Source organism: Chitinophaga sp. NPDC101104, from assembly GCF_050277495.1.
In the GTDB taxonomy this organism is placed as follows: domain Bacteria; phylum Bacteroidota; class Bacteroidia; order Chitinophagales; family Chitinophagaceae; genus Chitinophaga.
Genome location: NZ_JBNNSF010000001.1, coordinates 3775818 through 3833488, shown reverse-complemented (window position 1 = coordinate 3833488; position 57671 = coordinate 3775818). Strand labels below are relative to the sequence as shown.

The 57671-nt window shown below is 56.1% G+C and carries 43 protein-coding genes (2 of these 43 cut by a window edge); 18 read left to right on the top strand and 25 right to left on the bottom strand.

The annotated features are described in order from the left end of the window. The 10 genes from ACQKLP_RS15480 to ACQKLP_RS15435 all read right to left on the bottom strand — a co-directional run. Positions 1-796, bottom strand: the beginning of a protein-coding gene (locus ACQKLP_RS15480; protein WP_427323660.1) for a DUF7379 domain-containing protein. It extends 4496 nt beyond the left edge of the window; 796 of the gene's 5292 nt are visible here — the first part of the coding sequence; it begins with the start codon at positions 794-796; its stop codon lies off the left edge, out of view. A gap of 317 nt (positions 797-1113) precedes the next feature. Then, positions 1114-2742, bottom strand: coding sequence for an arylsulfatase (locus ACQKLP_RS15475; protein ID WP_427323659.1), 1629 nt, complete (start codon positions 2740-2742; stop codon positions 1114-1116). Between the two features lie 20 nt (positions 2743-2762). Continuing rightward, positions 2763-4397 (bottom strand): arylsulfatase, encoded by a 1635-nt coding sequence (locus tag ACQKLP_RS15470; RefSeq protein ID WP_427323658.1) that lies wholly within the window; start codon positions 4395-4397, stop codon positions 2763-2765. An 8-nt stretch (positions 4398-4405) separates the two neighbouring features. Next, positions 4406-5878 (bottom strand): RagB/SusD family nutrient uptake outer membrane protein, encoded by a 1473-nt coding sequence (locus ACQKLP_RS15465; protein WP_427323657.1) that lies wholly within the window; start codon positions 5876-5878, stop codon positions 4406-4408. 17 nt (positions 5879-5895) lie between these two features. Then, positions 5896-8964, bottom strand: coding sequence for a SusC/RagA family TonB-linked outer membrane protein (locus ACQKLP_RS15460; protein ID WP_427323656.1), 3069 nt, complete (start codon positions 8962-8964; stop codon positions 5896-5898). A gap of 446 nt (positions 8965-9410) precedes the next feature. Then, positions 9411-9809 carry a VOC family protein gene (locus tag ACQKLP_RS15455; protein ID WP_427323655.1) on the bottom strand — a complete coding sequence of 133 codons (399 nt, stop codon included), beginning with the start codon at positions 9807-9809 and terminating at the stop codon, positions 9411-9413. 14 nt (positions 9810-9823) lie between these two features. After that, positions 9824-10240, bottom strand: coding sequence for a hypothetical protein (locus ACQKLP_RS15450; RefSeq protein WP_427323654.1), 417 nt, complete (start codon positions 10238-10240; stop codon positions 9824-9826). Between the two features lie 59 nt (positions 10241-10299). Further along, positions 10300-11199 (bottom strand): DUF6929 family protein, encoded by a 900-nt coding sequence (locus ACQKLP_RS15445; protein WP_427323653.1) that lies wholly within the window; start codon positions 11197-11199, stop codon positions 10300-10302. Positions 11200-11214: 15 nt separating this feature from the next. After that, a complete protein-coding gene (locus ACQKLP_RS15440) occupies positions 11215-11637 on the bottom strand; it encodes a secondary thiamine-phosphate synthase enzyme YjbQ (protein WP_427323652.1) in 423 nt (140 codons plus the stop codon). 88 nt (positions 11638-11725) lie between these two features. Next, complete coding sequence (locus ACQKLP_RS15435) at positions 11726-12661, bottom strand: NAD-dependent epimerase/dehydratase family protein (protein WP_427323651.1); 936 nt, start codon at positions 12659-12661, stop codon at positions 11726-11728. Positions 12662-12746: 85 nt separating this feature from the next. Between ACQKLP_RS15435 and ACQKLP_RS15430 the strand changes: the two genes are divergently transcribed. Next, positions 12747-13589 carry a helix-turn-helix domain-containing protein gene (locus ACQKLP_RS15430; RefSeq protein WP_427323649.1) on the top strand — a complete coding sequence of 281 codons (843 nt, stop codon included), beginning with the start codon at positions 12747-12749 and terminating at the stop codon, positions 13587-13589. 172 nt (positions 13590-13761) lie between these two features. Here the strand turns inward: ACQKLP_RS15430 and ACQKLP_RS15425 are convergent, their stop codons facing one another. The 4 genes from ACQKLP_RS15425 to ACQKLP_RS15410 all read right to left on the bottom strand — a co-directional run bounded on the left by ACQKLP_RS15425 (position 13762) and on the right by ACQKLP_RS15410 (position 16214). Next, positions 13762-14298, bottom strand: coding sequence for a hypothetical protein (locus tag ACQKLP_RS15425; RefSeq protein ID WP_427323648.1), 537 nt, complete (start codon positions 14296-14298; stop codon positions 13762-13764). An 87-nt stretch (positions 14299-14385) separates the two neighbouring features. Continuing rightward, positions 14386-15198: a hypothetical protein gene (locus ACQKLP_RS15420; protein ID WP_427323647.1), complete on the bottom strand. Its 813-nt coding sequence runs from the start codon at positions 15196-15198 to the stop codon at positions 14386-14388. Between the two features lie 60 nt (positions 15199-15258). After that, the gene (locus ACQKLP_RS15415) at positions 15259-15840 is read right to left on the bottom strand and encodes a GrpB family protein (protein WP_427323646.1); all 582 of its coding nucleotides are present in this window, start codon (positions 15838-15840) and stop codon (positions 15259-15261) included. After that, the gene (locus tag ACQKLP_RS15410) at positions 15837-16214 is read right to left on the bottom strand and encodes a winged helix-turn-helix transcriptional regulator (RefSeq protein WP_427323644.1); all 378 of its coding nucleotides are present in this window, start codon (positions 16212-16214) and stop codon (positions 15837-15839) included. The genes ACQKLP_RS15415 and ACQKLP_RS15410 overlap by 4 nt, the downstream gene beginning before the upstream one ends. A gap of 38 nt (positions 16215-16252) precedes the next feature. Here ACQKLP_RS15410 and ACQKLP_RS15405 point away from each other — a divergent pair, with 38 nt between their 5' ends. The 3 genes from ACQKLP_RS15405 to ACQKLP_RS15395 all read left to right on the top strand — a co-directional run bounded on the left by ACQKLP_RS15405 (position 16253) and on the right by ACQKLP_RS15395 (position 21070). Next, entirely contained in the window at positions 16253-17239 is a 987-nt protein-coding gene (locus tag ACQKLP_RS15405) for an NAD(P)-dependent oxidoreductase (RefSeq protein ID WP_427323643.1), read from the top strand. A 506-nt stretch (positions 17240-17745) separates the two neighbouring features. Next, the gene (locus ACQKLP_RS15400; RefSeq protein ID WP_427323642.1) at positions 17746-20142 is read left to right on the top strand and encodes an outer membrane beta-barrel protein; all 2397 of its coding nucleotides are present in this window, start codon (positions 17746-17748) and stop codon (positions 20140-20142) included. Between the two features lie 442 nt (positions 20143-20584). Continuing rightward, positions 20585-21070, top strand: a complete 486-nt coding sequence (locus ACQKLP_RS15395; RefSeq protein ID WP_427323641.1) for a MarR family winged helix-turn-helix transcriptional regulator — start codon at positions 20585-20587, stop codon at positions 21068-21070. A gap of 682 nt (positions 21071-21752) precedes the next feature. On the opposite strand, the gene ACQKLP_RS15390 is transcribed toward ACQKLP_RS15395, so the two are convergent. The 3 genes from ACQKLP_RS15390 to ACQKLP_RS15380 form a co-directional block, all read right to left on the bottom strand. Continuing rightward, positions 21753-22235 (bottom strand): VOC family protein, encoded by a 483-nt coding sequence (locus ACQKLP_RS15390; RefSeq protein WP_427323640.1) that lies wholly within the window; start codon positions 22233-22235, stop codon positions 21753-21755. A 180-nt stretch (positions 22236-22415) separates the two neighbouring features. Beyond that, positions 22416-22790, bottom strand: a complete 375-nt coding sequence (locus ACQKLP_RS15385; protein WP_427323638.1) for a hypothetical protein — start codon at positions 22788-22790, stop codon at positions 22416-22418. A gap of 9 nt (positions 22791-22799) precedes the next feature. Next, on the bottom strand, positions 22800-23048 hold the full coding sequence (locus tag ACQKLP_RS15380; protein ID WP_427323637.1) for a hypothetical protein: 249 nt from the start codon (positions 23046-23048) through the stop codon (positions 22800-22802). A 506-nt stretch (positions 23049-23554) separates the two neighbouring features. On the opposite strand from ACQKLP_RS15380, the gene ACQKLP_RS15375 reads away from it, so the two are divergent. After that, on the top strand, positions 23555-24277 hold the full coding sequence (locus ACQKLP_RS15375) for a hypothetical protein (protein ID WP_427323635.1): 723 nt from the start codon (positions 23555-23557) through the stop codon (positions 24275-24277). 162 nt (positions 24278-24439) lie between these two features. On the opposite strand, the gene ACQKLP_RS15370 is transcribed toward ACQKLP_RS15375, so the two are convergent. After that, positions 24440-25030 carry a sigma-70 family RNA polymerase sigma factor gene (locus ACQKLP_RS15370; protein WP_427323634.1) on the bottom strand — a complete coding sequence of 197 codons (591 nt, stop codon included), beginning with the start codon at positions 25028-25030 and terminating at the stop codon, positions 24440-24442. Positions 25031-25202: 172 nt separating this feature from the next. On the opposite strand from ACQKLP_RS15370, the gene ACQKLP_RS15365 reads away from it, so the two are divergent. The 5 genes from ACQKLP_RS15365 to ACQKLP_RS15345 all read left to right on the top strand — a co-directional run bounded on the left by ACQKLP_RS15365 (position 25203) and on the right by ACQKLP_RS15345 (position 34458). After that, entirely contained in the window at positions 25203-26339 is a 1137-nt protein-coding gene (locus ACQKLP_RS15365; protein ID WP_427323633.1) for a FecR family protein, read from the top strand. A 57-nt stretch (positions 26340-26396) separates the two neighbouring features. Continuing rightward, a complete protein-coding gene (locus ACQKLP_RS15360; protein WP_427323631.1) occupies positions 26397-29756 on the top strand; it encodes a TonB-dependent receptor in 3360 nt (1119 codons plus the stop codon). 2 nt (positions 29757-29758) lie between these two features. Continuing rightward, positions 29759-31417 (top strand): RagB/SusD family nutrient uptake outer membrane protein, encoded by a 1659-nt coding sequence (locus ACQKLP_RS15355; protein WP_427323630.1) that lies wholly within the window; start codon positions 29759-29761, stop codon positions 31415-31417. A 27-nt stretch (positions 31418-31444) separates the two neighbouring features. Continuing rightward, entirely contained in the window at positions 31445-32248 is an 804-nt protein-coding gene (locus ACQKLP_RS15350) for an endonuclease/exonuclease/phosphatase family protein (protein ID WP_427323629.1), read from the top strand. A gap of 347 nt (positions 32249-32595) precedes the next feature. After that, the gene (locus ACQKLP_RS15345) at positions 32596-34458 is read left to right on the top strand and encodes a sensor histidine kinase (protein WP_427324365.1); all 1863 of its coding nucleotides are present in this window, start codon (positions 32596-32598) and stop codon (positions 34456-34458) included. A gap of 70 nt (positions 34459-34528) precedes the next feature. Here ACQKLP_RS15345 and leuB read toward each other — a convergent pair whose 3' ends face one another. The 4 genes from leuB to leuC are packed head-to-tail and all read right to left on the bottom strand — an operon-like array spanning position 34529 to position 39177. Beyond that, positions 34529-35602 (bottom strand): 3-isopropylmalate dehydrogenase, encoded by a 1074-nt coding sequence (gene leuB, locus ACQKLP_RS15340; RefSeq protein ID WP_427323628.1) that lies wholly within the window; start codon positions 35600-35602, stop codon positions 34529-34531. A 15-nt stretch (positions 35603-35617) separates the two neighbouring features. Then, positions 35618-37114, bottom strand: coding sequence for an alpha-isopropylmalate synthase regulatory domain-containing protein (locus ACQKLP_RS15335; protein WP_427323627.1), 1497 nt, complete (start codon positions 37112-37114; stop codon positions 35618-35620). 29 nt (positions 37115-37143) lie between these two features. Beyond that, positions 37144-37740 (bottom strand): 3-isopropylmalate dehydratase small subunit, encoded by a 597-nt coding sequence (gene leuD / locus ACQKLP_RS15330; protein ID WP_427323626.1) that lies wholly within the window; start codon positions 37738-37740, stop codon positions 37144-37146. Between the two features lie 30 nt (positions 37741-37770). Beyond that, positions 37771-39177 carry a 3-isopropylmalate dehydratase large subunit gene (leuC, locus tag ACQKLP_RS15325; protein WP_427323624.1) on the bottom strand — a complete coding sequence of 469 codons (1407 nt, stop codon included), beginning with the start codon at positions 39175-39177 and terminating at the stop codon, positions 37771-37773. A gap of 452 nt (positions 39178-39629) precedes the next feature. On the opposite strand from leuC, the gene ACQKLP_RS15320 reads away from it, so the two are divergent. Further along, a complete protein-coding gene (locus ACQKLP_RS15320) occupies positions 39630-40370 on the top strand; it encodes a hypothetical protein (RefSeq protein ID WP_427323623.1) in 741 nt (246 codons plus the stop codon). A gap of 130 nt (positions 40371-40500) precedes the next feature. On the opposite strand, the gene ACQKLP_RS15315 is transcribed toward ACQKLP_RS15320, so the two are convergent. Both ACQKLP_RS15315 and ACQKLP_RS15310 read right to left on the bottom strand, forming a co-directional pair. Next, on the bottom strand, positions 40501-43668 hold the full coding sequence (locus ACQKLP_RS15315; RefSeq protein WP_427323622.1) for a M1 family aminopeptidase: 3168 nt from the start codon (positions 43666-43668) through the stop codon (positions 40501-40503). After that, positions 43662-44561: an ABC transporter ATP-binding protein gene (locus tag ACQKLP_RS15310; protein ID WP_427323621.1), complete on the bottom strand. Its 900-nt coding sequence runs from the start codon at positions 44559-44561 to the stop codon at positions 43662-43664. Before ACQKLP_RS15310 ends, ACQKLP_RS15315 begins: the two co-directional genes overlap by 7 nt. A 199-nt stretch (positions 44562-44760) precedes the next feature. Between ACQKLP_RS15310 and ACQKLP_RS15305 the strand changes: the two genes are divergently transcribed. The 4 genes from ACQKLP_RS15305 (at position 44761) to ACQKLP_RS15290 (ending at position 48889) form a co-directional block, all read left to right on the top strand. Beyond that, complete coding sequence (locus ACQKLP_RS15305; RefSeq protein ID WP_427323620.1) at positions 44761-46260, top strand: sensor histidine kinase; 1500 nt, start codon at positions 44761-44763, stop codon at positions 46258-46260. Continuing rightward, positions 46257-47084, top strand: coding sequence for a LytR/AlgR family response regulator transcription factor (locus ACQKLP_RS15300; RefSeq protein ID WP_427323618.1), 828 nt, complete (start codon positions 46257-46259; stop codon positions 47082-47084). The genes ACQKLP_RS15305 and ACQKLP_RS15300 overlap by 4 nt, the downstream gene beginning before the upstream one ends. A gap of 487 nt (positions 47085-47571) precedes the next feature. Then, a complete protein-coding gene (locus ACQKLP_RS15295; protein ID WP_427323617.1) occupies positions 47572-48183 on the top strand; it encodes a hypothetical protein in 612 nt (203 codons plus the stop codon). A gap of 271 nt (positions 48184-48454) precedes the next feature. Continuing rightward, a complete protein-coding gene (locus ACQKLP_RS15290) occupies positions 48455-48889 on the top strand; it encodes a hypothetical protein (RefSeq protein ID WP_427323615.1) in 435 nt (144 codons plus the stop codon). 35 nt (positions 48890-48924) lie between these two features. On the opposite strand, the gene ACQKLP_RS15285 is transcribed toward ACQKLP_RS15290, so the two are convergent. After that, on the bottom strand, positions 48925-51432 hold the full coding sequence (locus ACQKLP_RS15285) for a hypothetical protein (RefSeq protein WP_427323614.1): 2508 nt from the start codon (positions 51430-51432) through the stop codon (positions 48925-48927). 335 nt (positions 51433-51767) lie between these two features. Between ACQKLP_RS15285 and ACQKLP_RS15280 the strand changes: the two genes are divergently transcribed. From ACQKLP_RS15280 to ACQKLP_RS15270, 3 genes are all read left to right on the top strand, one after another. Continuing rightward, on the top strand, positions 51768-53945 hold the full coding sequence (locus ACQKLP_RS15280; protein WP_427323612.1) for a GH92 family glycosyl hydrolase: 2178 nt from the start codon (positions 51768-51770) through the stop codon (positions 53943-53945). A gap of 151 nt (positions 53946-54096) precedes the next feature. Next, positions 54097-57237, top strand: coding sequence for a SusC/RagA family TonB-linked outer membrane protein (locus ACQKLP_RS15275; protein ID WP_427323611.1), 3141 nt, complete (start codon positions 54097-54099; stop codon positions 57235-57237). Between the two features lie 11 nt (positions 57238-57248). Beyond that, positions 57249-57671, top strand: the 5' portion of a protein-coding gene (locus ACQKLP_RS15270; RefSeq protein ID WP_427323609.1) for a RagB/SusD family nutrient uptake outer membrane protein. The gene runs 1470 nt beyond the window's last position; only the first 423 of its 1893 coding nucleotides appear in the window; it begins with the start codon at positions 57249-57251; its stop codon lies off the right edge, out of view.

The following is a 57671-nucleotide window of genomic DNA, read 5'->3' as shown; positions in this document are numbered from 1 at the left end:
GGTCGTGTTTGCGGAGGTATTCCTTTTCTACGGTATGAAAACCAGCTTTTTTACCTTCTGCGGAATAGCGGGCGAGGATATCGCCCAGGAGCCCGCCGCGCGAATGCGTTACGATATGCAGTTCTGCGCCATCGGGCAATTGTTGGGCCAGCTCCGTCACATTCTGCAGGGGCGACAGCGTGAGCGTCCTATGCTGAAAAGCCAGTATCCGCGGGCCATACATCTTGCGGAGGCTCTTCCAGGTGTCGGTGTCCCGGAGATCGCCGAACGCACCGGCGAAACTGGAGGCCGTGCCATGGATGAAAAGCAGGTAGGGCGCGGTTGCTCCTTCCGGCAACGATGCGGCTGTCAACAGCAGATCGTCGCCGGCCGACAGCAATCCATATTGGCTATTGGTCTGCCGGTCTTCCAGTTCGGCGGCGAGGTCGCGGATGACGGGCGCAGCGGCTTTTTTGACGAAAACCTCCAGCAATTTGACCGCCAGCACGGGCATGGCGCCGCGTTCGGGAAGATCGGTGGTCAGGGTGCCGGGGAAGCGGTACACGGCGGTGCCGCCGCGCTGCTGGACGGCCGTTCCGGGAAAGAGCGACTCCAGTTGCGCGGGGTCGCAATACCAGATGGTGTCGTCGTCGAGCGTAATGGCGAGGATGTGCTCCTCCGAAACGGGGACCGTGTGTTCTTCCTGCGTGCCGCGCTCGGCGCCACTGAGCTGGAAACTGGCCAGATGGGAAAGCCCCGGCACATCGGCGGATGCGGGGCGGCGGGTGCCGTATAGATGCAATTCGTTGATAGACATGTTCGTACGTTTCCGGTAAACGGGATCTTTTTGGGGTAGACTTATCGGTTATAACTGTTTATCTCTTTCCGGCGATGCCGGGATGGCCGCCGTGGGGTTGAATCGTGCTGTGAAATTGTTTGCGCTTTCATAAGGTATGCACTGCGTGGAAAAATGCAGGCGCCAGGGATATAGGACATGGTATCGGGCGTATTAACTGTTCTTAGTAACTCCCGTAAAAATAGGCATTTCTTTTCATTGGGAGATGGGCATAAAAACGGCCTGCGTCCGCCCGTTACCGGTGGAAGCAGGCCGCAGGAAGCGCCCGGATGCAATCGTTACCTGCTTTGCCGGGCGGGCTTGTCCCCGAAAACGGAAGCCGGTTTTATCTGGTCGTAAGGCACCACGCCTGTCTGCTCCGCCCATTGGAAATAGGCGGCAGACAGTTCGTTGACCACCTGGCGGTTTTGCTGTGCCACGTCGATGGTTTCCCCACGGTCTTTTTCAAGGTCGTACAGCTCCCAGCGGTATTGCGGATAGCCGGATACGAGTTTCCATTTCCCTTTGCGGACGGCCCTGTTGCCCGCGCGTTCCCAGAAGATGGGCCGCTCCGGGTCGATCTCGCGGTTGTTGAACAGCAAACCCGCCAGGCTCACGCCCGCCAGCTTATTGGGGGTAGTGCCGTTGAAGGTGGACGGGTACTTTGCCCCGGCGATCTCGTAAAACGTAGGCGCAAGGTCGATCAGGTGGCCCGTCCCCTTTGCAATGGCGCCCTGCGGCACCTTGCCGGGGAACCAGGCGATGAAAGGACTGCTGATGCCGCCTTCGTACATATTGTTCTTGAACGCCCGGAACGGTGAGTTCGACGCGAACGACCAGTTCTTCCCCTGCGATTCGAAAGATCCCGCGGTACCTACCGGCCCGGAATTCCGGCCGGCTCTTTGCCCGAAATGGGCCACGTCTTCCGCAGGCGCGCCGTTGTCGGAGATGAACACGATCAGGGTGTTGTCGTCTGCGCCGAGGGCTTTCAGTTTGGCGAGGACCTGGCCCACGCCCTGGTCCATCCGGTCAACCATCGCGGCGAAAACTTCCATCTTCGCTTTCCATAGTTGTTGCTGGTCGAAGGTCAGGTTGTCCCAATCGGGAACGGAGGAATCACGCGGAGCGATGGTTTGGCCGGCCGGCAAGAGCCCCAGCTGGCGCTGGCGGGCGAGGCGCTCGTTGCGGAGGGAGTCCCAGCCGATGTCGTACCGGCCTTTGTATTTAGCGATATCTTCCGGAAGCGCCTGTAGCGGCCAGTGTGGCGCGGTGTAGGCAAGATAGAGGAAGAACGGTTTGCCGGATTTGTGTTGTTCATCGAGGAAATCCACGGCGTAGCGGGTGATCTCATCCGTAAAATAATAACTGCCGGCGGCGGGTTTGATGCGCCGGTTATTTTCCAGCAGCACTACCGGGTAGGCGCGGCCGCCCAGCGGCATCGGTTCGGGATCGAAATAGTTGGCGCCGCCGCCGATCACGCCGAAGAACCGGTCGAAGCCGCGCTGCAGGGGCCAGGAAGTACTGTCGTTCCCCACATGCCATTTCCCGGAAAGCAACGTGCTGTACCCGTTTTGACGCAGCACTTCGCCGATGGTGAGGCTTTGGCGGTTCAGGAAACCCTGGTACGCCGGCAGGCCGAGGTTGACGTCGAAATACCCGACGCCGGCCTTGTGTTGGTATTGCCCCGTGAGTAGCGAAGCGCGGGTAGGCGCGCAGATGGAATTGTTGTAGAATTCCCGCAGCCGCAGCCCTTCTTTGGCCAGGCGGTCGAGGTTGGGCGTGCGGATCTCGGAACCATAACTGCCCAGGTCGGAATAGCCCATGTCATCGACCATGATGAGGATGATGTTCGGTTTTTTAGGCTGACTTTGGGCGAAGAGCGGCGCCGCTTGCAAGACTACCGCCAGAGAAATCAGATATTTTTTCATGTTGGATGTTTAAGGGAAGGTTAGCGCCTGCCGCCGGTTGCGGGCGGGTTCTGGAATGGGCCGGCGAACCCGGCATTACCGCTTGGCCGGATCTTGTCGTATTCCACTACGTCGTTGGCTTTGGCCCATTTGTCGTATGCGGCGGAAAGCTCGGCAACCAATTGCGGGTTTTGTGCGGCGAGGTCCCGCGTTTCGGCACGGTCCGTCTCGATGTCGTACAACTCCCAAACGTTGGCGGGATACGCGGATACGAGTTTCCATCTGCCGCTGCGGACGGCGCGGTTACCGGCGCGTTCCCAGAACAGGGGCGCCTTCCGGTCGATTTCCTGCCGGGCGAAGAAGAGATGTGCCAGGCTGGTGCCTGCCAAAGGATACGACGGCGTCTGCTTGTACACGGAGGGGTATTTCGCTCCGGCGATCTCGTAAAAGGTAGGCGCCAGGTCGATCAGGTGGGCCGTCCCCCGCGCCGTAGAGCCCGCCGCGATCTTCCCGGGAAACCAGGCGATGAGGGGCGAACTGATACCGCCTTCATATGCCGTGGCCTTGTATGCGCGGAAAGGCGTGTTCGAAACGTGCGCCCAGCTTTGTTCCTGGTAATCGTAAGAGCCGGCCGTGCCGATGGGCCCGCTGCTCCGCTGGCGCTTCCTTCCAAACGGAATGAACCCGCCCTGCGCGCCGTTGTCGGAAATGAAAACCACGAGCGTATTTTCGTCCTGCTTCAGTTCTTTCAGCTTGTTCAGGATTTTTCCGATGCCCTGGTCCAGCCGGTCGATCATCGCGGCATAGACTTCCATCTTCTTTTCCCATAATTTCTTTTCGTCGAACGTCAGGCTTTCCCAACGCGGCACTTCCGGATCGGAGGAAATCGTGGCGCCGGGCGCAATGATGCCCAGCTCCTTCATCCGCGCGATGCGCTGCGTGCGCAGGGAATCCCATCCAATGGAATACCTTCCCTTATACTTTTCAATATCTTCCGGCTGCGCCTGCAAGGGCCAGTGCGGCGCGTTGTAGGCCACATAGAGGAAGAAGGGCTTTTTCGAACCGCGGGTTTCGTCGAGGTACTGCACCGCATGCCCGGCGATCTCGTCCGTTAAATATTGCCCGGGTTGCAGGCGGATGGTTTTGTTGTTCTCGACCAGCGTAACGGGCGGCACTTTATCGGTGTAGTTGCCGATGTCGTAATAATTGCTGGCGCCGCCGATGAACCCGAAGAAGCGGTCGAACCCGCGCTGGTTGGGCCAGGAAAGACTATCGTTCCCCACGTGCCACTTACCGGCCATGAGCGTCGTGTAGCCGGATTGTTGCAGCACTTCGGCCACGGTGAGCGAGGAGCGGTTTAAATACCCCTGGTACGCCGGCAATCCCAGGTTCACGTCAAAATAGCCGATCCCGGCGCGGTGGTTGTATTGCCCGGTCATGAGCGAAGCGCGGGTAGGGGCGCAGATGGAATTGTTGTAGAACTCCCGCAGTTTCAATCCCTCCCTTGCCAGGCGGTCGAGGTTGGGCGTGTGGATCTCGGAGCCGTAGGGGCCGATGTCGGAATATCCCATGTCATCCACCATAATGAGGATGATGTTGGGCCGCCGGGGGCTTTGCGGGTGCGCCGCGGGCAGGAGCGCCAGCCAAGCGCATGCGAACAGGAAAATCGTCTTCATTGTTTTCGTCAGTTATTAATCCATAATGGGTCTTGTCGCAGTTTCGGATTGAGGCTCAGCTCCCGTTGCGGCGTCGGGAAGCGGATGTGCCGGGGCGCGGCGAGCGTTTTGCCGGCGTCGCGCAGGGTTTTGACGTAATAGTCGGGCCCGCGCCGCACCAGGTCGAACCATCGCTGGTATTCATACACCAGTTCTTTGCGCCGCTCCTGGAACACGCTGTCGCGGAAATCCGCGGCGCTGAGCGAAGGCGCCACATCGGCGAGCTTCGGTACATGGGCGCGCGAGCGCACTTTGTCGATGGCTTCGTAAGCCGCCGCAGTAGGGCCGTTCAGTTCGTTCACCGCTTCCGCGTATATCAGCAGCACTTCCGCGTACCGGATAATGGGCAGGTTCTTCGAAGATTGGCCCTGGTTGCCGATCACCGCCGGATCGTAGTATTTATGGAAGTGCGGGTCGAAGGTGTAGGTTTTCCCGTCGGTGGGGCTCACCATCGTCGTGACGAACGTCACGGCTTTGCGGGTATCGCCATCGCTGTAGCTTTCGTATAATTTGCCCTGTTTGTGCAGCGCGTCGGCATAATCGCCGTTGATGCCGGGCACCTCGTTGGGCGCGCTTCTGCTGGCAAGGCTGTTTCCCTGGTACCCTGCATTGCCGAGGAATTGCGCGGAGAAAATATGTTCCTTCCCGTTTTTGGACGGCGTATTGAACACATCCGCGAAATCGTCGAACAGTCCATACCAATTGGCATCGATCACTTCCTTGCTTTTGGCCGCGGCTTTGGCCCAGTCCTGCTGCGTGAGGTATACTTTCGACAACAGGGATTTGGCCGCGCCCGAGGTGGCCCGGCCAACATCGTTTTTACCGTACTGGCCGGGCGCGGGCAGGTTTTCTGCGGATGAAAGGTCGGCGATGATCTGGTTGTAAACTTCGGCCTGCGGGCTTTTGGCCACATATAACGCTTCGGGCGAAAGGTCTTTCGGTTCATGCAGCACGATCGGCACATCGCCGAACCAGCGCACGAGATTGAAGTAATGCAGCGCCCGGAGGAACTTCGCCTCGTTGATCAGTCTTTCCCGGAAAACCGCCGTGATCTTGCCTTCCGGTATGAGGGCGATGCGGTCGATGGCGATGTTGGCGGCGTTGATGGCGTCGTAACTCTGGCGCCAGAGCTGCTCCATACGGTCGTTGGAAGCGTCGTGCGTGAGACCGGAAATCGCGCGGACATGGGCGTTCCTCGCCCGAGGCCCTGCTTCGTAATCGTCCGTCGCCATTTCGACGCCGATCTGGAAAAGACTGTTGTACAGCGATTGCCCCGTTTCATACAGCTTGCGGTAAGTGGCCACCACGGCGGCATCTGCCTGCGCGCCGTCGGTATAGAATTCCTGCGTCACCAGCTGCGACTGCGGCCGTTCGTCGAGGCTGCTGCAGGCGGAAAGGCCGATCAGCAGCGCAGGAAGGATATATTTTTTGTTGAATTGCATAAGGAAAGATTGATGGTTTACAGTGATACTTTCAGGCCGCCCAGGATCGTGCGCGACAGCGGATAAATGCCCTGGTCCGTTCCGGGAGAAACGTTACTGCCGGATGTAACTTCCGGGTCGAAGCCGGTGTATCTGGTCCAGGTGGCGAGGTTCTGCGCGGACACGTAGACCTGCACGGTGGATATTTTTCCGGTGAATTGTTTCGGCAACGTATAGGAAAGGGAAACGTTTTTCAGGCGGAGGAACGAGCCGTCTTCGATGAACCGGTCGCTGAAAACGGGTGCGGGATCGAGTTTGGCGCGGGGGATGGTTTGACTGGGGTTCTCCGGCGTCCAGCGGTCGCGGGCGGAACCGGCTGCGTTTTGCTGGCCGGTAAACAGTTCTAGAGCCTGCCGGTTGGCGTTGAGGACCTGGTTGCCGAAGGTGCCCTGGAGGAATACGCTCAGTGCGAAACCCTTCCAGCTGAAATTATTGTTCAGCCCCAGGATCACGTCGGGCTGGGCGTTACCGATGATGGCACGGTCGGCCGCAGTGGTGAAAGTGCCGTCGCCATTGATGTCTTTATACAGCCGGTCACCGGGTTTCGGCACGGCGTTGCCGGTAAATTTCCCTTTGGTATGTTCTTCACCGGTTTGCAGAATGCCATCGGTAACCGTTCCGTAAAAGCTCCCCAGCGGTTGACCCACCTGGATGATGTAGTTCCCGCTGATGTAAGACCTGGCACCGTTCCCCAGCGACAATACTTCGTTTCTGTTGATCGACGCGTTGGCGTCGGTGGTCCAGGTGAATTCACCTAAGAGATTCTTGCTGCTGGCAGTCAGCTCCAGGCCTTTGTTGGATACGGAGCCGAAGTTCTGCAGCGAACTGGTTTGCCCGCTCGTCCAGGGGATTTCAACGTTCAGCAGCAGGTTGCGCGTTTTTTTCCGGTAAGCGTCGAGGGAAAGCGTCAGCCGGTTGTCGAAAAAGCCGATGTCGATACCGGCGTTATACTGGACGGTGGTTTCCCATCCCAGCTTGTCGTTGGGCAGCCGGTTGGGCGCAAACCCCGTAGCCACGGTGTTCCCGAACAAATACGTCAAACTGTACAACGTTGCGAGCGACTGGTACTCGCCGATTTCCAGGTTGCCGGTGGTGCCGAAGCTGGCACGCAATTTCAGGTCGCTGATGGCGCGGCTGAAATCCTTGAAAAACGGTTCGTTGCTCACCCGCCACGATGCCGCGGCGGAAGGGAAACGTCCCCATTTATTGCCTTTCCCGAACCTCGACGAGCCGTCCGCCCGGATGCTGGCAGTAAAATAATACCGGCTCGCGTAGTTGTAGTTCACGCGGCCCAGCCAGGAATGGAGCACCCATTGGGTGGCTTCCGACCAGGGGCGCACCAGCACGGCGCCGCTCTGGAGGTTGTTGTAGGTAAGATCGTCGGACACGAACTGCTGCGCGCCGCTGCGCACCACGTCGCTGCTGAATTCCTGCTGCGTGAACCCGGCCAGTACGTCGAAACTGTGACGGCCGGCCTGGCGGGCGTAGGAAAGGGTGTTTTCGTTAAGCCACGAATAGCTCGTGTATTCGCCGCGGCCTGCAGCGCCTTTCGTTTGCTGGCCTTCGTAAATGGTGGACGGGATATAGCTTTTTTCATGCGTGTTGTTCACGTCTGCACCAAACAGCACTTTCGCCTGCAGGCCTTCCAGGATCTTGTATTCCGCGAAAGCCGTCCCGAAGAAACGGTTGGTGGTGGCCTTGTTCAGCGTTTCTACGATAGTGGCGTAGGGGTTGGCGAAGATGTTCTCGAAGGGATTTCGCAGGGTATATCCGCCGTTGGGTTCATAAATAGTCGCTGTGGGCGGCATGATGAGCAGGGAATTGATGATACCCGAGGGCGCCACGTTACCGTCTGAGCGCGAAGCCGTAATGCTGGCGCCGGTTTTCAGCCTGTCGTACGGCTGCGCGTCGATGTTGGCGCGGATGCCGAGGCGGGTGAAATCGGTATGACGGATGATGCCGTCTTGTTGGAAGTAGTTGCCGGACAAGTAATACCGCGTCTTCGCACTGCCACCGCTGAGCGTCAGTTGGTGGTTTTGCTGCGGGGCGGAGCGGAAAGCGGCGTCCTGCCAGTCGGTCCCCTTGCCGACGCTGTCGATCTGGGCCTGGCTGAGATATTGGAATTTCCCTTTGGACGGGTTTACATCATATAAAACGTCGTTGCGCAGCGCGGCGAACTCCCGTCCGTTGAGGACATCCACTTTTTTACGGAGCGACTGCACGCCGTACGATCCTTCGTAAGACAATATGCTTCTGTCTGCCTTGCCTTTTTTGGTGGTGATGATCACTACGCCGTTAGCGCCGCGCGATCCGTAAATCGCCGTGGCGGAGGCGTCTTTGAGAATGTCGATGGTTTCGATGTCGGAGGGGTTGATGCCGTTTAAGGGATTGACGGGCGTGCCGGTGATGGTGCCTGCCGTTACGGCGTTGTTGTACACGGGAAATCCGTCGATCACGTACAACGGTTCGTTGCCACCCTGTATGGAAGCGCCCCCGCGGATGCGGATACTCACGCCGCCGCCGGGCTGCCCCGATGTCTGCGTTACCTGCACACCCGGCGCCGCGCCTTTCAGCGCCTGGTCGAACGAGCTGACGGGTTGCCGCAGCAGCGGGCCAGATACGGATGCGATGGCGCCCGTCAAATCGCTTTTCTTCTGCGTGCCATACCCGATCACGACTACGTCGCTCAACTGGCTTTGCGAAGGCTCCAGCGGAATTTCGATCTGCGTATGCTCGACGATCACTTCCACCCGTTTATACCCAACGGACGTAATAATTAAGGTGTAGGGGAATGGCTGCCCCGTCACGAAAGCGAACCTGCCTTCGCCGTCTGTGGCCACGCCGTGCGTGGTACCCTTGATCTGAACGGTGGCGCCGGGAATGGGCTCGCGCGACTTTCCGTCCACGATGCGGCCCGAAAGCCTGGAATTGATGAGAGGCTGCGTTTGTGCGTAACCGTGAATGACGGTCAGGAGCAGCAATGCCGCGAAAATGAGCGCCGGCCAGGCATGGCGGTGCCGCGGCATGGTCGGTAGAAAATGGAACATGCTATGGTTGATTTGAGATACGACAATAAACAGCCGGCCCGCAACAGCAGGAATACGGCGGAAATGGATACGCGCGTGCTTCCGGAGCCCCGCCTGCGGCGGGGCTTCAGTACAGCAAACGGTCAAACGGCAAGCAGCGGAATGCTGCTACCGCATACAGGGCAGCATGGCCCGACATCGCGGAGGAATGATAAGGAAGGATGACATGCGTGTTGGTTTTTAGAAAAGATCAGGCCCGGTGATCGCCTCATGCCACTGATAGTCTGGTTGGTCTCTCTGGTCTAACTATCCCTCGGATCTGATTATGGCTTACCGGTAATTCGCATCAAAGATAATACTCTTTTTTAAATAACCTACAAAATTAGTAGACTAATAGAAAAATTCAGGAAATGCCAGGTAGATATGCTTTTGGGCGTGGGTTTTCAATGGATAGGAAATAAAAAGCCTTACAATGCAGTCGCATATTTCAGATAATTGCTCACTTCGATCAGGTTCCCGTCAGGGTCGCGGAAGTAAACGGAACGGATGGGGCCGGTAGCGCCGGTGCGGATCACGCCCTTTTCGATGATGGGAACGTTGTGATGTTCCAGCGTGCGCACCACGGCTTCCAGCGGCGTGTCGGTGATGAAGCAGAGGTCGGCGGAGCCGGGGAGGGGATGCATGGCTTTGGGCTCAAATTCCTGCCCGCGCTGGTGCAGGTTGATTTTCTGGTCCCCGAAACGAAGCGCCTTCCGGCCCTCGCCGAAAGTCGTCGTTTCCATGCCCAGTACCACCGTATAAAACGCGCAGGTGGCGTCTATGTCCGCCACGGTTAACACCAAATGATCGAGCCGGAGAATGTTCATGGTTGCATGTTTTATTAAAACTGATCGCCCCATTCATGGTCGAAGAGCTTGCAGAGCGTGGCTTCGCGGCGGCCGTACGTTTTCCGGCTTTCCTCGGCGATGCCTTCCTGGTCCATCTCTTCTTCACTCACCTGGTATACGGCCTCTTCCGGCGGTACTTCGTCGGTAGACAGGATCGCGTACCAGTTTTCTTCCTGCAGCGAATCGATCTTGTATAACGCGTATCCATACACGCTAAGCGCCTGTCCCAGGTAATCCATGGCGTCTTCCTGGTCGTCGTCGTCGCGCATCTCGGCCAGCTGTTCCAGTTCGGCAGACAGGAGGATGTCCATGTCCGGATATGCCTGTTGCAAAAGGTACAGCACCTCGGAAGCGTTTTCTTTCCAGGGAGCAGCGGCGATGGGAAGGTTCGACAGATTGACGTCGCGCATAAGAAACCGTGTTTGAGACTATAAAGGTAAGTTGCCGCGATGTATCCGCCAAGCGTGTTTTACAGCACGGCATTGATGGCGAAAAGCCGGCTCTCGCCCGCGTCGTTATCGGCCACCAGGTGGAGCAGCAGGCCTTCCGCACGGCTTTTTTCCAGGCAGATGCCCTCGATCTTTTGTCCGGCGAATACGGCCGATACGCTCGACAGGTTCACCATCTCGTCGGGCATCACCGTTGCGTTCCGCATTTTCTTGCTGTAGTCGCGGATCACGGCCAGGTAGCTGTCGCCGATGATGCCGTCGTCGTACGTGCTGGCCGTGGCTTCGGTGGTCAGGGTGAGGAGCAGCAGGTCGCGGCCGGGAATGTAGCACAGGTCCGACACGCCGCGGAATCCCTGGCTGGATTCCGGCAGTTTGATCTGCTGCAGGAAGGGACGGTCGTTGTGCATGGGGTTCCAGCAATCCGGCCGGGCAATGATGAGGGTATTATGGGGATTGTCTTCATGTCCCCGGTTCGCCAGTACCAGTTTGTTGGCGGCGATGGTAGCGCCTTCGATATTGACGTCGTGCAATTGGCCGCCGATTGCGTCGAGGAAATCGGCGGCGTAATGGGTGTAGATGACGGGATGGTCGCTGGTGCGGAAGGGCAGGGGCAGTAGCAATATCTGCCGGCGGGTTTCCAGGCTGGCGGAGCCAAAGGCCGCCAGGTATTGCGCCTGCTTGTGTTTCAGTACCACGGCCGATTCCAGGTCGGCCTTTTCCGGTTTTGGAATGCGGTACTGCGGATGGGAGAACAGCGTCACGGAACCCGTGGTCTTGTATTGCGTATCGAGGATGCGGAGCTCGCGGGCATCGTCACCCACGAGGTACAGCCGTCCGTCTTTAAAAGCGAGTGCGGAGCCGGACGGGAAATCGGGCAGCGTCTGTTCGCGGAGGAGGCTAATGACGGGTTGAAGGAGCATATCATCAAATATAAGTTATTCGCCCCAGAGGGTAATGACCAGGTTGCGGGGGCCGCCTTCGTTGCGGTGCTCGCAGAGGTAAATGCCCTGCCAGGTGCCGAGGGCGGGCTGGCCGTTGCGCACGGGCAGCAGCACGGAGCAGCCGAGCAGTGAGGATTTGAGGTGCGCCGGCATATCGTCGGCACCTTCGTAGTCGTGCTCGTAATCCGGATCGTTTTCCGGAACGGCTTTGTTGAAGAACGTCTCGAAATCGCGGCGCACCGTGGGGTCGGCGTTCTCGTTCACCGTCAGCGAGGCAGACGTATGCTGGATGAATACTTGCAGCATGCCCATCTTTATCCCCCGGATGGCCGGGATCGCGCGGAGCACTTCCTCCGTGACAAGGTGAAATCCCCTGCGTTTTCCCGGCAACCGCAGCATTTCCTGGTACATTCTCATGATCTGGTGTTTTAATTCGCTTTCCCGTTTTTACAGGTTGTTCGAGTGTCCAAGATAGGCATTGCCGCCGGATTTTCATGCCGTTGGGTCAGGGTTGCGCGAGGTACCATTGGGCGGTGGCTTTCACGCCCGCTTCGTAAGAAGTGGGTGTGAAATGGAAATGCTTTTCGAATTTGGCGGAGCTGAAGCGGAACGGGAACGCGTCCTGGTAATGCATTTCCTGCATTTCGCGCATGAAAGGGTTGAACCAGCCGATGACTTTGAGGAGCCATTTCGGCAAAACGGTCACGCTGTTTTTTGCGCCCATTTCCTTGGCGGCGAGCTGTATGAACTGGCGGCCCGTAAGCGCTGGGCTTACGCAGGGCAGGTGCCATATCTGCCCGAAGGCTGCTTCGCTTTGGGACAGCATATACAAAGCCCTTGCGGCGTCGGGCGTATAGTTGTAGGCGCGGGGAACGTCGGCGTTGAGGAACCATTGCGCTTTTTTACCTTTTTTCATGTTGGCGAACACGAGCACGCCGGCGGCGCTTTTGTCGGTAACACCGGGGCCGTAAAAATCGACCGCCCTGGCGATGATGCCTTTTAACGCGCCGGACCGCATTTCGGCTTCCAGCATTTGGGCTACGCCGGCGCGCACCTTTCCTTTGCGGCTAACAGGGCGGTAGGGCGTGGTTTCGGTAATGTCGCCATCTACTTTTCCGTACATGTAGGCGTTGTCGAAGAAGATGAGCCTGGCATTGGCGGCTTTGCAGGCGTTGATGACGTTGCGCATGATCACGGGCCAGTCGCGCTCCCAGACCGACGCATTGTACTGGATGCCGACGAGCATATACACGATATCCGATCCCTTCACCGCATGGAGCACCTGTTCGTAGTCGAGCACATCGGCGGCAATGGATTCGGTGCCGGGAATGGATTTCGGGGCCCGCGAAACGAGACGGACCTGCTGGCCTTCGGCCTGGAGAACGGGGAGGAGGGCGGAGGCGATGGTGCCATTGGCGCCGAGGAGTGTGTGTAATGCCATGGTAGAATGTTTTACTTTTGTTTTCGGTTTGATGATGCAAACTTACCACCGGCGCCCCGCCGGAAATTGTAAGAAAACGAACGCCATGGATATATACGGTAAGAAATATGACAGGGACGAAAGGTTGAAAAACGTGCTGCAGCCGCTGTACGCCATCCAGGCGCCGGAGAACGCTGCTGCTGAGGTCTTTCATTTGTCGCCCAACCTGGAAATGTTGCTGATATTCAGTTTCGGCGAGCCGTTGCGCTATACGTTCGACCGGTCGGAAGCCCTGCAGCATACGATGGACGACATCATGGTCCTGGGCCCCCTCCGCCGGATGCTCACCTACGAACGCCCCGGGGGTACCGATATTTTGGTGTTGCCTTTCGTGCTCGACGGCTTTTATCGCCTGCTGGGCATTTCTCCCGACGATATCGATCTGTCGGTGGCAGACGATCCCCGCTTCGCGCAAACGGCCGTCCGGCTGGAGGCGATGCACGCATCCCTCGCCCGGATTTCCGACCCGATGGAGCGCGCCGCCGCTGCGGAAAAGATGATATTGCAAGCCGTAGCGCCTTCGGAACCGGCGTCGGTTCCCCTCCTCGAAAACCTCGACGCCATCCGCAACCCGGCGCTCAACCCGGTAAAAGTGATCGCGGAACAATGGGATATCACGGAGCGCGCCGTGCAGCAGCGATTCCGGAAATACGGCGGGTATTCACCCAAGGAACTGATCCGGTTCCTGCGCTTCAAAGCCGTGGTGAACTGGCTGCTGGAGCACCCTTCGCAAAAACCGGACTGGTTTTTCCTCATCGAGCGGTTCGGTTACCACGACCAGAGCCACCTCATCAAAGACTTTAGGCATTATACTGGCGCCCCGCCGAAAGAATTCCTGAAAATGAATGGGGACGGCAGTTTCTGCACCAGCTGGATCCCGGAGGATTGACAGGTTATTCGAAATACTTTTCCGTTTTCAGGTCAACGATATTGAGCATGAGATCGCTGACGGGTGCCACGAATTCGTTGGAACAGATTTTCTGACGGCTGGATTTTTCCCAGACCACCCTGAAGTTAGCAGTGAATTCGCCTTCGTAACGCGGAAACTTCGCAATGAGGATTTATCCGGGCCGGAGGTAGTTGTCTCTTGCGCCGGTGCTGCAGGACCTGTACCACGACGAAGGGTTCTCGATCCTTATCCAGTCTTTTTTCCCATTCTGGATTTCCAGGAAAGCGAATTCGAGCGTATTGGATTTGCCAAGGTACAGCAGCGAATCCGAGACATTTTTCAATGTTACGCGCATCCCGTTGAACAATGAAATGGAATCTACGATGCGGCGGTTGGCTGTCGAGTCGAAATGAGAATGTTCAATTTGAAGTTGAGTATGTGACGTGTCCACCTGGATGTTCATGTAGCTGCTGTCGAATTTCCTGGCCAGGCATCCGCCGACGTTACCGGTTCTTCCGGATCGCGGCAATGGCTTGCCGGTGGCTATTTTGCCGGAGTCCGGGCCGATATAGCAAATGGCATACCGGGCGTATGCATCGAAGGGGATGGATTGTACATTGCCGTGAAGTAACGTGTCGAACAGCGTGTATCCGTTTTCGTGATAGGTGCGGATCTGAAATCCGGGTTGATGGCAGGAAATCAGGCCCATTGTACATAGTAACAAGCTAACGTATCGCATATCCGAATTTTCAGGATGATGCAATCACGCGCCCGTTCCATAAAAATAATTGGACAGCTATTCTTTGTCCAGCCCGATACCCAGTCTGATGGCGGATTCTATGGCATTGTAATTTCCTGCTTTATTGAACAGCGAAAAGGGTTGTTTGGGAAATAAACCCGGTTGCGCGAGGAACCTGGGCTGTGTGCCGCGGTGCTTTTGCGCCGCGTGAACGAGGAAGGGATGGCAAAGATACACGGTGCCGGCTTCGCCGGTTGCCAGGGCTTCTTTCCGGTGGCCCGTACCGCCCAGTTTATCGGCGATCTGCAGGGCGGTGAGGCCTTTATCGCCATGTGGACGAAGGAGTTTGGCCACATCGAGATGGGAACCTGCGCGGATGCGGGTGGGAGCGTCGTTTTCACCGATGTCGGAAAAGAGGAACAGCATCAGCAACGCGCGGTTTTTGGAGTGGAGGTTGGATTTCCACTTGAAGAAATTTCCCGGATCGCTGGCGGCTTCGCGGCCGGGGAAGCTCACGTCCACATGCCAGCCATCGTCGCCCGCGTCTTCGTTGCTCGGAAAGCGGACGGGAAATGTGCCCACGCTCTGGCGGGGCGCCCAGCGGCCGGGGCCGACGAGCTGGTCGAACGCGGCGTGCAGCACGGGCGTGTTGGCCGCCTGTACGAATGGTTCCTGCGAAAACTCGCCCAGCCAGACTACGGGCGCTTTCCATTGCGCAGGCGCATCCGGGCGGAGGTTCATTTCCTTCCATAAAATATCCTGCACTTCCAGCGCCAGTTCGCGCGGGAATGCCTGGTTGAGGCGAACGTAGCCTTCCGTGATGAAATGCCGGATATCGGCGTCTGATAAGGGAAGATTGGGTTGCGGCATATGGCATGGTTTAATATCGAATTTACACATTTGCCGGGAAGGGAACAACAATGGCGGGGATCAGCCCTTCCACCAGGCGAGGGCGCGCTGTTCTACGGATTTTACGAAGGCATCTTTCGCGGCGTTGTATTCGTTGGTGTCGCCGAACTCCCGGGCCGAGAGCCCGATCTTGAGCGCGGCATAGGCATCGGCCACATCGGGGTGCGAACGCAGGAAGTCCCGCATCGCCAGGTGCCTTTTCCAATGCCAGGTGTTTTTGACCATGATGTGGATGTTGACGAGCGAGGGGATGGGGCCGCCGGTCACGAAGGGATCGCCGATATCTACCAGCCAGGGCGCCGGTTCGCCGGGCGGCATGTCCAGCAAAGCGAAAAAGCGGCGGTAGGGCATGGAAGGTTCGTATTTGCGGAAGTAAGTATAGCCGCGGCGGTTCATCGGTTCGATCGTCGCATCGAGCCATTCGTCGGACGCGACGCCCACGAGGATATCGATCACCGGTTTGGCGGCGAGCCCGGGCACGGATGTGCTGCCGATATGGTCGATCACCGGGAACAGATGCCCGAGCGCCTCGGCGATGAGGCGCTGCTGCGCTGCGTAAGCGTCGGGCCAGAGCGGGTCATATGGTGCGATGACGACTTTCAAGACGGTGTATTGAGCGATTCTTCCGCCATGGCGGCCGAGATTTCCTGCACGAATGCCTTGTTCGCATTGCCCCAGGCATCCATTGCGGCGATGAGCGGCAGTACAGAGCGGCCGAATTCCGTGAGGAAGTATTCCGCTTTCAGGGGGAACCCGCCTGAGGTCTCTTTCCGGATCACCTGAAGGGCTTCCAGCTCGCGGAGGTGCATCTGGACCACCCGCGCCGGCGCTTCCGGGATTTCGCGCTGTATCCCGCTGGGCCTGCTGATGCCCCGTGAAATCGAATCAATGATGCAGGCGCGCCATTTGCCGCCCACGATCTTGTTGGCCACGTTGACGCCACAATCCAGGTTTTCTGCAATTTTCCTTTCGTACATAATCCATTCCTTTCAGGAAAGTTAGCCCTTTTTCGGGAATGAGCTTTTGCCGCCATAGGGAACTTTTTCTCCCTACCGAATCTTTTTTCCCGTATTGTCCGCCTCTCCGTTGCGCCGCACCTTTGTTCCAGCAAAACAAACGAACGATGAAACAACACAATGAAAGGTCCGCGGCCGTTCTGGGCCTCGGCATGATGGGCGCCACGCTGGCTAAATTACTCCTGGCGCAAGGTTACGACGTAACGGTCTGGAACCGCAGCAACGGTAAATCCATTCCTCTCGCCGAAGCGGGCGCGAAAGTGGCGGCAACGCCTGAAGAAGCGGTGAGCGCGGGAAATGTGATCGTGATGTGCGTACATGATTACGCCGCGGCAAATGCCATTCTCGCAGGCACGGAAGCTGCAGACTGGAAAGGGAAAGTGCTTGTGCAGCTGACGAGCGGCAGCCCTGCAGAAGCGGAACGCCTCGAAGCCTGGGCGGAAGCCCTTGGCGCCGGATACCTCGATGGCGCCATCCAGGCCGCGCCGCAACAAATGGGACGGGAAGACACTCCTTTATATATTTCGGGTAAAAAATCGGCCTGGGGAACGGCGCTCCCGGTGCTGAAAACCTTCGCCGGCGCGCCGGAATGGTTGGGAGAAGGCGCAGGACTGGCCTCGTCGGTCGATTTGGCCACGCTTTCAGGGATTTACGGGACGCTGATGGGCTTTTTCCACGGCGCGCGGATCATGGAGCATGCGGGTTTCCCGGTCGATAAATACGCGGGACTGCTGACGGGGATCCTCAGCACTTTCGGGGAATTTATCAAGTACGAAGGACAGTTGGTGCATGAAAATCGCTTTGCCAAAACGGAAAGCCCGCTGAGCATTTCGGTGGATGCGTCGGCGAGGATATTGGAGCAGGCCAAAGATGCGGGGATCAACAGCGCTTTCCCGGAATACCTGGCGGGGATGTTCCGCCGAGCGGCAGACATGGGGCTGGCAGACGAGGAATTGTCGGCGATGATCAAGGTTTTACGGGCCTGATGCATGGGTATCGCTTCGGATAGGAAGCCGGTCGTTACCGGGAATGGCCGGTACCGCCGCCTTCCTGTTTACAGGGTGGGACTAGATTACTTTCGGACGGGCCCCGGGCGGATTCGGAAAGCTGAATATACCGTTCATCTATAAAAACCAAAATTTCAGTTCTCGTCGGGGAGGAGTTGTTTTCCGGGAAGAATGGTGCAGGTGAGGGTTGCGGGAAACGTGGGGCCGGGAGGCTGAAATGCCGGCTGGGGGCGATGGATGGAGGGTCTGGAAGCGAGAATGGCCGATTGGGTCAGTTAAATATAATGAAAAAGAAAGGCTGAAATGATGTGAAGACCGGCGGAGGGAATGTCCGGAATCGGACATGTTCCCAATAATGGTAAGCACTTACATAAAATCGCTTGGAACCATGGTGGGATCGGTGGAATTTCGTGGAAACATTACCCAAAATCTGTTCCCCGATGAAGCGTTTTTCTTTACTTTTTGTTCGTGTTATTATCAGTTTAATGCTGGCCTGGCCGGCAGGATCGTTGGCGCAGGCGGGTGGAGACATCCGCGGGAAGGTTTCCGGGGGCGAGGGTTTCCGCCCGGAAGAGGTGATCGTGCAGTTGCTGAATGCTGCCGATAAGCAACTGGTGAAGATGGAATATGCCGATGCGCAGGGGAATTTCCGCATTTCGGGCGTAAGGGCTGGCAAGTACCTGGTGGCGATACAGCATCTGGCTTACAACCGGTACCTGTCTGCAGAGATCTTGCATTCCACCGCTACCGATCTCGGGGAAATCAGGCTGGAGGCGGCTGCCCGGCAGCTCCGCGAAGCGAACGTGGTAGCCCAGAAGCCTTTGGTGCAACAGCAGTATGATAAAACCGTGCTGAATGTTGCCGGTTCCATTTCCGCAGCGGGAAGCAATGCGCTGGAAGTGCTCGAAAAAGCCCCGGGCATCACGGTCGATCAAAATGACAACATCGCCATGAGAGGGCGTCAGGGTGTGCTGGTGATGATCGATGGGAAGCAGGTGCCCATGTCCGGGCAAGACCTCGCCACTTACCTGCGAAGCCTCAACGCTGCGCAGATTGACCGGATTGATCTCATCACCAATCCCTCCGCGAAATACGATGCCGCCGGCAACGCGGGGATCATCGATATCCGGCTTAAAAAAGGCCGGAACAACGGTACCAACGGAACGGTGGGGCTCAGCCTAGGACAGGGTGTTTATGCGAAGGTGAATCCTTCGCTGAGTATCAACCATCGGAAAGGTCCCCTCAATTATTTCGCATCGTATAATTTGGGCCATCGCCGCGATTACAACGATCTCGACATCCACCGGAAATTCTTCACCAAAGAAGGTGTGGAAACCGGCGGCAACGATTACGATAACTTTTTCGGGTTCCGGTTCAATACGCATAATGTCCGCGGCGGTATGGATTATCAGCCGAATTCCCGTACCACGGTCGGCTTCGCGGCCAATGCGGTTATCAATGACGGGATGGTCCGTTCAGACAGCAAGGCGCAGTCGTTCGACGCCGCGCAATCGCCCACCGGGCGGTTCAACACCCTGGGGAATAATAATTTGCACCGCCGTAACTACAGCTTCAATCTCAATTTCCGGCGCTTGCTGGACACCTCTGGCCGTGAATTAACGTCGGATCTCGACTATGCGCGGTATACCAGTTGGGAGTATCAGAACTATCGAACTGCTTACCTGGATGCCGGCAATGCTCCTGCGCGGCAGGATTTCCTGCTGTTCGGCGATCTGAGCGGCCAGCTCGATATCTACTCCGTAAAGGTGGACTACGTTCACCCTATAAAAAGATGGGGGATGAAGCTGGAAGGCGGTATCAAAAGCAGCTGGGTGCGTACGGACAACGACGTCAGCTTTTTTGACCGCAGCCATGGCGGATATGATCTGGAAGAAGGCAAGAGCAATCGTTTTATTTATAAGGAAAACATCAACGCGGCCTATCTTAACGGCTCCGGAAACTGGAAGAAACTAAGCTACCAGTTCGGTTTGCGGTTGGAGCAGACCCTTGCCAATGGCCGCCAGGTGATACACGAAGAAACCTTCGACCGGGATTATGTGCAACTTTTTCCCAGTGGTTACCTGGGGTACAAGTTCAATGACCGGCACGATCTGGGCGTTACATTGAGCCGGCGAATCGACCGGCCTTCGTACCGCGAGCTTAATCCTTTCCGCGTTTTCCTCGACCCCTTGACGTCTTCGACCGGGAATCCTGCGCTTCGGCCGGAGATCACGGCGTCATACGAACTGGTGTACGCATTCCGCGAGGTCTATACTGCCAAGGCCGGTTACAGCAGAACGAAGGACAATGTGCTTTCCGTACTGGCGCCCGACGTGGAGCCGAACAGCGTATTGCAGACGAACCGCAACCTTGCTCGGTATGATTATTACCATATAACGGTTGGCGTGCCGGTGACTGCCATCAAATGGCTGAACAGCAGCAATACGGTGGTGGCATACTATGGGCTTTATCGCGGGAATCTTGTGGATACCGATCTCAATGAAGGCCGTGTGGTGTTCAATTTCAATACGAGCAATACGATCACGCTTGATCCTAAAACCACCATGGAGGTGAATGGTAATTTCCAGAGCCGCAACTGGTACGGGTTCCTGGATATTGCCAGCAACTGGCAGCTCGGTATTGGTGCCCAGCGGCAGTTCTGGGAACGGAAAGGCTCCCTGAAACTGAACCTGAGCGACGTTTTCCTGACTGGCCGGGTGAAAGCGTTCACGAAACTGACCGGTTATTCCGAAGCTTTTCGCCAGTTCCGTGACACGCGGGTGCTGACGTTGACATTTAACTACCGCTTCGGTGGCCAGCAGCAAGGCGGCCCTCGCCGGCGGACTGGTGGGGCGGAAGAAGAGAAACGTCGTGCGGGTTGAGCGTGGAGCGCGGGAGTTGGCGTTGACATTTAACTATCGCTTTACCAGTTGAGCAGCAAGGCGGCCCTCGCCGGCGGACTGGTGGGGCGGAAGAAGGGAAACGTTGTGCGAGTGGAGCGTGGTAGGCGGGTGCTGACGTTGACATTTAACTATCGATTCGGTGGCTGGCAGAAGTACGGCCTTGCTGCCCGACTGGTGAAGCGGAAGAAGAGGAACGTCATGCGAGCTGAGCGATAAGTGCAGGTGCTGACGTGGACCTACCTAATATCTGTTATTGGTCGATCCGGTAATTGGCACGGCAGTATCATTTGTTTATCATGAAACGACATTCCGGAGCTGGCGCCGTCAGCTCCGAACATATGGAACGACATTCCGCAGGAAGTTCGCGAAGGAATTTTCGGAAAATAATGTCGTAACGCCTAAAAAGGGATACTTTTAAGGCATGAATATCGTCCACGAACTGGAAGAACTCGCATTGGCGACCCGCTTGAAAAGGCTGGGAGAGCGCCTGTCCCAGGATGTCAGCCGGATTTACAAGGAATCTTCCCTGGATTTTGAAGCGCGGTGGTTTCTGATCCTGGAACTGCTCAGCCGGAAGAAAACCATGAGCATCACCGAGATTTCGGATGCCCTGCAGATCAGCCATCCCGCCGTTGTGCAACTGGCAGACCAAATGCTGGAACATGGCCTTATGAAAGCGTCTCCCGACCCACGGGATGCCCGCCGGCGCCTGTTGTCTCTCAGCGCCAGTGGCAAAAACATGTACAAGCGTATCGGGCCCATGCTGCAAGTCATCCGCGAAGAAAACCGCAAATGGCTGCTGCAATCTTCCGGTGACCTGCTCCGCATCCTGGGTGAATTGGAGAACGCGTTGGATGATAAAAGCATGTACCAACGCATCCGGGAGGGGCTGTCCCGCGAGGTTTAATCCGTCTACGGTAGCAGAAGCCCGGTTTGCAGCAGTCCAGCGTTTGTGTTCATCCGCATTCCGATACAGCGCCCATGGTACCAGAACCCCATCGGATAGTAGGCAGAGACAGCGTTCATCCGTGTACTGCTAAAGCTCTCATGATACAAGAAACCCGGCCTACATCATGCAGAGACAGCGTTCATCCGTGCACTGCTGAAGCTCTCACGGTACCAGAACCCCGTCAGATACTAGGCATAGTCAGCGTTTATCCGCGCACTGCTAAAGCTCTCACGGTACCAGAACCCCGTCGGATAGTAGGCATAGTCAGCGTTTATCCGCGTACTGCTAAAGCTCTCACGGTACCAGAACCCCGTCAGATTGTAGTCATAGTCAGCGTTCATCCGTGTACTGCTAAAGCTCTCATGATACAAGAAACCCGGCCTGCATCATGCAGTGACAGTGTTCATCCGCGCACTGCTAAAGCTCACGATACAAGAAACCCGGCCTACATCATGCAGAGACTGCGTTCATCCGCGCACTGAAGGCGCCTACGGTACCAGAAAACCGGCCTGCATCAGGCAGAGAAACCTTCTCCGCGTCCTGATAAACCGCCCACAGTACCCAAAACACGGCCTCTAACAAGCAGCGTTACATCTCCTCGTCCCTGGCGCCCCCGCGAAACCGGGAACCCCGGCTTGGATCAGGCTGGCACGGCATCCACCGCATCCTGGATTTCCCTGATCACGATCTTCTTCTGCTTCATCATCGCCTGGGCTGCACGGGTAGCGCGTTCCTTGTTGGGGTCCGACATCAGTTTCGTCAATTCTTCCGGCACCACTTGCCACGAAAGCCCGAACTTATCCTTCAACCAGCCGCACATGCTTTCCTGCCCGCCATCGGCCGTTAATTTGTTCCAATAATTATCCACCTCTTCCTGCCCCTTGCATCGGATGCTCAGGGAAATCGCTTCCGTGAAAGGAAATTGTGGCCCGGCATTCAGCGCCTGGAACCGGGACCCAAACAGCTCGAATTCCGCCGTCAGGAGCTTCCCGGCATTGGGGCCTCCCCATTCACCATAATGACTCTTGCTCAGGATCTTGAAATCCGGGAAAACGGTTTCATAAAAAGCCAGCGCCTCGTCGGCATTGAAGTTGAACCACAAACAGGGAGTGATCTTTTGCATATTTTCAGGTTTTAAGCGTTGAGGAATAACAACACTACAAACCTAGACAGATTCCCGACAGGAAACCCTGTGCAAACGCGACAAACTTTGGGCGAATTGCGACAAGTTGCACCAGCCCCTTCGGTAATTCAACCACCGCCAAACCTGCTGATTCACCTCACGTAGAAGTTATATAATTTCTCACACGTAAAAGCTTTCCTCATCAGGACAATACTCTTGGGGTACTTTGCCCGCCGTCAAGATGGTCCCATCCTTAAATTCACCTGTTTGACTGACCTCGAAAACAAATCGGTATGCATCTTTATCCCCTCCCAGGATCAAATCCCTTAATGACAGAGAACCTTTAAAGAAAGCAGAAAGGTCCTGTGGGGCAACCTGCCAAAACATTCGTTTACCAATTTTGCCCGGCAAATCAATCCAATATGAAAAATAATCGGTTCCATCCTGCATCCTGAAATGCTCCAGGAGCGGAAATGCATCGAAACTCCATAGATTCCGAAGTTTTACAAACTTGCCGAATGGCAGATGGTTTAAATAACTGTCTGTTACTTTCATTGCTGAAAATTATAATTGTTCAATAATCGTAAATTTTGTTTCCAACGCGGCATCGGCGTGTTCATAAAAAGTAAAATGGCCATTCCCATCTATGCTTTTCATCCATCCATCCCGCTCGTCCAGGTAGCCCTTTGCGATATGCGTGTATCCCAGGTACGCTTTTACCTTTTCGCTGAACCGCCTATAAGCCCTCCGCGCGCCCGAAAGCGTATCAAACAATGATATCCCGCAACGGGCACAGTATTGATGGTCATCCATGTTGTCATAGTCGACCGAACTGCCCCGCAACTGGTCAAACAATACGTTCGGCAGAAAATTATAATCATGCCGGACAGTCGAAAACACGAAACGGTACGCTACCTGACTGCAAGGTGGAAATACCCTTCCAGGACATCGAAACGATCGTTTCCGCATTTCGCTATGATACTTTAATGGTCGTAGCATAACGTAGCTAGTTTGGGGTGGATTAAAAACAATACTGCAAACTTAATGCGGATGGAAACCCGATGATGAAAAAAAGGGCGAGAATATCTCTTCTGAAACCGAGAATATCTCCGAAAAACGGATGGAGATGCTGATTTTTTGATAATTTCAATGGAAATTCCCCGTCCGGCCATGCCTTTTTTACCGTTTTACCGCATCACAGCCGCCAGTTTCAACCCGGTAACCATATCACACAGCAACGCCCGCAACGCCGTTGTTCTTCCCGCTTATAACCGCCACCAGCAATATTCCAACTTCGTCAATAGCCAAATTCACACAATATGCAATCCAATAATTCCCACGCCTTCCGGCAACTCCGTTTCCTCCAGGTATATAGCGTTGCCCTCAGCGCCGTAGTTGCCCTCCTGGCCTGGCAAACCTTCTTCCATAACCACAACGGCGGCCGGTTCCGCGAAATCACCGTGGAACGCATCAACATCGTCGAAAAAGATGGCACCCTCCGCCTCGTCGTCGCCAACCGCGAACGCCAGCACCCCGGCATCGTAGACGGAAAAACCCTGCCACAGCGCGACCGCGGCGCCGGTCTGATCTTCTTCAACGACGAAGGCGACGAATGCGGCGGATTCACCTATTCCGGCGAAAAGAAATCATCCGATATGGGATTTTCACTCGATCAATATGCCAACGACCAAATCGTTCAGCTCCAATACGAAGACAATGGCCAACGCCGCCACTACGGCCTGAAAATGTGGGACCGGAGCGATGAAATGCCCACCGGTAAACTGGTCCGGCTGCACGATTCCCTCAAAGCCCTCAACGACACGGCCGCCCTCGCAGCCACCCTCCGTAACCTCCGCGCACAGGGCCTCACCGGGCAGGAACGGCTCTTCATCGGCAAAACCGATAATCGCGCGGTAGGGCTCTTCATCCGCGACGACCGCGGCCGCCCCAGGGTTTCCATCGGCATCGATTCGGGCAACAACCTCATCTTCCAGGGGTACGACACCATCGGGAATCCCATCCAACTCAAATCAAACCTCTAACGCTATCAAGCTCCATTCAGGTTAATAGAATTGATGGTGCAGTGTGGAAGAATGTAAAGCCAGGAAAGGAAAGGCGCGTTGGATAAAACGAATGCGCGCACACGGCAAAAAGCCGTGCAGCATTTCGGTTTGTACCGTTGTGTAAATAAGGAAGAATGTTAATCAGACATCGAGGAGCACGGCCACGAGGAGGCTGTATTCCTTCATATGCATGCGCAGATGGCGCAGGGCGAAGGTGATCTGGTTTTCTACGCTGCGGCGCGAAATGTTCAGTCTTTCCGCGATTTCCTGGTTGGTAAGATGCTGTTCCCGGCTCAGCAAAAATATTTCGCGGCAGCGTTTCGGAAGATCGTTCATATGCCGCCCGATGAGTTCCCTCACCCGCAATTCTGCCATTTTTTCTTCGGCGCCGTTCCCGATCGAACCGGACATCCCTTCCATCATCTCAGTTGCCACAGCTGTTTCCGGCGAGGCGGCCCTGGCGCGGAGGGCTTTATATACATGATACCGGGCGGCGGTCATGATGTAGGAACGGAAGTCCCGGATCTCGAGGGTTTCCCGCTTCAGCCAGAGATTGAGAAAAATATCGTGCGCCACGGTTTCGCTCGCTTCCCGGTCTTGCAGCATGCGGAAGGCCGAACGGTAAAGCGCGCCGCCGTAGCGGTCGAACAGTATCCTGTACGCCCTCCTGTCGTGTTGCCTTACTTCCAGCCACAAAACGGCATCCGCCGCATTCGCATCGATCGTGTTCATGCCCCAAAGTTGGTCGAATAATTAAATAAGCCCGCGTTAAATTATTATGAATGAGGGTGATGGATGAGGACTTTCCGCGGAAATGATTCCCGATGACGGCAAATTACAATTTTTTCAAAAAGTATGTGTGTGCGGATGGATAAACGGCTCTATATAGGAAAGCAGGCCACCTATGTTATCGAAAAACGAATTCATCGCGCTGTACGAAAAGTCGCTCCGGGGAGAATGTACCCCCCGGGAGCTCGAGCTCCTGCAGTCGTATAAGGATGATTTTGAATGGGTAGACGGCCAGTGGGACGATGCGTCCCAGCAGGAGTCGGTCTACGCCCGCCTGCAGGCTTCCATTTCCCGCGAGGAAAAGGTAAGGCGCCTCTTCCCCTGGAAAAAGCTCGCCGCCGCCGCCGCGGTGCTCCTCGCCGCAGGGGCCGCTGTTTTCCTCCTTCAGCCTCATCGGCCAAATGCTCCGGTCGCGGATAAAACCGTTCCGGTGGATACGGTCCAAAAGCATATCGTTCCCGGTTCCAATAAAGCCGTGCTCATCCTGGGCGACGGCAGCGAAATTGTCCTGGGAGGCGCCAGCTCGGGCCAGATCGCCCGGCAGGGCGGGGCCCTGGTGCAGAAAACCGCCAATGGACAAATCGTCTATTCCGGCGATGGCGAAGTGCCGCCGGAGCCCGTTTTCCATACCATCGCCATTCCGCGCGGCGGGCAATATGACCTGACCCTCCCGGATGGTACCCGGATCTGGCTGAACGCCGCTTCCAGGCTGCGCTTTCCGGCTGTTTTCGATGGGCCGGAGCGGACCGTGGAGCTGGACGGCGAAGCCTATTTCGAAGTGGCGCGCAACGAACGCCAGCCTTTCCGCGTCAAAGCCCGCGGCCTCGATGTAGACGTGCTCGGCACGCACTTCAACGTAATGGCGTATGCCGACGAGCCCGCTGTCCAAACCACCCTGCTCGAAGGCAAGGTGCGCCTCAGCGGCGGCGGAGCGGCCGTTGTCCTGAAACCGGGACAGCAGGGGCGGTTCACGGAAGGACAGCGGATCCAGGTGCGCAGCGCCGACCTGGAACAGGCCATGGCATGGAAGAACGGGATGTTCGTTTTCAACGACGAGCCGCTGCCGTCCATCATGCGGAAAATTTCCAGATGGTACGATGTGGACGTGCGCTTCCGCGATCCGGGCACCACGATCTCTTTCGCCGGCTCCATTTCCCGTTTCAAAAACGTGCAGGACGTACTGCATATGCTGTCGCTCACCGGTACCGTGCAGTTCCGCGTGGAAGGCAACACCATTCAAGTCATGAACTAGCAAAATCAATATACACGCGTCAACCAGCTTTAACTACTAAGAACAATCTGTAAACGTATGAAATCTCACGTCTCCACCCCGGGGAAGCTACGGCTATTGCCCGGAAAGGCCCGCAGGGTGATCCGTATCACGGCGGCCCTGGTGCTGTTCCTGTCCCTGCAGGCCGCCGCGGCCGCCTATGCGCAGAAGATTACCCTGTCGGAAGACAGGGCTTCCCTCCGCGACATCTTCCGCCAGATCAAGGCGCAGGCAGGGTACAATTTCCTTTTCAACACCGAAATGCTCGAAGATGCAAGGCCTGTTTCGGTACATGTCCGCAATGCCGACATCGAAACGGTACTGGCCAGGTGTTTCGAAGGCCAGCCGCTGACTTACACCATTAACCAGAACACCATCGTGGTGCGGCGTAAAGCGGTCGTGAAGGCCGATATCGGTGGAAAGGTGACCGACGAAAAAGGCGCTCCCGTTCCCGGGGCCCGCGTCTGGAACCAGACCACCAATCAATCCGTCATCACCAACGAAAAAGGCGAATTCCGCATCGCGGCTTCGGAAGGGGATAAGCTGGTGGTGAAAATGATGGGGTATGAAGACGTGCCTTTCACGGCAGACGGGCGCACCACCTTCAGCTTGTCCATCAAACCCTCCACCACCGCGCTCGACGCAGTAGTGGTAGTAGGCTACGGCACCCAGAAGAAAGCGAACCTCACCGGCGCGGTGAGCACCGTAACCAGCGAAGATTTCGCCGGCCGCCCGGTCACTTCGCCCACGGCGGCGCTGCAGGGATCAATGCCCGGCGTTACCTTCCAGAGCGCATCCGGCATTCCCGGCGGTGGCGATAACACAACGAAGATCCGCATCCGCGGCATCGGGACCCTCAACGATCCCGATCCCCTCGTGGTGGTAGACGGTATCCCCGGCGGCAACCTGAACATTCTCAACCCGGACGATATCGAAACGGTAACCGTGCTCAAAGACGCGGCCTCTTCCTCCATTTACGGGGTGCGCGGCGCCAACGGCGTCATCCTCGTGACCACCAAAAAAGGGAAGGGCAACGCCAGGCCTTCGCTCACGTATGCCAATTATTTCGGCCTCCAGACGCCGACCGCGCTGCCGAAATTCCTCGGTTCCGTGGATTACATGACATTGCAGAACGAAGCCAAAGTGAACGCAGGCCAGAACCCCACGTTCACCGACGCGCAGATCGAGACCGCGCGCAACGGCTCCGATCCCAACTATTTCGCCAATACCAACTGGATCGACGAAATCTACAAATCCAGCGCCCCGCAGCAGAGCCACATGCTCAACCTTTCCGGCGGCGCCAACAATACCAATTATTACCTGTCCTATTCCTATCTGAAACAGGGCGGCCTCGTAACGGGCGACAACTTCTCCGCCAAGCGCCACAACGTGCGCCTGCGCGTGAACACGACCGTATTCGACATTCTCCAGCTGGATGCCAACATCGGTTATGTAGACCGGCTGAACAGCGGTTCCAGCGCGGGTGTCGACTTCGACGCGGGCCCGCTTTATTCCGCCCACCAGATTTCCCCGCTCATCCCCGTACGTTTCACCAACGGCAGCTGGGGGTATCACGGCGGATCGCAGAACCCCATCGCCATTACGACAGACGGCGGTACCAACAAGTTCGCATCGCAGGAGATCACCGCCAACCTGCAGGGCACGCTGAATATTACCAAGGAGTTCCGGCTGCGCGCGCAGTACGGCCTCGTGAAGTACAACTCTTTCCGCGAGATCTTCTCCAAAACCATCAACTATTACAGCCCGGTAGATAATTCGCTCATCTATCAATCCAACTATCCCAACAAGATCGACAACCGCGACTATACCGGTTTGTACCAGACCATCATCGGGATGGCCGAATACGAGAAAACCTTCCACGGCGGGCATTACCTGAAAGGCATGGTGGCCGCATCTGCGGAAGAGAACGTGAGCCGCAACTTCAGCGCTACCCGCACCAACCTGCCCACGCAGGAAGTGGGCTCCATCAATCTCGGCACCCTCAACCAATTGAACAATTCCGACGCCGCGCAGAACGCCCTGCAATCGCTTTTCGGCCGGCTGAACTATGCGTATAACGATAAATACCTGCTGGAAGGGAACTTCCGGTACGACGGCTCCACCCGCTTCGCCGGGCCGGTGCGATGGAACTGGTTCTTCTCCGGTTCCGCCGGATGGGTGTTCTCCAACGAGCCCTTCTTCGAAAGGCTGAAACACGTCATCAATTTCGGTAAAGTGCGCCTGTCGTACGGTACGCAGGGGAACGACAAGGTGGGAGACGATTTCGCTTACCTGTCCATCATCAATTCCGTTGCCACCATGCCTATCGGCAACGTGCTGACCGTAGGTTACCGCCAGACGGGCGTTCCCAACGAACTGCTCACCTGGGAATCCGTCGTGAAGCAGGACGTGGGCATCGACCTGGCCATGCTGAACAACCGGCTGACCGTTACGGCGGATTATTTCATCAACAATACCAACGACATCCTCCTGAAAGTGCCCCTGCCCGACGTGCTCGGCCTGCGCGGTTCGTATCCCGCCCAGAACGCCGGCAAGGTGCGCAACCAGGGATGGGAATTCATGGCCGGGTGGCAAGACCGGTTGAACGACTGGTCGTACGGCGCCAACTTCAACATTTCCGACGTCCGCAATAAGGTGGTGAGCCTCGGCGACGCGCCCAGCACGCCCGGAGAGCGCATCCGGATGGTAGGTTACCCCATTGATGCCTATTACGGGTATGTGGCCGAGCGCATTTCGCAGGTGTCTGACTACAAATACGACGACGCTACCGGCAAATACACGCCGTTGTTCCCGTATAACAAGAGCTTCCCTATGCAACCCGGCGACCTCATCTACCGCGATCTGAACGGGGACGGTGAAATCACCCCGGCGGCTGACCGCGAAGTGATCGGCAATTCCATTCCCCGGTACACGTACGGTTTCAAAGGGAACGTGGGGTATAAGGGGATCGACCTGAGCTTCTTCCTGCAGGGCGTAGGCAAGGCGGACGGATTTATTTCCGGCGCGGCCCGTCACGCTTTCATCAATGAAAGCTCCAACCCGCAGGAAATCCACCTCGACCGCTGGACGCCGCAGAACACCGACGCCACTTATCCACGCCTCGCATACGGCTACACTTACAACCAGCAGCTGTCTACCTTCTGGCTGGAGAACGCCTCGTACCTCCGTCTGAAGAACGTGCAGGTGGGATATACGTTGCCCGGCCACCTGACCCGCCGCATCCGCGCGGAAAAAATCCGGTTCTATTTCTCCGCCGATAACCTGTTCACGAAAACAGATTTCTTCTACGGTTACGATCCCGAAACGCCCCTTACTCTCGGCGGTTACTATCCGCAGGTGAAGACGTTCGTATTTGGTTTAAATGTCAATTTCAAATGATCATGAAAAGGATTTTTCTCAGCATATCCGCCATCCTGCTTATCACTGCCACCGGTTGCCGTAAGGATTTCCTGAACCGCAACCCGCAGGACGCGATCTCCGACGAAACGTTCTGGCAGAACGAAGAGCAGCTGACCCTGGCCATCAACGCGCTCTACGCCAACATCAAGAATAACAATACCATCGCCATGGACCAGATGGGCGACAACTCCATCAATTCTTCCACGGGCGACGCATACCGCATTTTCGGCAGCGGCAACTACGATTCCGATCTGTCTTCGGTAAACGCCGAATGGGTGTCCCAATACTCCGGGATCCGCGACTGTAACGCTTTCCTGGCCAACTATCACCGTGCCAAGGGCGTGCCCGAAGCTACGCTGAACCAGCTGGTGGGAGAGGCCAAGACCATCCGGGCATACATGTACATGAACCTGGTGATGTACTTCGGCGATCTGCCACTGGTGACGGAGCCCCTGAACATTACGGAGCTCTACGGCCCGAGGAATTCCAAAAAGGAGATCGTCGATTTCATTCTCCGCGAGCTGGAAGAAGCCGCCGGCCTCATGCAAACGGCCATCATGACCGGCCCGAAACTCGGCCGCATGAACAAAGGCGCTGCCCTGGCGCTCAAAGCCCGCATGGCGCTGTACGACGACCGGTTTGCCGATGCGGAAGACGCGGCCAAACGGGTGATGGACATGAACGTGTACCAGCTCTATTCCACCGGCCGCCCGGCAGAAGATTATTACAATTTCTTCACCTGGAAAGGAAAACTCGCCAACGGCGCCAACAAGGAAACCATCATCGCCCGTATCAACCTGCTGGACGTGAGCATGCACAACATCAGCCGCGAAACGCAGGTGCCCGACCAGTCGAGCCGCTACAACCCGACGAAGTCGCTGGTAGACGCGTACCTCTGTGCCGACGGGCTTCCCATCACCCAATCGCCCACCTATAAAGAAGATACCTACGCCAACATCTTCGAAAACCGCGATCCCCGCATGAAGATGACCATCCTGGCGCCGGGCTCCAAATGGGGCGGCAAACGCGACGGCAATCCGCAGAATACCGATATTACCACCTTCACCGCGCCGAAGTTTCTGGCCGACAAGCAGGGTTGCGTGACGATCACCGGGTATTATTACACGAAATATGTGGAAATCCCCGCTGTGGCCCTTGTTACCCGCGACGCCAACGACATTCACGTGTTGCGGTATGCCGAAGTGCTGCTCACCTGGGCGGAAGCGCGCTTCGAGCAGGGCAAGCTCACCCAGGGCGATATCGACATTTCCATTAATAAGCTCCGCGAAAGGGTGGGCATGATGCCCATGACGCTGTCGTTCCTGGCGGCCAATGGGATGGACCTGCGCACGGAGATCCGCCGGGAGCGCCGCATCGAGCTGGCGCGCGAAGGTGGCCGCTGGTACGATATGGTACGCTGGAAAGAAGGGGACAAGCTGGCGGCAGACGTGAAAGGGATGAAGAAATCCCTCGCGCTAGTGCCTTCCCATGTCGCCAATTTCAAAACCGACGCCGAAGGGTACATCATCGTGATGAGCGGCCGCCAGTTCGTGGCGCCGAAACATTACCGTTTCCCCGTTCCCCTGTTGCAGATCCAGCGGAACCCGAACCTGGCGCCGCAGAACCCGGGCTGGGAATGATCATTCTGACTAAAAAGACCGCATAACATGAAATTCATACTGTCTGCATTCATCCTGGCAGCCTGCGCGCAAAACGGCCCGCAGGCCGCCCCCGGGCCGAAGCCCGCCGCAAAGGGCGATACGCTCCGTGTCATGACTTATAACATCCACCACTGCAACCCGCCCACCAAGCCAGGCGTCATCGACGTAGACGCCATCGCCGCCGTGGTGCGGGCACAACAGCCCGACGTGCTGGCCCTGCAGGAAGTGGACGTGCGGACCCAACGGTCCGGAAACATCGACCAGGCGGCCCTGCTGGCCCAGAAAACGGGTATGCAGGTGTATTTCGGCAAAGCCATCGACCACGACGGCGGGGAATACGGCGTAGCCATTCTTTCGAAGTACCCGATGCATAACGGGCGGACGGTCAGGCTGCCCGAAACGTCGAACCCCGCGGCGGAAGACCGGGTGGTAGCGCTGGCCGACATCACTTTCCGGAACGGGAAAAAGCTCACTATCGGCAGTACCCACCTGGACGTTAGCACTCCTGCCAACCGGGACGAGCAAGTGGCGGCCCTGAACCGCCTGGCAGACACGCTGGCGTTGCCGTTGGTGCTTTCCGGCGACTTCAACACCACGCCGTCTACCCCCGCATTTGCCACTTTGCTGGAGAAATACCGGCCTTCCTGTACCGATTGCGGCTACACGATCCCCGTCATCAACCCCAAAAGGGTGATCGATTTCGTGCTGGCTACGAAGAAAAGCGGATGGGCGCCCGTACGGACCGAAGTGATCAACGAACCTTACCCCTCAGACCACCTGGCCGTTGTGGCCGAGTGGGTCGTGAAATAACCGGACCGAACGGAAACCAGGACCTGGAAACGACATCCCGCCCATAGCCGGCGGCGATGTCGTTTTTTTTATGCGCGAAATCTTTATTTTTGTGTGGGAAGGAGTTGTGTTGGATGTTGAAAACCTCATCCATGGCTGGTTTTGAAATTCTGGCATCCCTTTTGATTTACCGGCAGTGACAGTAACAGTAACCAATAGGGCCCCCGACGCATATCCCAGAACGATGGATATTACCTACTGACAGACGAAACCGAATAATCAATGAACGAAGGCCCCTTCACCGATGGAAACGAACTCATATGCATTACCGACGCTTCCGGGCTTTATGGTTGTGTGGTGTCTTGACAGTGCTATGCTCCGCCAGGAGCTTCGGTCAACTCAAGCACATCCGACAGCTGCAGCAATCTCTTGCAACCATCCAGGATAGCCTGGCGTACGCAGACGCCCTGGCCGAACTGGCCGATTATTATCATTACCGGCAGTGGGACAGTGTGCTGTATTACACCAACCAGGCCATGGGTATCGCCGAGCGCCACGGGTACGAACGCGGGATCGCCGGCGCGCTCACCGGGCGCGGCGTCTATTACATGACCCGCAACAATTACCTTTCTTCCCGTTTCAATAACGACGCCCTGCGGATGTATCGCAAAATGGGCGACAGCAGCCGCGTATCGTTGCTGCTCAATAATATCGCCATAAATTTCATTTTCGACGGCAATTACGCCAAATGCGTCGACAAGCTGTATGAAGCGGAACGGGTGGCGAGGGCAGCGCCGAGCGACAGCTCCCGTACCATCGCTTTGCTCAACCTAATCGATATCGATTCCTCGCTCACCAAGCGCCAGCGCGATTCCATGCTCATACTGGCCAAGCGGAACGCTGAAAAATGGAAAGACGAGATCATGTATCATTATTGCCAGCAGATCGAAGCCAAGCGCTTGTTCGACGCAGGCGGCAGGGAGGAAGGGCTGGACCTTTTCAGGGATTTGCTGGCAGACGCTGAAAAGAAGGGAAACCTCAGTTTCATGGCGTTCCTGCATCATGATATCGGGAAAATGATCCTGGAAATGGGGGGCGACAGCACCCTCGCCATGCAGCATTTTACGGAAGGGCTGCAGATCTCCCAGCGCCAGAAGTTCTTTTACGTGACCAGCCTGCTGCTGCCCGAAATGATGCATTTATGCGAAGCGCTCGGCGATACCGCTAAAGCCCTCCACTACGCACAGCAGCAGTTGGCCCAGAATACGGAAGCGGTGACGGAATTACAGTCATCCGGGTTTACCTATTTCGACTATGTCTTGAACGAGCGCAAGCTGCGAGAAGCGCAATCCCGGCAAACCGCGCAGAAACGGACGATCTATCTCCTCGTACTATTGACCATCGTAACCGGCGGGCTCCTGTTCTTCCTTTACCGGTCCCGCAGCCAAAGCCGGAAAGTAGCGCGGATCCAGCAGGAGCTGCGCGAAAAATCAGAAGAGCGCACCCGGGAGCTCGAAGACTGGGACCAGTTCCATAATATGCTCATTTCCGTGATGGCCCACGATCTGCGTGCGCCATTCTCCAGCATCATCACCATTTCCCAGCTGTTCGAAATGGAGCACGACCTTACGCCGAAAGAGATCGAAGGGATGATGGCCAGCCTCAAGAAAACTTCGGAAGACAGTATCCGGTTCATGGAAGGCCTCCTGGCCTGGATCAGTGCCAAACGGAAAGGCGGGAAAATCCGTACGGATTCCTTCAAAATCGAAGACGTCATGCAAGAGGCCAACCAATTTTATACGATGGCGCAGCAGGATAAAGACGTAAGGCTGGTTTTGGACGATAGCCTGCAAGGGCAGGAGGTGTATGCGGAAAAGAACATGCTGGGCTTCATCTGCCGCAATATTCTCAACAACGCCACCAAATACGCCGCCAAAGGCAAGCCCATCTTAGTCCGCGCTTTCGTGGACGGCGACCAGCTCATCACCGCCGTTACCAATTATGGCAAAGAGCTCAGTGCCGCCGAAATCGACAAGATCTTCAACCCGGAACAGAAAACCATGGCCACGAAAGACGGGCTCAAAGGCGCCGGCATCGCCATGATCATCAGCCAGGACATGCTCGCCCGCATGCATGGCCGCATCTGGGCCGAAAGGGAGCCCGGCATCGGCACCACGTTCTTTTTCGCGCTGCCGCGGAATGTATCGAACGGGGCTACGGTGGCGGTATAACCCATTCAACAAAAAAATCCCGCACAAAAGCCGAAACCTCTGTGCGGGACGATATTTCCGGATAATCCGATTACAGTTGCGCCAGTACCTGGTCGCCCATGGCGGCGGTACCCAGGATTTTCTCTTTGGGCGTTTTCGCGTCGGCGATGTCTCCGGTGCGGAAACCGGCTTTCAGCACTTTGTCTACCGCTTCGATCACCGCGTCCGATTCCGCTTTCATGCCAAATGAAATGTCGAGCAGGAGGGCGGCGGAAAGGATGGATGCGAGCGGGTTGGCGACGCCTTTACCGGTAATGTCGTGCGCGGAGCCGTGGATGGGCTCGTATACGCCCGTGCCGTCGCCGATGGAGGCGGAGGCGAGCATGCCCATGGACCCAGCGATCTGCGAAGCTTCGTCGGTCAGGATGTCGCCGAACAGGTTGGCGGTCACCACCACGTCGAAACGTTTCGGGTCTTTGATGAGCAGCATGGCGGTGGCGTCCACGAACTGGTGTTCCACTTCCACGTCGGGGTATTCCGGTGCGATTTTCTGGATCACTTCGCGCCAGAGGCGGGAGGTTTCGATCACGTTCGCCTTATCTACGGAGCAGAGTTTTTTGCGGCGGGTGCGGGCGGCTTCGAAGGCTTTCCGGGCGATGCGCTCCACTTCGAAGCGGCTGTATTCGGCGATGTCGAAAGCGGTGTCGCCATTGTTTTTACGGCCTTTTTCACCGAAATAGATGTCGCCGGTCAGCTCCCGGAAAAAGAGGATATCCGCTCCGCGGAGGATTTCCGGTTTGATGCTGGAGGCTTCCAGCAGCTCGTCGAACAGTTTGATGGGGCGCAGGTTGGCGTAAAGGCCGAGCTCCTTGCGCATTTTGAGCAATCCCTGTTCCGGGCGCACTTTGGCGGAGGGGTCGTTATCGTATTTGGGATGGCCCACGGCGCCGAAGAGCACGGCGTCCGCCTTGTGCATCTTCTCCAGGGTTACCGCCGGCAGCGGGTCGCCGGTGGCTTCGATGGCCGCATGGCCCACCAGCGCGTCGTCGTAAGTGAAGGTATGGCCGAATTTCGCGGCGATCCTGTCCAGTATTTTCTTGCCTTCGGCAGTTACTTCCTGCCCGATCCCGTCTCCGGGAACGATTAATATATGCTTTGTTGCCATTCGGTTGTGATGGGTTTAAAGTAAGTTCAGCATTTTTTGCGTGGCCTTGATGGCGGAAACGGTCTGATCGCTGTCGAGCCCGCGGGTCTTGAATTCCCGCTGCCCGGTAACCTGCCAGGTGATGACGGTTTCGCAGAGCGCGTCCGTTTTACCGCCGGGCGGGATGCGCACGGTGTAATCGGTCAGCTGCGGCAGTTCTTCTTTCCGTTTTTTATAGACTTTTTTCAGCGCGTTCATGAAAGCATCGTACTGCCCGTCGCCCTGCGCATGTTCTTCAAAGCTCTCGCCATGCACGCTGATGCGCAGTGTGGCGGAGGGCTTGAGGTGCTTGGCGTGGGTGAGCACGTAATCTTCGATATGCACCTTCTGTTCGATGGTGTTGCTGTCCAGGATGTCGGAGATGATGTAGGGCAGGTCTGCCTGTGTCACCATTTCTTTCTTGTCGCCCAGCTCGATGATCTTCTGCGTCACTTTCTTCAGATCGGGCTCCGACAGCCGGATGCCCAGCTGCTGGAGGTTGTTCTCGATATTGGCTTTCCCGCTCGTTTTGCCCAGGGCGTATTTGCGCTGGCGGCCGAAGCGTTCGGGCATGAGGTCGCTGAAGTACAGCTTGTTTTTCTTGTCGCCGTCGGCATGGATGCCGGCTGTTTGGGTGAAAACGTTCTCGCCCACTACCGGTTTGTTGGCCGGGACGCGGATGCCGGAAAAGGTTTCCACGAGCTTGCTCACGCTGTAGAGCGATTTTTCGGCCACGCTGGTTTTGACGCCGGGCATGAAATCGTTCAGCACGGCGATGGCGCTGGCGAGGGGCGCGTTGCCCGCTCTTTCCCCCATGCCGTTGATGGTGAGGTGGATGCCGTGCACGCCGGCTTTCACGCCTTCGAGGACGTTGGCGGTGCCCAGGTCGTAATCGTTATGCGCATGGAAATCGAAGTGCAGTTTGGGATACCGCTCCACGATTTCGGTGAGGTATTGGTACGACTCGTCGGGCGTGAGGATGCCCAGCGTATCGGGCAGCATCACGCGTTTGACGGGTTGGGTGGCGATGAAATCGAGGTACTGGAACACGTAATCGCGGGAATGGCGCATGCCGTTGCTCCAGTCTTCGAGGTACACGTTCACGGTGAGGCCTTTCTTTTTCGCTTTGGCGATCACTTCGGCGATATCGGCGAAATGCTGTTCGGGTTTCTTTTTGAGTTGATGCGTGAGGTGGTTGAGGGAACCTTTGGTGAGGAGGTTCATCACTTTCGCGCCGGTTTCCTGCATCCATTGGATAGACACGTCCCCGTCCACGAACGTAAGCACTTCCACGCGCTCGAGCAGCTTGCTGGCCTTCGCCCATTTGGTGATGGCTTTCACGGCGGCCATTTCCCCGTCAGACACGCGCGCCGAAGCCACTTCGATGCGGTCTGCCTTCACTTCCGTCAGCAGCAGCTGGGCGATGGTCAGTTTTTCCGAAGGGGAAAAAGAGACGCCGCTCGTTTGCTCGCCGTCGCGAAGCGTGGTGTCCATGATCTCAAGATATCGCTGGGCGGGCATTGCTAGTATATGCTTTTGTCGGCGAACGTCCGGATTTCGTCCTTCATCGCCTGTAAATAATCGATATCGTCATAACCGTTCATGAGGTTATGTTTTTTGTAGCTGTTGATGGCGAAGGATTCGCTTTCGCCGGTGGCGGCGATGGTGATCAGCTGCTTTTCCAGGTCTACGGTGATTTCCGCTTTGGCGTCCGCCTCGATGGCGAGGAAGATCTTGTCGAGGAATTCCGGGCTCACCTGAACGGGGAGGATGCCGATGTTGAGGGAGTTGTTTTTGAAGATATCGGCGAAGAAGCTGGACACTACGCAGCGGAACCCGTAGTCGTAAATAGCCCAGGCTGCGTGCTCGCGGGAGCTGCCGCTGCCGAAGTTCTTCCCGGCCACGAGGATTTTGCCGGAATAGATCGGGTTGTTGAGGACGAAGTCCTGCTTCGGGGAATCGTCTCCGTTATACCGCCAGTCGCGGAACAGGTTATCGCCGAAACCCTTGCGCTCGGTGGCTTTGAGGAAGCGCGCGGGGATGATCTGGTCGGTGTCTACGTTCTCGATGGGCAGGGGTACTGCGGTGCTGGTGAGAACGGTGAATTTATCGTATGCCATTTTTAGGTAGTCTCTGTGGTTTGGAAGGATTTAAGCGATCAGGTCTCTCGGGTCGGTCACCACGCCGGTAACGGCCGCTGCGGCGGCTACGAGGGGGGAAGCGAGCAGGGTGCGCGCTCCGGGGCCCTGTCGGCCTTCGAAGTTGCGGTTGCTGGTGCTCACGGCGTACTTGCCCGCGGGGATCTTGTCGTCGTTCATGGCCAGGCAGGCGGAGCATCCGGGTTGGCGCAGCTGGAAGCCGGCTTCGGTCAGGATGTCGTAAATCCCTTCTTCGCGGATCTGGGCTTCCACGATGTGGGAGCCGGGAACGATCCAGGCGGTGACATGATCGGCTTTTTTGCGGCCTTTCACGATGGAAGCGAAGGCGCGGAAATCTTCGATACGGCCGTTGGTGCAGGAGCCGATGAACACATAGTCGATCTTTTTGCCGAGCATGGCGTCGTTTTCATGGAAGCCCATGTAATCGAGCGATTTCTCGTAGCTGGCTTTGCTGCCGCCCGCTTTCGCCGCCGTGGGGATGCGTTGCGAGATGCCCATGCCCATGCCGGGATTGGTGCCGTAAGTGATCTGCGGCTCGATGTCGGCTGCCTGGAAGTCGTACACCACGTCGAACGTGGCGCCTTCGTCGGTTTTAAGCGTTTTCCAGTAAGCGAGGGCTTTGTCCCAGGCTTCGCCCTGCGGTGCTTTTTCGCGGCCTTTGATATAAGCGAAGGTAGTTTCGTCCGGCGCGATCATGCCGCCGCGGGCGCCCATTTCGATAGACATATTGCAGACCGTCATTCTTCCTTCCATGCTCATTTCGCGGAACACTTCGCCGGCGTATTCGATGAAATAGCCGGTGGCGCCTGCGGCGGTGAGTTGGGAAATGATATAGAGGACAGCGTCTTTAGGGGTTACGCCTTTACCGAGTTTGCCGTTTACGTTGATGAGCATTTTCTTCGGTTTGGGCTGCATGATACACTGGGAGGAGAGTACCATTTCCACTTCGGAGGTGCCGATGCCGAAAGCGATGGCGCCGAAGGCTCCGTGGGTGGAGGTGTGGGAGTCTCCGCAGACGATGGTCATACCGGGGAGGGTGATCCCGTTTTCGGGGCCTACCACGTGCACGATCCCGTTTTTCGGGTTACCGAGGCCCCAGTGGGAGATGCCGTATTTGGCGGAGTTGTTTTCCAGTGCCTTCAGTTGGTTGGCAGACAGAGGGTCGGCCACCGGGAGGTGCTGGTTGATGGTTGGAGTGTTGTGGTCCGCGGTGGCGAAGGTTTTGTTGGGGAACATCACCTGTAGCTGGCGGTTTTCGAGCCCAAGGAAAGCCACGGGGCTGGTCACTTCGTGGATAAAATGCCGGTCGATGAAAAACACATCCGGCCCGTCTTCGATTTTCCGGACTACATGCGCATCCCATACTTTGTCAAATAATGTAGCGGGTTGTTGGCTCATTTTTTACGATTTATGTAATGTAACTGTAAAATTGTTAAAAAATATTTACATTTTCTCGAATTTTTCTGCGGATGGTCTAATCGTGGCGGGGATTTGACATTGCGGTGAGGATTGATGGCGGGACTGCGGCGGAACAGGGTGCGGATCTTGTCGGATTTTTTGTCATGTTTTTGTCGATTGATAGTATTGATTTATATAATATCTCATTTTGGAAGCGCGCCTGGTTCAGGTAGATACACTATCCCATATTTTTGGGATACTGGATGGTTCATCTTATCTAAATGAGAAGCGGGAAAGTTTTCAGTTGATTTCAGAAAGTGACGGAGTTATTCTAATCGGCGATTTGCAGGATCTGCTGTTAGAGATAGAAGAATAGAACTTGAAATTGATAAAAATGCACAACTTATTCTAAATTCACTTCGTAGTGCTTTTTCTATATCATCCTGGGAATAATGAAAAAAGGAGTGTGTTTCGTTTCTATACTGTTGAGTTGTTTTCTAATGGCTTGCATAACTGAAAGCGGAGAGCTAAAACTTATCAATATCAATAAATCGGTTGAACTTGATACACTGGAAACAGATAGCGTGCGTAGATTGATGATTGTCCGAATTGTTGATCAAAGAGCTTTAGGTAAATTCAGACAGTCTTACGCCATAATTGGAAATGATGGAACAAATTGTAAGGGGTATAAGTTTGATATTTCGGGTAAGCTTGGTTTTCGAATTTCCAGTACGTTGATCTCCTTTGTCAGACCTTTCGGTGTTGCTAACTGGGGATGGTACTCCGTCCACAATGGTGAGATTGGGAATACGTTGCCAGGAGTTTCTGATATTATTGGAAAGTTGCATGCAGATTTCGAGGGTTGTTTTGTCAGTGAATCAAACGGCTACTTTTCGGTATTTAAGAATGGGAAATTGATCAGAAGTTTCAACTACGGTAATTGGGCTGTTTTATCTTCGGCAGAAAAATTTGACAGTTTAAAGCCTGGGTTGTACATTTTAGAGGATTCCCGATTAAAGAGAGTGTCCGACAATGCAGATGACTTGTTTAAACAGAAGGAAGGAGTCTTTTTTATACCTTCACCAGGCTATGGAGTAGTAGCAAGTTACAGTAAGTTAAAGTTACTTGATATGATCGGGGATGAAATGAAGAAGAAGCGCCCTGCCGAGGTGCTTCATATTGTACCCGAATGAGCATTTCGCTAAATTTTAATGCTAGAAGAAGTATCAGACGTGAAATTTTGATGATCTTTTCTGATTCATTTGAACTTTGTTTATGGAAACGGCTTGCGTATGGAATTGAACCATCGCAAGCCGCTTTTAGTTACGGAAGTTTGTCCACTTTCCTGAACCACCGTTCCAGCAACTCCTTTTCCTTCCCGGAGGCATCTCTTTCCCAAATTTGCATCAACATTTCCGCGGTGGGCCGTCCATTCGGCGGTGTGTACCGTTGAAAAAGTTCCCGCATGCCCGCGTTCACGCGCGCTTCGCCCATGAGCTGCGTGAGGGTGTCCATGGCGAGGGCGCCTTTCTGATAATGCACCCAGTTTTGATCTGCAGAGCGCACGAGCGGGAGCTCTTTGCCGGAGCGCATCCCGAGATAGTATTGCCTGTCGGCCGCGAGGTATTGCAGATGTTTGTCTCTCCCGAAGCGATGTTCCAGCACGCGGCCTTCTATGTGTTTGGCCATGGTTTCCGTGAGGAATTTGTACGACGGGTCGCCCCTTGGCGTAAGTAGGCCTGCCCACCACTGGTGCGCGGTTTCGTGCGCGGCGGTGGCGAAAGCGTGGTTGATTTGGGTCGTATCGCTGTAATCAGCCGTAAACAGTACGGATTCTTTCGCGAACAGGAGCGTCGGGTACGCGGTGGCGGCTCCGGGATACGCGGGGATTTCCGCGAGGGAAAGGGTTTTGGCGGGATATGCGGCGTAATTCGTTTCGCAATAATCCAGCGCGGCCTGCATACCTTCCAGGATGGCGGGAACGTTGACGGAATGGCTGGGATGATAATACACCGTGATGTTGCGGCCCCGGTGCTGCAGCGTTTTTTCGGCATAGCGGGCGGAGCAGATGGCAAGACCTTCCGGTGCCGGGCCATCCGTCGCATATTCAAAATACGCACGGTTATCCTTTTGCCAGCGGCGTGTCTGCTGGCCGGGCGCCAGCGCGGTTTGACCGGCAGCCGTGGAAATGATCGTCGTATACCGGATGCGGTGATATTGCGTATCCGGAGGCACGGTTGCGACGGTTTCAGGGAGCTGGAACTTTGCACGGGTTGGGCGGTCGGAGAGGGCGTAGCCGGCATTGTAACCGAAATAGGGCAGGTGCTTGTCCAGCTCGATGTAGCTACCATTGCGCGCCACGGAGTGTTCCGGGTTGAATGGCACAAACCCCGAACGGTCCGCCTCCAGCCGGAAACGTACGCGCAGGGAATCGCCCGGACGCAGCGGGTTTTGCAACAAAAATCTTTGAATATGCAGTGGTTCGTTTTTACCGATATTTTGTGCGTTGTCGATGGAAATATTCCACGAGCGCACTTCAGGGCTCACGCCGGTTAACAGCGTATCAATCAGTCCGGTCGTATTATTCCGGATGATGTATTCGCCCTTTACGGTGTACCGGCCGGTTTCCGGGAAGAGATCGATTTGGGTGTTGATGGACATGATATCCGGGAGGAATGCGGGCTCGAGGGGAGCTACGGCCGCCTCATAATCCGCCTGCCATTTTTGAGCGTCCGCATCGCTTTGCCAGGCCGCAGGCGCGTGCATCTGTCGATGGATGTAAAACCCCGCCGCCATGAAAACCACTAGCGAAGCCAGGAGTGCCGCTGCGCCGGCGGTATTCCATCCCCGGAACCAGCCTTTCACGCCATGCTGCCAGGCGCGAACGGACAATACGCCCATCAACGCCGCCAGCGCCCCCCAATACAGCATCCACCAGCCATGTGCCAGCGCTGCCCGTCCGAACCCGTCCATGTCCGACCATTTGAAATGCTGTGGCAGCGCAAATCGCAGCATGGGATGCTCCGTCCCGAAGCGCGATCCGAACAGCACGGGCAATATCACGATCAGGCAAATCATCATGCCCACGAACTTCCTTCTCACCACCGTCAACACGAAAATGGCAAGCACACCATGCAAAGCCAGCGGCAGCGCGGCATACCAGTATAGCGACGCGTAAATGTCCAGCCGTACCGGGAATACGCCATGGATCATTTGCACCACGATCCCCGTCACCACGTTCACCGTCACGATAGAACCGGCCATCACGGCCAGCGCGGCCGCTTTCCCGGCCCACAATATCCCCGCGGGCAACGGCGTACAGCCGATAATGCCGTCTATGCGGCTGGAGCGCTCGGCAAACACGAGTTCTGCAGCGTAAAAGATGATCAGCAGGATCGCGGGCCGCACGGAAAGCAGGTGTTGCGCGATCTGTCCGCTACCGGGAATGGTTTGTATACCGTAAAATCCCCGCAGCGATCCGTCCAGCTCTACGAACATGTAGAATGCCCATAACCCCATCATCAGCAGGAACGGCACGTGCAGGCAAACGGCGCGCACTTCCAGCCCCAGCCTTGCACGGAATACGGAAATCCAATACTTTACACCGGATGTTTGCGTATAGGCGGTCACGTAAGTAGCCGGAATAGCCGTTTCCGGTTCCTGCGCAGGCTCCGCTTTCGAAACGGCTGTCGACGCAGACAACTTGAATCGCCGGTACACAATCCACATAAGGCCCGCGGTGAGCATCGCCCACAGTCCACGGTTAACCAACAGCGCGCCCGATAGGGGATACAGCTCGGTATTCCTTTGCGCGTCCGTCCAGTAGCGCGTTCCGCCGAAAAAGGGCGCCAGGCCGTAAGGGTCTGATAAAATCGCGCCCAGGCTTTGCCCGGTACCGTTGGAACCCGCCAGCAGCGGCGATCCTGCGGCGATGGAGGCCGTAAGGTACAGAATGTACAGCAGCACACCGCCGGCATACACGATTTTAGGGTCCCAGGTGCGCATGGCCAGCGCGAACAGGATGCCACAGGTAAACAGGACGTTCGGCAAGCCAAACACCAGCAAGGGTTGCAGGTAATGGTGCAGCACGAAAGGCCCGCGCATGGAAGGTCCCAGCGTCAGGCTGCCCAGCCAGATCCCTATGGCGGCGAGGCACAGCAAGGTGAAAACGGCGATGAACAGGCCGCCGAACTTCACGCCAAAGTACCTGGCCTTCCCAATGGCCGTCGAGAAAACGAGCGCGTCCATCCGAAACGTTTTATCGCGCAGCAGCGCCCCGGCACTGAAAACCGTTGCGGCAAACACCGAACAAAGCGACAGTAAAGCAACCACCACCGTGATGGTGTAAGGCGCGTTGCGATGGACTTCGTCGCCGCCGAAATTCCCGCGGACGGTCACCATGCCCAATCCCAGGAAAGCCGCGGCCGCCAGCCACCAGGCGGATTGCCGGAAGTGATAACCGGCCTCGAAAGCGATGAGTTTCGTTAACATACGGCCTTCTCCTTTTCCGGGCGCGCGGCACCGTTGAGAGCGGTGAAATAGACCAGTTCGAGGCCTGGCTCAATGGGCTCGAAACCTTGTCCGGGGTCGCTGTCAGACAATACGAATACCTGTTTTTTGCCCCCGGAAAGCCTTACGGAAACTACGTTCCAGGCCGACTGGTGTGCCGCTACGGCGTTATGTTCCACCGATTTCCGCCAGATGCGGCCGCGGATCGATTCGGTCAGTTGTGAAGGTTTGCCGCGGAGGATGATGTTGCCGGCGGCGAGAATGGCCATGTCTTGGCAGAGGTCGTGCACGTCTTCCACGATGTGCGTACTGAGAATGACGACGATCTGTTCGCCGACTTCGCTGAGCAGGTCGTGAAAGCGGTTCCTTTCCAAAGGATCGAGGCCTGCCGTGGGCTCGTCGGCGATCAGGAGCTGCGGGTTGCCCAGCAAAGCCTGTGCGATGCCGAAACGCTGGCGCATGCCGCCGGAAAAGCTGCTCACGGCGCGTTTCCGGACGTGGTACAAATGCGTTTGATGCAGGAGTGCGTCCACCTGTTCGCGGCGCTCGCCCGGGTGCAGGATACCTTTTAATATGGCGAGGTGGTGGAGAAGGGAAAGGGCGGACACGCGGGGATAGACGCCGAAATCCTGTGGGAGGTAGCCCAGCCGGCTGCGGAGGAAATCGGGGTTTCGGAGGATGTCGGTACCATCGAAGAGGATTTGTCCTTCGTCCGGCGGCTGCAGGGTGGCGAGGGTGCGCATGAGGGTCGATTTGCCGGCGCCATTGGGGCCCAGCAGGCCGAACATGCCGTTGGGGATGGAGAGCGACAGCCCGTTGAGTACCGTTAGGCTGCCATATTTTTTGCTGAGTCTGTGGATGTGGAGACGAGACATGCGGGTTCGTTTTTTTTGATGTGAAGGCAAGTTATCGCCGGTATTTTTCGCCGGCAATTCGATATGCCGTACACTTCCGGGACCATGATGAAAGGTGTATAAACCCTGATATTCGGACCGGCGAACTTACATCACGAAAACAGGGTCGTTCGTCATTAAATTTTGTCCAGATTCCCCGGATTGATTTCTTTTAACACGTATGAACACGAAAAAGAGGCACGAAAACGTACTGGCCGGGATGCGCGGGCTGGAGCTATGGATACTGGCGGGATGGTTCGCCTGGATAGCGGCTACCTATACGCTGGCGGCTGAGGGCGGCGGTTGGGCGCTGTACGGAAAGATATTTGGGCTGGTAGCGGCCTGCCAGTTACCGGTGTGGCTATACGTGGCGCTGCGCGGGCGATGGGCGGAACATACCGCGCTAATGTGGCGTGTAGTTGCCTGGGGGCTTGTATTTATCGTTTGGTTGTGGTTGGATGTGTTGGGGATGGAAAACCTGCGCGTGCCTGATATTCCGGGCGGATGCTTTGCCACGGCGGCGATGGGTACGATGGTGATCGAAGTGGCGGTGCAATTGCAGGGCTACTTTCGTAAAAGCGGCGGGGCGGGTGGCTGGTGGCGGCGGATCAGCCTGGAGCGGGCGGTGTTGTTCACGATCGTGTTGATCGCGCTAACGCTGGCGGCCATGGCGGTTTCCAGTATGGATGACCCGCAGTACAACCAGCAGGGTTTTCTGCTCATCGGGCTCGAGTTCAGTTTGCCGGCGCTTTTCCGCCATTGGTGGAGCTTTTGGTCGTTCGCCCTGCAGTTCTGCGTGATGTACGCCTGCGGGTACCTGTTTTTTTACATCAACAGCCGGGTGCTGGTGGCGAGGGTACTGAAGCGTTACGGGATCGTGTTGTATGCGGGGGGCGTGCTGGCCACGGCGGCGCTGTTGTACCCGGTGATCGCGCAATTGTTGCTGTGGTTGCCGGTGAACCGTTTGCTGGGCGGGGTTTTCCCATCCAATCCGTTCATGATGGAAAATGCGTTCGCGGCGATCATGATCATGCTTATCAGTCTGCCGCTGGTGGTGGCGATACAGTGGGGGCGGCAAAACAGCCAGATCGCGGCATTGGAGAAAGAGAAGGCACAGGCGGAGCTGGATTTGCTGAAGCAGCAGCTGAACCCGCATTTCTTTTTCAATACGCTCAATAACCTGTATGCCCTGAGCCTTACGCAGTCAGACAAAACGCCGGAAAGCATCCTGCAATTGTCGGAGCTGATGCGGTATGTGATTTACCGTGGCAAGGAGGCGGCCGTGGAGGTGGAGGAGGAAGTCCGGTACCTGGAGAATTACATTGCGCTGGAGGAGATCCGGTTGAAGCGCCGGGCGGATATCCGTTTCGGGCGGGATATACGGGCGAAGGGCAGGCAGATATCGCCGTTGTTGCTGGCGGTGCTGGTGGAGAATGCTTTCAAGCATGGCGTGGAGCTTTCTGCGGAGGCGGCGCATTTGCATATTTCGTTGTATTGCGACGAAGCGCAGTTGCGGTTCCGGTGCGAGAATTCGTTCGTTTCCGTGTCGGAGGCGCCGCCGGGCATAGGGCTCACTAATTTGCGGCGAAGGCTGGGCCTTTTATATCCCGGGCGCCATTCGCTCGAAACCGGCACAAAAAATCATACATTTATCGCGGAACTTATTATTGATTTCTCATGAGCCTGCAATGCCTCATCGTAGACGACGAGCCCCTGGCGCACGACGTGATCCTGCAATATGCCCGCGATATCCCGGACCTGGAGATCGTGGGGCAGTGTTACCTGGCCACGGAAGCGCTGGCGTTCCTGAACCGCCGGCCGGTAGACCTGATTTTCCTGGATATCCGGATGCCGCGGCTCAGCGGGCTGGATTTCCTGCGCACGTTGCAGCACCGGCCGCTTGTGATCATCACGTCGGCATATGAGGAACATGCGCTGGAAGGGTATGAGCTGGAAGTCTGCGATTACCTGCTGAAGCCTTTCCGGTTCGACCGTTTCCTGAAAGCGGTGAACCGGGCGCAAAGTATTTTCCAACTGCGCGAAAGCGAAAAGCAGCAACGGGCGCAGCAGGGAAAAGGGCAGGAGCAGTGGGGCCCATCTACAGGCAATTCCCCGGCCTCGGAAACACCGCCGGCGCGGTCGTTCCCGCAAGAGGGGGAGCCGGTTTCACCAGCGAACCCATACAAACCCGACGATCGGGGGCGTTTGTTCGTGAAGAGCGACCGGAAATGGGTCCAGGTGGAGCTGGAGCAGGTGCAATATCTGGAAAGCCTGGGCAATTATGTGAAGATCTGGGAGTCGGAAAGGTTCATCCTCACGCCGAGGACGTTGTCTAGTTTTGAGGAGCAGCTGCCTGGGGAGACGTTCGTCCGCATTCACAAATCCTTCATCCTCAACCGCCGTTTCGTGCGTTCGATAGAAGGAAATACTGTCCAGCTGAAATCGGGGAAGCAATTGCCATTGGGGAAGAATTACCGGCATGTGGTGAGGTTGTTGCTACAGTGAGTCGGATTGTTCGTGCCTGCCGGTTTAGCTGTATACTTTCACGCTCGTCGCCGTTTCGTGCGTTCGATAGAAGGCAATATCATCCAGCTGAAATCGGGGAAGCAATTGCCACTGGGGAAGAATTACCGGCATGTGGTGAGGCTGTTGCTGCAGTGAGTCGGATTGTTCGCGGCTGCCGATTTAGCTGTATACTTTCATGCTCAATCGCCGTTTCGTGCACTCGATAGAAGGGAATGTGATCCAGCTGAAATTGGGGAAGTAATTGCCGTTGGGGAAGAGTTACCGGCATGTGGTGAGGCTGTTGCTGCAGTGACTTCGTTTTTTCGCGCCTACCGGTTTTCCAGTATTTTGGAGAATGAAAGGAACATTCTTTTCTATGCATAGCAAGTGATGCGTACCTTCGTTACGTTTAGGACGAACTTTCGATCAATCAGGAATTCCCTGAGGGATCGGCTTATTCATCCTGCTTCTTGAAACCGCAAAACCTATGGCAACGGCGCTCCAGAAATTTCACCGGTTATCCGGAATTATCATTGCATGCTTCCTGTTATTACATTTTACCAATCATCTTTTCGCGCTGGCGGGGCCGCAATCGCATATCCGCGTGATGGAAATTTTCCGGAAACTGTACCGCTTTCCGCCGGTGGAAATACTGCTGCTGGCTTGCGTTGCATCGCAGATCGTCAGTGGCGTAACCCTCATCGTAAGAAAAGGTTTCAGGCGGCAGCCCGTTGCCGTAAAGGTGCAGGTGCTCAGTGGGATTTATCTGGCGCTTTTCCTCATTAATCACGTAGCTGCCGTCATGTTGGCGCGCTATCAATGGCATATCGAAACCGATTTTTATTTTGCCGCGAATGTAGCCGTTGAATTTCCGTCCAAGTTGTTCTTTATTCCATATTACACGCTATCGATCCTGAGTGTTTTCGTACATGTCGCGAGCATTCATTTTCTGAAAAGAACAAACTGGCCGGTAAATTCCGTTCATTCAGTGAAGTTGGGAAAAATAAAGCGTGAAGCTTTCGCCATCTTCGCGCTTGGGGCGGTGATTACTGTGCTTGTTATGATCTCGTTTACGGGGCTTTTGTACAAAATCGGTTGATCTATAGTTTGTTCAGGAATTGGGCGGGATACTGTGATAGTAATGCGCGTTGAACAATAGTGGGGTAATACCGCCGTCTTCACTCTCAGGGCCAGCGCCTGGAGGATTTGTAATGATCTCTTTAAGGAGTATTTATGTGGAGTAAGTTGAATCGAAGTTGCTTGGAAATCACGGTGATTATTATGAACCCGACTGCAAGTCACCTGTTAGATGCCGTTCGTTTTTCGGAGTGAAGCGTTTTAATTACAGTTATAATGAATAGTAAAACCCTATGAAGAAACATCTTTTATTCCTGTGCCTTCACGCAATCTTAATCATCATCCCGGCAACGATGTCCGCTTGCGATTGCCTCATGGTATCCCCAGTTACCAGCCATGTAAAAACCAGTGAATATATCCTGGTAGTGAAAACGATGGATTATGAACGGGAGGAATTTCAACCCGTATCCGGGGTTCGCGCAAACGTAACGGTCCTGGAAGTTTTAAAAGGCAACGTTTCGGTAGGGCAGGAGATACGTTTCGCCGCCGACAATCCATCCAATTGCTCATTCCGCTTCGAAAAAGATAAAGTATACCTGGTGTTCGCCTTCAAAAAGAAAGATCATTTCGAAGTATATCAATGTTCCTTTTCCGGCGACAGGCAGGTTGTTGAAAAGAAATACCGCCAATTGAAGAAATATATTAATAGAAAAGGAACATCTGCATGACAGACTGCATTTGTCAGAAAATCATTAACCCTTCATCAATGCTGCAGCAAATCCACGAAAGCCGTTCCAAATTCCTGCCCGTAACTTTCCCGGTACTCCTTGGCGAACTTCTCGTACGCATCCCGCGCAAGGCTATGACGCCCCAGCTGGTTGAGTATCCGGCATTTGTAGGTTAACGCTTCTTCGTTCAAATTGTCGAACAGGAAAATAGCATTGGCCGCACGAAGAATAAAATCTGCTTCGGTTTGCCGGTCGGCCGTAGACATATATCGCAATAACAACCCCGTCACCGCGTCGGCCACCTGGAATTTTACATCGTCGAGCCACTCGTAATGCGTTGTCCGCAGGAAAGCGCCCCGCTGCACGATCTCCAGCACCGCGGTCACCGTGACTTTATCAGGCCCCTCGCTGCCAGTGCGCTGCGTCAGTTTCGTGAAAGCTTCAAAATCGATCCAGGCGGAACCCTCCAGCACATCGAGCTTCCAGCGGCCGGGCTCCTTCCCGATATGGAACCCGCCGATTTTCTCCAACACCCCTTTCAACTTCACCATATTTACCGAAAAATTGTTCTTCGCGTCTTTCGGCGCCTTATCGCTCCAGAGCGCCTCGTACAAGGAATCCGACGAAATCCCTTTACCGTCTTTCATCGAATGCACCATCAATAACAGGAACAATTCCTTCAACAATGGCGTAAACTGCTTCGTAATATCATTCCCTTCCCGGTCAAACGCTTCGAACTGCCCGAACAGGAAAATGGCCGATCGTTCCGGCATCCCCGGCGCCGGCTCCGGAGTTTCCAAAGGTTGGGGAACCTGCTGCGGCACACCGCCCGAAGGTTTCCCCTTCCGCTTCCGGGTCATCAACCACACCGCCATACCCACCGGCACGAGCAACGCCCAATACCATCCCGTCGACGATCGTACCGGCACCACCGGCAGCAATGCGTTCGGCGGAAAATCCAGCGACCAGGCGCGCACGCCCGACATACTGTCTTTCCCGTTCCAGATCGTTACCGCGATCAGTTGGCGGCTCCGTGAGCTGTAATATAAATCCGCAAACGACCCGATGTCGTAAAACTGGTACGGCAAAGAATCCCCCATGAGCTGGAACTCCGGCTTCGACAAAGAGCCCCGCACCAGCTGGAGGCTCGACTGGAACCGGTCTGTCGGGTAAATCAACCCATAATATTCCCGGCTCGCCGAATCGATAACAAGGCTGTTCGCAAAACAAAAATGATGTTCCGGCTGCGGAAGGGTATACAGATGCGTGAAAACCCCGGTCCGCACGCTATACGCCAGCATATCGTAAGTAAACCGCGGATTCACGGCCTGGTCGCCCGTATTGCTGCCGTACCCGCCGATGATGAAAGCCGTGTCGCCCGCCGCATTGAGCCCCAGCCCCGCGAGGTACCGGGGAGAAAACGCGTCGCCATGCGAAGGGATCGAATCCCAGCGGTCTTGGTTGAAGTTGTACCGTTGCACGCCGTTCTTGTAATGCAACTGGCCATACCCGCCGATGATGTACAAATTACTGTCGGCCGGCGAATAGAACTTGTTGGCCTGCCACCATTCCGTGAGCAAGGTCGCGTAAAAGGTGTTCGACCAACGGTCGGCCCCCGGCGTCAGCGTCGCGACTTTCTTTTCGTCGATATAAAAGTTTATGAGGCGGTGGCGATGGGGATCGTAGACAGACTGGTTGCCGGCCGGCAGGATGCGGTTGCCCCTTGCCGCGGCGTCCGCCCGCAGCGCACCGTTCCGGAAGGAATAAGTGAACAGGGTATCGTCCGTCACGATGTATAACTGATCGTCGCGCTCGTTATAGGCGACGCTCGGCGTGCCGGTGGTTTCGAGGGTGAGGCGGTTTTCCCATTGCTGGTGCCGCGGCTTGATCCAGACGGGATTGGCGGCGCGGGCGGAAGGACCGCTTTCCGCGTCGCGGGCTTCCTGGCCGGAGGACTCGTTAAGGGGATAGAAACGTTTGACGGTACCGTTTTCGAGTAAGCGGACGTCGCGCAGGCGCATGGGCGGTACGTCGAGCGTCTGGAAACCTTCGTGTTTGATGGCGCCGAAGAAGATGCGGCAGCAGGAACCCTTCGCAAAAGGTAACTTTCCACTGCCGGCCAGCTTGTCGTTACAATAAAACGAAGCGGTATTCTTCCCCGCATCCAAAACCACGCGCAGCCGGAGCCACTGGCCGGTAAGCAGGGAACTGTCGAGCGGAGCGCTGCCGGTGATCGTTTCCCCGATGACGAAATGAATGGTCATCGTCCGCTGGTTGTACACCAGGTCGATGTTTTGCCGGTCTTCCGTCAACATGCGGAGGATATATCCGAAATAAGTTTCGAGATGGGGGCGGAAAGCCAGCTGGAAGTAAATTTCCGTCTGTCCGCCTTTCAGGCAGTAGGGCGTACCGGGAGTAAGGTCGAGCGCCGTGCGATGCTCGGGCACCACTTCGTGACTGGAAAACTCCAGTCCGTGCGATTGGCCCATCGCAACAAACCCCTGGCACAAACAGGCAACGATACAATATATATACTTCCTCATGGGAGGCGCGCAATCTTGGTTGAATATTTACGTGGATGTCTTTTTTACACTTCTTCGCTACACAAATCCGTTCCGTGCTAAAGGAACAAAAAAATGGGGAATAAACGCAAAACGAAACGCGGGATTTCGGGTGGATCAAGTTTCCGTTGACCGGTAAAGGAGGGAAAACCTATCGGTTTGAAGAAATTAATATATTCATTAACGTAATAAAATCAATTTGTTGTAAAAAATTTGAAAATTAATTTCCCGGTTAGTGGATCCGTTAATGACTTTATTAGTGGGTTGCGGGTTACTTGCATCAACAATCAACAATTCCACGAACGGATATGAAAAAAATGATGCAAATCCTCCTGGCGGGCCATCTCGTTTTTACTGTTTGCCGTGCCCAGGTGACCAACGAACCGGCGTACCTGAAAAGCATTGACCCGACCATCGGGGCGGTAGGCGCTCTACTGGAGCCGACGCGCCCCACGGTGCAGTTGCCCAACCAGATGGTCCGGTTTACGCCGCAAAGGAAAGATTTCCTGGACGACCAGATCTCGAGCTTTCCCATGAACGTAGTTTCGCACCGCCTCGGGCAGGTTTTTGCCCTCAAGCCTTCCGGGAAACCGGTAACCAGGGAAAGTTGGCGCCAGCGGCAGACCTGGGACCATGAGCTGGAAGTGAACCGTCCATGGTATTATTCGACCTACCTGATCGACGATGAGATAAAAGTAGAATTTACCGCGGGGAAGAAAACGGGCATTTTCCGGTTTACGTTCCCGGAAGGGAAACCGAAAGCGGTTTTGTTCGATGTGTATAACCAGGGCCCCTCGCAGCTGGAGTTCCTTCCCGGCAGCCGCATCCGCGGCATGGAAACCTGGCAGGGCGATGTAAAGGTGTATATGTACGGCGCCTTCAGCGAAATCCCTACACCTGCGATGCAGGAGGGCCCCCGCGCCGCGGCGGTCTTTTCATCTGCTGGGCGTACCCTGGAACTGAAATACGCCATCAGCTACGTCAGCCCCGAACAGGCGAAACGGAACTTCGAACAGGAAGTGGAAAAATCCAGCTTCGCGCAGTTTACCGCCGCCGGGCAAAAAGCCTGGGATCGCGCCATCGGCCAGATTACCGTGCAGGGCGGCACCCCGGCGCAACAGCGCTCTTTTTATACCGCGCTGTACCGCTGCTACGAACGGATGACCGACATCACGGAAAACGGACAGTATTACAGCGGTTACAGCAAACGCGTGGAAAAAACGGACCGCCCGTTTTATGTGGACGATTGGTCGTGGGACACCTATCTCGCCCACCATCCCCTCCGTATGATCCTCGACCCCAAAGGCGAAGAAGACATGCTGCAGTCCTACGTGAAAATGTACGAGCAAAGCGGCTGGATGCCGACGTTCCCCGTGCTTTTCGGCGACCACGCCTGCATGAACGGCTTCCATTCCACCATCGTGTTCCTCGACGCCTGGCGCAAAGGCCTCCGCCATTATGATATGGAAACCGCCTACGCCGGCATGCGCAAAAACGCCGTGAGCGCCACCATGCTGCCCTGGCGGAACGAAGACAAAACCCCGCTCGACGATTTCTACCACGAAAAAGGATATTTCCCCGCGTTGGCGCCGGGAGAACAGGAGCCGGTGGAAAAAGTGCACCCCTTCGAAAAACGGCAGGCCGTGGCGGTGACGCTGGGGAACGCGTACGACGACTGGGCGCTGGCGCAACTCGCGGCCGATCTTGGGAAAAATGCCGATACGGCGATTTTTGCGCCGCGCGGACGGAATTACCGCAACCTCTGGCACCCGGAAAAGAAAATGTTCCTGCCGAAAGACGGGAAAGGCAACTGGATCCCCATCGACGCGAAGTTCGACGGAGGCATGGGCGGCCGCGAATATTACGACGAAAACAACGGCTGGACATACGCCTGGCAGGTACAGCAGAACATCCCCGACCTCATCGCCCTCAACGGCGGTAAAGCGGCTTTCGAAGCGAGGCTCGACCAGCTGTTTCGCGAAAGCCTCGACCGCTCGAAGTACGAATTCTGGAGCAAATTCCCCGATGCAACGGGGCTCGTGGGGCAATTTTCCATGGGCAACGAGCCGAGTTTTCATATTCCATTCCTCTACAATTTCACCCCATCGCCCTGGAAAACACAGAAGCGCACCCGCTTTCTGCTGGACACCTGGTTCAAAGACAACATCTTCGGCATCCCGGGCGATGAAGACGGCGGAGGCATGTCTGCCTTCGTCGTCTTTGCCAGCATGGGCTTTTACCCGCTCACGCCGGGCATCCCGGAATACACCATCACGAGCCCCGTTTTCAGCAGCGTTTCCATCCGGCTGCAAAACGGAAAAACGTTCAGGGTATCGGCACCGGAAAGTTCCACCGTCAATAAATATATCCAAAGCGCACGCTTCAACGGCAAGCCGCTGTCCAAACTCTCGTTCTCCCACGCCGACCTCGTGAACGGCGGTCACCTGGAGCTGGAGATGGGGCCGCTGCCCAATAAAAAGCTCGGCGCAGAATAAAAGGTTTCCGAAACATTATTAACCAAGATCAACGTCTCCCTTATGCACTATGCGACCACGTTCCCGCCCTAGTGGCGCCAGCCGCCATGCGGCCATTCCAGGAGTGAACTCATCATCCTTTCCAAATGAACAGCATGAAAACATTTACGTTATGAAGAAAATCCATGTACTACTGATGCTGCTTTTCCTTCTGCCCCTCGGCCTGATCGCCCAGCAACGATCGGTTAGCGGGAAGGTGAAGGAAAGCAAAGACGGTACTCCCTTGCCCGGCGTGAGCGTGTATACGACAGACGCCGCCGGGAAAAGGACCGGCGTCACTACCGACGCGCGGGGCCAATACCTCATCCAGCTGCCGGCCGGCGCCACCCAGCTGCATTTCGCGTTCCTCGGCATGGTCTCTGTTTCCGAAACGATCGGCAACCGCTCCGTGATCGACGTCGCCCTTACATCCACCGAAGAACAGCTCGCCGGTGTGGTGGTTGTGGGATACGGCACGAAAAGAAAAGAAGTCGTAACCGGTGCGGTGAGCAATATCACCGGCAAGGAAATCCAGACCACGACCAACATCAGTCTTGCCCAGAAACTCCAGGGCAAGGTGGCCGGCCTCCAGATCCGCCAGCTCGGCGGCGAGCCCGGCACTTTCAATAACATGATCAACATCCGCGGGTTCGGTACGCCGCTCTTCGTGATCGACGGCATCGCGCGGGACGGGGCCAACGAATTCCAGCGCCTCAACCCGGACGACATCGAAAGCGTGAGCTTCCTCAAAGACGCGTCTGCCGCCATTTACGGGCTCCGCGCCGCCAATGGCGTGGTGATCGTGACCACCAAGAAAGGCGCTTCCGGCAAAGCGAACTTCAATTACGCCGGTGTGGTAGGCGTCATGAAACCTACCGACGTGCCCCGCATGGCCAATGCCGGCGAATGGCTCACGATGCGCAACGAAGCAGACCTCTTCAGCCTGGGAACGCCGTACCTCACCAAAGACGAACTACAAAAGTGGGTGAACCAGGAGCCCGGCTACGAAAGCACCGACTGGTACGCCGCGGCCATGAAAAACACCGCCATGCAGCAACAGCATAACCTGTCGGCCTCCGGCGGGAACGAAAAGACGCAGTATTTCTTCAGCTTCGGCTACGCTGACGAAAATTCCCTGCTCCGCAGCAACGATATGTGGTACAAGCGCTTCAACCTGCGCTCCAACATCACTACCATGCTGCATCCCAACCTGAAGGCCGAGCTCCTCATCGCCGGGCGGTACGATAACCGCACGGTGCCTGGCGAGAACTTCTTCAACATCTTCAAAGGCACCCGCGTTTCCCTGCCCACAGACCGCGTGTACGCCAACAACAACCCGGAATACCCGAGCGTGGTGGCGCCCAGCAACCAGAACCCCGTGATCCTGAGCCAGCGCGGCATCACCGGCTACAACGAAAGCGTGACCCGCAATGTCCAGGCTACGGGCTCGCTCACTTACACGGTGCCTTTCGTGGAAGGGCTCAGCATCCGCGGCGTAGCGGGGTACGATCTTACGAGCTATTCCAATAAAGACCTCAGCAAAGCGTACGATCTTTATAAATATGTGAACGGCCAATACCTCAAAGAACGCCAGCGCGACGGCAACGGTTCCATTTCCAACAATTACGGCAACGGTAACCGCGTTACGCTCCAAGGGCAGATCAATTACGCCCGGACCTTCGCCGCCAACCACAACGTTGCCGCTACCATGGTGGTAGAACAGCAGCAGAACTGGGGGCGCGACGCTTACCTGCGCAGGTACTACGATTTCTTCACCAACGACCAGATAGACCGGGCGAGCCGCGCGCGGCAGGAGAATTCGGGGATGGAGAACGAGTTCGCCAACCTCTCGTACATCGGCCGTTTTTCGTATGATTTCAAACGGAAATACATCGTGGAATTCGCGTTCCGTGAAGACGGTTCCTACCGCTATCATCCCGACCGCAGATGGGGATTCTTCCCGGTGGTGACGGGCGGATGGCGCTTGTCTGAAGAGCCCTTCATCCAAAAAGCCCTTCCTGTAGTATCGAACCTGAAGCTCGACGCTTCGTACGGGTCGGTAGGGGAAGACGCGGGCGCACCGTTCCAGTACATCGCCGGCTTCTCGACCGAGGGCGGCGGTACCTATGAATTCGCTAACGGAACATTGACCAGTGGTGCCTCTTCGCCCGGGATCACCAACGAGAAACTGACCTGGTTCACCTCGAAGATCATCAACATCGGCATCGATCTCGGTCTCTTCCAGAATAAATTCACCCTCGAGTTCGACGTATACCGGCGCAACCGTTCGGGATTGCTGGCGCGGAGGAATATTTCCCTGCCCAACACCTTCGGCGGATCGCTCCCGGAAGAAAACCTCAACAGCGACCGCGTGCAGGGCTTTGATTTCACCATCGGGCACAACAACCGCATCGGCGAATTCCAGTACAACATCTCCGCCAACTTCAACTATTCCCGCATCATGAACCTTTACCAGGAAGGCGACCTTCCGCGCAACAGCTTCGAACGCTGGCGCAACGGGCGTACCAACCGGTATAACGACATCGTTTGGGGATACACCTATCTCGGCCAGTTCCAGACGCAGGACGAGATCAACAAATACCCCATCCAGGGCGGCGACCAGGCCAATACGCGCGAACTGCCGGGAGATTTTAAGTACCAGGACGTGAACAACGACGGAGTGATCAACGACGCAGACCTGCTGCCCCTGTTCCTCGGCCAGAACGGTACCAACGACAACCAGAACCCCAGCGGCAAGAACCCCAAGATCAACTACGGTTTCTCGCTTGGCGCGAGCTACAAGGGCTTCGACCTCAACATGCTCTTCCAGGGCGCGGCCATGTACACCGTCCGCTTCAGCGAGGTGTACGCCGAAGTGCTCGCTTTCCGCGGCAACACGCCCGCCTATTTCTTCGACCGCTGGCATAAAGCCGATCCCTACGATCCCAACAGCCAGTGGATCGCCGGTAAATGGCCCGCCACCCGGTTCAATTACAACGTGGGCATGATGTACGCCGAAAGCTCCGTATGGCGCCGCAACGCATCGTACCTCCGCCTCAAGAGCCTCGAGCTGGGATACACCGTTCCCAACAGGCTGTACCGCAAAGCCGGCCTGGAGCGCATCCGCGTATATGCCAGCGGCTTCAACCTGCTCACCTTCGCCGATTCGTTCGTGAAACCTTTCGACCCCGAACGGCTCGAAGGCCTCTTCAACGCCGGGTTCAACTATCCGCTCATGCGGACCTACAACTTCGGTATCAACGCTAACTTCTAAAACGGGACGATATGCAGAATTACCGTAAACTACTGACATGCCTGCTGGCCGTGACGCTCTTCAGCTGCAAGTCCGTGCTGGATCTCGAGCCTACAGACAAGATCCTGGCCAAAGACCTCTTCGGCGATCCCGAAGGCGTGAAACTCTACATGGCCAACTTATATTACCAGCTGCCCATCGAAGATTTCGCGTTCTTCCGCGGAGGCTTCAACCAGAACGGCGGCGATCCCAATAACGGCGGCTTTGCGCCGGCCATGGTCACCGATGAAGCCGTGCATTCCGAATTCGGGGATTTCGTGGGCGACGGGGATTTCCAGTGGTGGGACCAGGGCTACAAGCTCATCCGCGACGTGAACCTCCTCGCAGACGCCATTCCCACGCTGGACGTGATCGAAGCCGACAAGAAAAAACTCATCGGCGAAAGCGCCTTCATC

Bases quoted from the DNA above. Each gene is read 5' to 3' on its own strand.
- ACQKLP_RS15475 (WP_427323659.1), bottom strand. From the start codon at position 2,742: ATGAAAAAATATCTGATTTCTCTGGCGGTAGTCTTGCAAGCGGCGCCG.
- ACQKLP_RS15470 (WP_427323658.1), bottom strand. From the start codon at position 4,397: ATGAAGACGATTTTCCTGTTCGCATGCGCTTGGCTGGCGCTCCTGCCC.
- ACQKLP_RS15465 (WP_427323657.1), bottom strand. From the start codon at position 5,878: ATGCAATTCAACAAAAAATATATCCTTCCTGCGCTGCTGATCGGCCTT.
- ACQKLP_RS15460 (WP_427323656.1), bottom strand. From the start codon at position 8,964: ATGTTCCATTTTCTACCGACCATGCCGCGGCACCGCCATGCCTGGCCG.
- ACQKLP_RS15455 (WP_427323655.1), bottom strand. From the start codon at position 9,809: ATGAACATTCTCCGGCTCGATCATTTGGTGTTAACCGTGGCGGACATA.
- ACQKLP_RS15450 (WP_427323654.1), bottom strand. From the start codon at position 10,240: ATGCGCGACGTCAATCTGTCGAACCTTCCCATCGCCGCTGCTCCCTGG.
- ACQKLP_RS15445 (WP_427323653.1), bottom strand. From the start codon at position 11,199: ATGCTCCTTCAACCCGTCATTAGCCTCCTCCGCGAACAGACGCTGCCC.
- ACQKLP_RS15440 (WP_427323652.1), bottom strand. From the start codon at position 11,637: ATGAGAATGTACCAGGAAATGCTGCGGTTGCCGGGAAAACGCAGGGGA.
- ACQKLP_RS15435 (WP_427323651.1), bottom strand. From the start codon at position 12,661: ATGGCATTACACACACTCCTCGGCGCCAATGGCACCATCGCCTCCGCC.
- ACQKLP_RS15430 (WP_427323649.1), top strand. From the start codon at position 12,747: ATGGATATATACGGTAAGAAATATGACAGGGACGAAAGGTTGAAAAAC.
- ACQKLP_RS15425 (WP_427323648.1), bottom strand. From the start codon at position 14,298: ATGGGCCTGATTTCCTGCCATCAACCCGGATTTCAGATCCGCACCTAT.
- ACQKLP_RS15420 (WP_427323647.1), bottom strand. From the start codon at position 15,198: ATGCCGCAACCCAATCTTCCCTTATCAGACGCCGATATCCGGCATTTC.
- ACQKLP_RS15410 (WP_427323644.1), bottom strand. From the start codon at position 16,214: ATGTACGAAAGGAAAATTGCAGAAAACCTGGATTGTGGCGTCAACGTG.
- ACQKLP_RS15405 (WP_427323643.1), top strand. From the start codon at position 16,253: ATGAGCTTTTGCCGCCATAGGGAACTTTTTCTCCCTACCGAATCTTTT.
- ACQKLP_RS15400 (WP_427323642.1), top strand. From the start codon at position 17,746: ATGCTGGCCTGGCCGGCAGGATCGTTGGCGCAGGCGGGTGGAGACATC.
- ACQKLP_RS15395 (WP_427323641.1), top strand. From the start codon at position 20,585: ATGAATATCGTCCACGAACTGGAAGAACTCGCATTGGCGACCCGCTTG.
- ACQKLP_RS15390 (WP_427323640.1), bottom strand. From the start codon at position 22,235: ATGCAAAAGATCACTCCCTGTTTGTGGTTCAACTTCAATGCCGACGAG.
- ACQKLP_RS15385 (WP_427323638.1), bottom strand. From the start codon at position 22,790: ATGAAAGTAACAGACAGTTATTTAAACCATCTGCCATTCGGCAAGTTT.
- ACQKLP_RS15380 (WP_427323637.1), bottom strand. From the start codon at position 23,048: ATGGATGACCATCAATACTGTGCCCGTTGCGGGATATCATTGTTTGAT.
- ACQKLP_RS15375 (WP_427323635.1), top strand. From the start codon at position 23,555: ATGCAATCCAATAATTCCCACGCCTTCCGGCAACTCCGTTTCCTCCAG.
- ACQKLP_RS15370 (WP_427323634.1), bottom strand. From the start codon at position 25,030: ATGAACACGATCGATGCGAATGCGGCGGATGCCGTTTTGTGGCTGGAA.
- ACQKLP_RS15365 (WP_427323633.1), top strand. From the start codon at position 25,203: ATGTTATCGAAAAACGAATTCATCGCGCTGTACGAAAAGTCGCTCCGG.
- ACQKLP_RS15360 (WP_427323631.1), top strand. From the start codon at position 26,397: ATGAAATCTCACGTCTCCACCCCGGGGAAGCTACGGCTATTGCCCGGA.
- ACQKLP_RS15355 (WP_427323630.1), top strand. From the start codon at position 29,759: ATGAAAAGGATTTTTCTCAGCATATCCGCCATCCTGCTTATCACTGCC.
- ACQKLP_RS15350 (WP_427323629.1), top strand. From the start codon at position 31,445: ATGAAATTCATACTGTCTGCATTCATCCTGGCAGCCTGCGCGCAAAAC.
- leuB (WP_427323628.1), bottom strand. From the start codon at position 35,602: ATGGCAACAAAGCATATATTAATCGTTCCCGGAGACGGGATCGGGCAG.
- ACQKLP_RS15335 (WP_427323627.1), bottom strand. From the start codon at position 37,114: ATGGACACCACGCTTCGCGACGGCGAGCAAACGAGCGGCGTCTCTTTT.
- leuD (WP_427323626.1), bottom strand. From the start codon at position 37,740: ATGGCATACGATAAATTCACCGTTCTCACCAGCACCGCAGTACCCCTG.
- leuC (WP_427323624.1), bottom strand. From the start codon at position 39,177: ATGAGCCAACAACCCGCTACATTATTTGACAAAGTATGGGATGCGCAT.
- ACQKLP_RS15320 (WP_427323623.1), top strand. From the start codon at position 39,630: ATGAAAAAAGGAGTGTGTTTCGTTTCTATACTGTTGAGTTGTTTTCTA.
- ACQKLP_RS15315 (WP_427323622.1), bottom strand. From the start codon at position 43,668: ATGTTAACGAAACTCATCGCTTTCGAGGCCGGTTATCACTTCCGGCAA.
- ACQKLP_RS15310 (WP_427323621.1), bottom strand. From the start codon at position 44,561: ATGTCTCGTCTCCACATCCACAGACTCAGCAAAAAATATGGCAGCCTA.
- ACQKLP_RS15305 (WP_427323620.1), top strand. From the start codon at position 44,761: ATGAACACGAAAAAGAGGCACGAAAACGTACTGGCCGGGATGCGCGGG.
- ACQKLP_RS15300 (WP_427323618.1), top strand. From the start codon at position 46,257: ATGAGCCTGCAATGCCTCATCGTAGACGACGAGCCCCTGGCGCACGAC.
- ACQKLP_RS15295 (WP_427323617.1), top strand. From the start codon at position 47,572: ATGGCAACGGCGCTCCAGAAATTTCACCGGTTATCCGGAATTATCATT.
- ACQKLP_RS15290 (WP_427323615.1), top strand. From the start codon at position 48,455: ATGAAGAAACATCTTTTATTCCTGTGCCTTCACGCAATCTTAATCATC.
- ACQKLP_RS15285 (WP_427323614.1), bottom strand. From the start codon at position 51,432: ATGAGGAAGTATATATATTGTATCGTTGCCTGTTTGTGCCAGGGGTTT.
- ACQKLP_RS15280 (WP_427323612.1), top strand. From the start codon at position 51,768: ATGATGCAAATCCTCCTGGCGGGCCATCTCGTTTTTACTGTTTGCCGT.
- ACQKLP_RS15275 (WP_427323611.1), top strand. From the start codon at position 54,097: ATGAAGAAAATCCATGTACTACTGATGCTGCTTTTCCTTCTGCCCCTC.